Raw genomic sequence first — 56310 nt, 5'->3', positions numbered from 1 at the left:
TCGAAACGCTCGATGTACTCATAGCAACGCGGCCCCCAGCCGTGGCGGGCGGCATCGGTCACATACTGCACTTCCAGCTCGGAAATCGACGGCTGGGTGTACTGGATGCGCGGCTTCATTTCACCTCCAGGCGAGGCACCGCGGTGACGAAGCGGCCGCCCCACTCGCGGATGCGTTGGTTCTGTGCCATCACCTCGTCGGTGATATTCCACGGCAGAATCAACAGCAGATCCGGGCGTACCTCGTCCAACTCCTGCGCAGAGCGGATCGGCACATGGCTGCCCGGCAGATACCTGCCCTGCTTAGACGGCGCTGCATCGAACACACAGGGCAACAAGTCGGGCTTGATACCGGCGTAGTTGAGGATGGTATTACCCTTGGCGGCCGCACCGTAGGCAGCGACACGCTGCCCCGCCCGCTTCTGCTCCAACAGAAAGCCGAGCAGATCGTCCTTCAATCGATCGGCACGCGCTTGAAAGCCCTGGTAGGTAGCCATATCACGCAGCCCGGCCTGTTGCTCGGCACGCAGCACCGCATCGACCGCCGCCGAGCTGGGCCTGGCGTCATCCTGATGCGAAGCGTGGATACGCAGGCTGCCGCCGTGGGTGTTCAACTCCTCGACATCGTGAATACGCAAACCCGCGACATCGAGGATGCGCTGCACGCTGTACAGAGACAGATAGGAAAAGTGCTCGTGGTAGACAGTGTCGAATTGCACCAGCTCAATCAGACGAAGCAGGTGCGGAAACTCCAGGGTCAGAGTACCGCCGGGCTTGAGCGCTGCCTTCAGCCCGCGTGAGAAGTCGTTGATATCCGGCACGTGGGCGAATACGTTGTTGCCCAGCAACAGGTCGGCCTGCCGACCCTCTTCGGCCAAACGCTGGCCGAGAGCCTCACCAAAGAACTCGCGCAGTACTGGAATACCCAGTCGCTCGGCAGCGTCAGCGGTGCTGGCGGTCGGTTCTACCCCCAGGCAAGGTACGCCGGCCTCGACGAAGTTGCGTAGCAGGTAACCATCGTTCGAAGCCACCTCGATCACCAGGCTGCTCGCCCCTAGCGCCAGAGCCTCGCGCATGCGCTCGACATAGGTGCGTGCGTGCGCCAACCAGCTGCTGGAAGTGGAGGAGAAATAGGCGTAATCAGCGTCGAACAGCTCACCGGCGTCAGCGTAATCCTCGGTCTGCACCAGCCAGCATTGCTCACAAACCCACAGGCGCAGCGGATAATAGCGCTCGGGCCGGCTCAGAGCCGCCGCGGTCAGGTAAGCGTTCGACGGCGGCGCATAGCCCAGATCGAGGAAGGAATGCTGCAGTTGGGCCTGGCAGTGACGACAGTTCATCGTGCCAGCCCTCTGAAATCCATGGTGATCGGGGGATGCCGCCGATCGCGTGCCGAGAGGTCTCGCACCGGTAACGGCCAGTCTATGGTCAACGCGGGATCATCGTGGCATACCCCACTCTCCGCTTCAGGGCGATAGAACTCGGTGTGCAGGTAGAGCATCTCGCTGTCCTCCTCCAGCACCTGAAAACCATGGGCGCAGCCCTCCGGTATCACCAGCAAACGCCGGTTTTCCTCGCTCAGAACCTCGGCATGCCAGAGCAGGAAGGTCGGAGAATCACGGCGCAGATCAGCTACCACGTCCCACACCTGCCCTCGGATACAGCGCACCAGTTTCATCTCAGCATAGGGGAAATGCTGGAAATGCAGACCGCGCACCGCTCCCGCTTGGCGGGTGAGCGACTGGTTGATCTGTACGATGCGTCTTTCGCCCAGCAGCGGCGCGAGTTCGCTGGCGCAGAACAGGCGGGTGAAAGCGCCCCGCTCATCACGATGGGAATCGCAATCGACGCGCAACAGGCCTTCGATGGGAGTTGCGCTCGCCGTCAGGCCCATACGCACCTGGCCCGCCTCGCGGCACCGATGAAGTGCAGCAATTGCTCACGGGTGCAGGCCTCGCCTCGCTCGTGACTACGACGATACCATTCAGCGGTCATCTGCAGCGCAGTGGCCAGCGGCCAGACTGGTATCCAGCTCAGCCCGGCACGAGCCTTGGCGCTGTCCAGATAAAGCAGACGTGCCTCGTGCAAACCATCCTCGGCACCGGCTTGCCAGTTGAGAGTTGGCCAGTACTCCCGCAGAGCCTGGAGTATTTCAGCCACGCTTCGGTTGGCCTCGGGCGCCGGGCCGAAGTTCCAGGCTTCGGCACAAGCGCGGTCACCTTCCAGTAAGCGCTGCCCCAACAGCAGATAGCCGGACAGACACTCGAGCACGTGCTGCCAGGGTCGCGTGGAGGACGGCGAACGAATCAGTAGTGGCTGCCCGGTCCGTAGCGCACGAACCAGATCGGGGATCAGCCGATCCTCCGCCCAGTCGCCACCACCGATCACATTGCCGGCACGAGCCGTCGCCAGCAAAGGGCCAGACCGATGCCAGAACGACTTGCGGTAGCTGTCACACAACAGTTCGGTGGCCGCCTTGGATGCGCTGTAGGGATCATGACCAGCCAGCTCGTCGCACTCACGATATCCCCAGGGCCATTCGCGGTTGGCATACACCTTGTCGGTGGTGACCACCACCACGGCGGTAATGCCGGGCGTCAAACGGCAGGCCTCCAGTAAGTTGGCAGTGCCCTGCACATTGCTCGACCACGCATCCAGAGGCTGGCGGTAAGAGGGCCGCACCAGCGACTGGGCCGCCAGATGAAACACGATCTCGGGCTGGAACTCGGCCACCAGGCGCTGCAGCGCAACGGCATCGCGGATATCACCACGCCGGTCGGTAACCGGCAGGCCCAATGCATCCCAATGAGCAGACGCGCCGTCCACTTCAGACGGCAGGGAAAAACCGATCACTTCGGCGCCAAGCTCGACCAGCCAGGCGGCGAGCCAAGTACCTTTGAACCCGGTATGTCCGGTCAGCAAGACTCTGCGTCCCTGGTAGCGCTTTGCAAAAGCAGTCATCGCCATAGGTTCCAAGGCGCCTCCCCGCGGTACCAGAGGTCGTTGAGCTGATTCTTGTCACGCAGCGTATCCATCGCCTGCCAGAAGCCACGATGACGGAACGCCATGAGCTGGTTCTGCTCCGCGAGCCGCGTCAGCGGCTCGCCTTCCCAACTGCTCTGATCGCCGTCGATGTAGTCGATGACCGAAGGGTCGAGCACGAAGAAACCGCCATTGATCCAGGCACCGTCGCCGGCAGGCTTCTCCTGGAACGCTCCGACCCGGTCGCCCTCCATGTTCAGAGCACCGTAACGGCCGGGCGGCTGGATGGCAGTGACCGTCGCCGGCTTGCCATGGGCCTTGTGAAAGTCGATCAGGGCTCGGATGTCGACATCCGCCACACCATCGCCATAGGTGAAGCAGAACGGCCCGTCGCCCAGATGCTCGCGCACCCTGCGCAGGCGTCCACCGGTCAGAGTGTCTTCACCGGTATTGACCAGCGTGACACGCCAGGGCTCCACGTAGCGTTGATGAACTTCCATGGCGTTCTTCGACATGTCGAAGGTCACGTCAGACATGTGCAGGAAGTAATTGGCGAAGTATTCCTTGATCACGTAGCCCTTGTAGCCCAGGCAGATGACAAAATCCTGAATACCGTGGTGGGAGTAGATCTTCATGATGTGCCAGAGAATCGGCTTGCCACCGATCTCGATCATGGGCTTGGGTCTGAGGTGGGATTCCTCACTGATCCTTGTACCCAGCCCGCCGGCAAGAATGACCGCTTTCATGCCAATTCCCTCGCTCTAGAATCCTGCCAATTAGCCGGCACACACCTACATTACTACAGATGAGGCAAAAAGTAGGCCATCATGCCGGGCATGGCTTTCGACGCACAGCGCCGGTGAACAGTAGCCAGAGGTCTGGTGAGCCGGGCTTCGAACGGTCAGAGCTTATTGAACAGATTCAAACTGCTGACTTTCACATAACTCTGCTGCGCAGCCTCGAGAATCAGCGTTTGGAAAGACAGGCGAGAGAGTGCCTCGGGGTAGTCCAGCTCACGCAATTCCGCTTGCACCGACTTGTTGGCGAGGGCGGTATCTTCGTTGCTGTTCAGCGTACTTTCGATAATGTTTCGCCGCGCGCCAATGTCGCCACGGGTGCCGTCGACTGTAACGCTGGCATGCGACAGGTTGGTCATCGCCTGCGCGACGGCATCGCGGACCTGAAGGTTACCCTCCGGCGTTGCTGGTGATTCTTCGAGCGCTCTACGCAGATTGGCGATGGTATCGAGCGCGCCCTGTTTCTGCCGGCTGGGGTCGGAAGTGACGGTGACCGTATCGCCTGCAGCGGGAGCCCCATCGAAATTGATCACCACACCGCGAAATACCAGCTTATCGCTAGCGTCGGCCTGGTCATCCATGGCGCCGCTGCCCAAGGCAGGTGTAGTGGTTCCAGCTGCGAATATCTCGTAGCTGTTGGCATCGGGATTGCCGAAGACGATATCGACGCCAGCGTCCGGAAAACGCGGTGTGCCGCTGAATGCCACCTCGTCCTGAACCAACGGTGTAGAGGCACGCAGGGTAGATCCAGGCTGAGCGGCGACAGCCGCATCCAGGCGACCGGCATTGATGACGTCCTGAAATACCTTCTTGCCGTTGTCACTGATCGGCACGCTGAGCGAGCTGGCAATTTCCAGCTTGCGCTGTCCTTCATCGCCCTGATAACTGTAAGTGCCATCGGCATTGCGGACGAAAGGCTCGGCTTTGCCTTGAAAACCCGAGAACAGGTATTCACCACGGGCATTCTTGGTATTCATCAGGCCGAGCAGTTCATCCTCACGCTCACGCAATTCCGCGGCGATAGCTTTGCGCTGCTCGGGCGCCAGTGCGCCGTTACCGGCAGTGGCCGCAAGTTCCTGCACCCGGTTGAGTACGGTATTGACCGACTGCAAAACGCTTTCTTCCTGGACGAGGCTGTTGTCTGCCGCATTCAGGTTTTCCTTATGCTGGGTCAGCACATTCTGCTGCTGCTCGAGCTGCAGCAAGCGCACCGACGCGACCGGATCGTCAGCAGGCGTGAGGATGCGATTGCCGGTGCTGATCTGCTCTTGGGTGCGGATGGCATTGGCGTAGTTGCGCTGCAGGCCTTGAACGCCGTTGTTGAACGCCTGGAGAGTGGAAATACGCATAACTGCCTCGTCTTCTCTAGCGGTAACTGGGAATTACCAGAGCCGCACCCGTGTTGGGATTTTGTTCATCACCCGGCCTGCGCCGGGCGCAGAACCGAAAATCGTTTATTTGCAACCTGTGGGGCGGGCATGGTGAGCCAAAGCCCGGCCTATCACCTGAATGCCCCGATCAGGGTATCGAACAACGAGCGCGCAACTTGAATCACCTGGGCCGACGCGTTGTAGTACTGCTCGAACTTGATCAGGTTGGCGGCCTCCTCATCCAGGTTGACCGCCGAGAGCGAATCGCGGTTGTCCTGCGCCTGTTTGAGAATAGCACCGGTTGCGTCGTTATCCTGGCGGGCCTGGGCAGTCAGGGTACCGACCCGCTCGATCAGGTCGCCGTAGCTGTCGGTGAAGCTCGAACCGGTGCTGATGCCCGTGACGCTAGGATCGACGCCGACTACCTGCTTGCTCTGCAGCCCTACCAGAGCCAGCGCGTTACGGTTGTCGGAAACGCCGTTGAGGTTGAATGCGATATTGAAGCGGTCGCCATTTTCAGGGCGCCCGCTGACGTTCATGTTGACGCTGGTGCCGTCTGCCAGGGTCAGCTGATAGTGGTTCTGCTGGCCGGGTTCGAACAGCGGAGTGGGCGCTGGCGTGATCGGCTGCCCTTTGTTGTCCACGCGCGTCAGCGTCGCGCCAGCGGGCAGGCCAGTGAAATTGCCGCCTGCCGAATCGTAGGTCAGGGTGACCGGCGGAAAGGCTGCTTGCAGCGCCGCTGGATTGATATTACTGCCGGTAGATTGCAGTGTCGGCTGGCTGATCGCGCCATTGCCGCGGTTTTGCAGGTTGGCCTCGGCGCGTATTGGTGCGGCGAAAGCCAGTTGATCGGCCTGGTCCAGCACGGTGGTCATCGTCGAGGCGCCGATGCGGGTTGGCTGCAGTACGAACGAGTCACCGGCAGCAGGCGTTGGCGTGCCGATCACCACCTGAAACCCCTGATTGCGGCCAGCACTATCCTGGAAGCTCAGGGTACCAGCCGGGTTCTGGGTCACGGTCATCGGCTGGTTGTCGCTCAGGCGACGTGCCGAGTAATTGGTGCCATCGAACTCCACTCGGTAATCACTGGTGGTCAGTACCGAGCTGTTGGTGATGTTCAGTACTGGCGATGCGTTACTGCTGTTGGTCGACGACGGCAGTACCCGCAAGCGCGCCACTGCGGCCTCGTTGTAGTCACCGAAAAGCGCCGCGCCCACCTGCCCTTTGAGGTCCAGGCCCTGCCCCAGCTGACTGTTGACCTGGTCACTGATGGACAGTGCCAGGCGCCCTAGTGAGTTGAAGGTCTTGTCCAGCACCTCCTCACGGTAACGCAGGATGCCGCCCAGCTCGCCGCCCGTCACCTGGTTGGTGATGTTTTGCCGGGAGGCGCCGACGATGAACTGGATCTCGGAACGATTCGGGTCATTGGCGCCTGGCACTACTTCCAGGCGAGCGGCATTGCTGCCAACCACCAGCGGCTGGCCGGAACCGATGAAGACGTTTTGCGTACCGTCGTTCTGCGCCACGACGTTGACGCCCACGAACGTCGACAGCTGACGCAGCGCTTCCTCACGCGCATCCAGCAGGTCGTTGGGCTGGCTGCCATTGGCCTGGGCAATCGCGATGGACTCGTTGAGGCTGGCGATGGAACTGGAAAGCCGGTTGATCTGCTCGGTAACGGCGCCCATCTGCTTGTTGGCGAAGCTGTTCTGCTCGTTCAGCCGGTCGTAGACCGTATTGAAGCGCCGACTCAAGCCTTCGGCCTCGGAAAGCACCAACTGCCGGGCAGGCAGGTTGGACGGATCCTCGGCGGCCGTCTGCAGCGCTGAGAAGAACTTCTGCAGCGACGGGGTGACGCCCGTGGTCGTGCCGGCCAGCAGCGAATCGAGCTGATCGATCTGGCTCTTGTAAGCCTTCACGTCGCTGCTCAGTGCGGTGCTGCTACGCAGTTGGGTGGTGAGAAACTCACTGTAGCTGCGGCGAATGTCCACCAGCGAAGTGCCGCTACCGATATAACCGGCGCCACTGAACTGCGGCGTACGCGTCGCCTGGATGGTGTCCTGCCGCGAAAAACCCGGCGTGTTGATATTGGTGATGTTATGGCCGGTAACCGACAGCGAAGTCTTGTTCGCCGCCAAGCCCGACAGGCCAATATTCAGTAAGTCAGCCATGCTTCATCATCCCCGGTTCGAGGGCGCGCCGTTGGCGGCGATCATCTGGTAGGTCGACAGTTTGCGGGCGATCTGCGATACCTTACGGGCGTACTGCGGATCGGTGGCATAACCGGCTTTCTGCAGTTCACGGGCGAACTGCTCGGGGTTGGCGGTGGAACTCAGCGCTTTTTCGTAACGCCCGTTGTTCTGCAGGAAGCTCACGTAATCCTCGAAGCTGTGGGCGAAGGACTCGTAGGAGCGAAACGAGGCGGCTTCCTTCACCGCCTTGCCATTCTGGTATTCAATGGTCATCACCCGCGCGGAATCGCCGTCCCAGGTGTTGTGGGTCTTGATGCCGAACAGGTTGTAGCTGCTGCTGCCATCGCCCTGCTTGATGATCGACTTGCCCCAGCCGGTTTCCAGCGCCGCCTGGGCGACCAGGTAGGTCGGATCGACGCCCAGCTTGGCCGCGGCCTTCTCGGCCATCGGCAACATGGTTTCCATGAATTCCTTGGCCGACTTGAACGTCGTGCGGCTGGCGATATCTTCGCTGCCATTGATGTTCAGGCGGCGTTCGACCGGCGCGGCGTAGGCTTTGGCGGGCAACCAGTCGCCTTTCGCCAGGGGCTTGCCGACCGCGTCGCCGGCTGGCGTATTGGCTACGGTAGTCGCCGTGGCCGACTCGGCGCCCGGCACGATACCGGCCTGGACGCGCTGGGCCAGCTTGCCCGGCAACGACAGGCGCCGCTGGTTGATCAGCGTCATGTCGTTGCGCTCGGAATCAGCCGCGGCGGTGATCTTCTCGACACGCGCAGGCGCAACATCGGCAGCCGCTTCGTTACGTGCCAGCGGCTTGCTCGGTGCGGCCGGCACGGGGGCGTCGACCTGGGCGAACGGATTGGGGCGCTCGCCGACGCTCTTCATCTTCGACATCTGCCGGGCCATCACGTCGGCCAGGCCGATACCGTTCTTGTTGCCGGCCATGGTCACCGACAGCTGCTGGTCGTACATGTCCTGGTAGGTTTTGGCCTCGTTGCTGTTCATGAAGTTGCCTTCACCGAACACTTCGTTGGCCGAACGCATGGTCTTGAGCATTTCATTGAGAAACAGCGACTCGAACTCCTTCGCGACCTTGCGAATGTTCTCTTCGTTGTCGCCGCCGACCTTGAACTGGTTGAGGCGATTGAGATCGGTGTAGGCGCCGCTGTCGACGGTGCTGGTGCCGGCGGCCGAGAGTCGAGTATCCATGTCGCGTGTCCTTTAAATCACGATCAGGTCAGCCTGCAGAGCGCCGGCTTGCTTGAGCGCCTCCAGGATGGCCATCAGGTCGGAAGGCGCAGCGCCCACCTGGTTTACTGCCCGTACGATTTCGTCGAGCGTGGTGCCCGGGCCGAACTTGAACATCGGCTTCTTTTCTTCGTCGGCGCCGACGCGCGAGCGCGGCACCACGGCAGTTTCGCCACCGGACAGCGCGCCCGGCTGGCTGACGATCGGGTCTTCGGTAATGGTCACCGTCAGGCTGCCGTGGGTTACGGCCGCAGGCTGCACGCGCACGTTCTGGCCGATGACGATGGTGCCGGTACGCGAGTTGATGATGACCTTGGCCACTGCCTGGCCGACATCCACTTCCAGGTTTTCCAGGATCGACAGGTAGTCGACGCGCTGGCTCGGGTCGAGTGGCGCGCTGACGCGAATCGAGCCGCCATCCAGCGCCTGGGCGACACCTGGGCCGAGCAATTCGTTGATGTGGTCGACGATGTTCTTGGCGGTGGTGAAATCCGGGCGATTGAGGTTCAGGGTCAGGGTGTTGCCCTGATCGAAGCCGCTCGGTACCGGGCGCTCGACCGTGGCGCCGCCGGGAATACGACCTGCCGACGGAACGTTGACGGTAATGCGCGAACCATCGGCACCGCTGGCGTCGAAGCCGCCAACCACCAGGTTGCCCTGGGCGATGGCGTAGGTGTTGCCGTCGATACCCTTGAGCGGGGTCATCAGCAAGCTGCCACCGCGCAGGCTCTTGGCGTTACCGATCGAGGAAATGGTGATGTCGATGGTCTGGCCCGGCTTGGCGAACGGCGGCAGGTCCGCATGAATGGACACCGCGGCGACATTCTTCAACTGCACGTTGCCGCCTTCCGGCACCTTGATGCCGAACTGCGCCATCATGTTGTTGAAGGTCTGCACGGTGAACGGCGTCTGGGTAGTCTGGTCGCCGCTGCCATTGAGCCCCACGACCAGGCCGTAGCCGATCAACTGGTTACTGCGCACGCCCTGAATGCTGGCCAGGTCCTTGAGCCGATCGGCCTGAGCGGTCGAGGCCAGCAGCAGCGCAGCAGCGGTGATGAGCCATTTACGCATGATCATTGACCTCAGAACGGAAACAGCGGGCTGGCAAAAAAGCGGTCCAGCCATCCAGGCTGGCTGGCATCGGCAAAGGCACCGGTGCCGGAGTAGGTGATGCGCGCGTCGGCGATACGGGTCGAAGCCACGGAGTTGTCACGGGCCACATCGTCGGAACGAACCAGGCCGGCGATACGCACCAGCTCGTCGCCGGTGTTGAGGGTCATCCACTTCTCGCCGCGCACCACCAGCAGGCCGTTGGGCAGCACTTCGGCGACGGTCACGGTGATCGAGCCGGTCAGGCTATTGCTCTGCCCGGCCTGGCCGGAACCATCGGTACTGCGCTGCGCGCCGTACTGAGCGCTGAGGCCGAGATCATCGGTCTGCAGCGGGTTCAGGCTGGAGTTGGGATTGTTGATCGACACCCCGCCGCCGAACAGCGAGGTCAGGCCGATATTGGCGTTGCTGTTCTTGGCGATCTTCGACGTGGCATTCTTGCTCGCCTGGGTGCGCTCGTTGAGGGTGATGGTGATCACATCGCCCACGCGAAAGGCCTTGCGATCGCCATACAGATTGCTTTCGAACCCGGATTGAAAGATCGAGCCGTTGTTCTGCGCGGCTGGCAGTGGCGTGCGTGGCAGCACGGGTGCGTAGTAGGGATCGTTCGGCCGGGCGGCAGGCGCCACGCAGCCACTCAGCACTACGCTGCCGAGAATCGAGAACACACACACCAAGCGGTTCATAACCACTACCTCCACAGCGTTCAGGCGTATCGGGGGGCGAGCGGTTGCTCTACCCCGGGGTATCAAAGGGTCTGGGTAAGGAAAGACAGCATCTGGTCAGCAGTGGAGATGACCTTGGAGTTCATCTCGTAGGCGCGCTGGGTGGTGATCATGTTGACCATCTCCTCGACCACGCTGACGTTGGAGTTTTCCAGAGTATTCTGCAGGGTCGTACCCAGGCCGTTGAGGCCAGGTGTACCGACCTGCGGCGGTCCGCTGGAAGCGGTTTCCAGGAACAGGTTGTTGCCGATCGCTTCCAGGCCCGCCGGGTTGATGAAGTCGGCGATCTGCAGGTTGCCGATGATCTGCGGCTGCGGGTTACCGGTGGTGGTGATCGACGCGGTCCCATCCTCGCCAACGGTGAACGTGCGCACTTCCTGCGGCAGCGAGATGGCCGGCTCCAAAGCGAAACCTTGAGAGGTGACCAGCTGGCCGTCAGCGCTCAAATGAAAGCTACCATCACGGGTATAGGACACCGTGCCATCGGGCATCAGCACCTGGAAGAAGCCGCGGCCGTTGACGGCCATGTCCATCGGCTGCTCGGTGGTCTGCAGGCTGCCGGCGGTGAAGATTTTCTGCGTGCCATTGATGCGCACACCGGTACCGAGCTGCAGGCCGGATGGCAACTGGCTGTCCTGGCTGGACTGACCGCCGGGCTGGCGACGGATCTGGTACAGCAGGTCCTCGAACTCGGCACGGTCACGTTTGAAGCCGGTAGTGGACACGTTGGCCAGGTTGTTGGAAATGGTCGTCAGGTTCATGTCCTGAGCGGACAGACCGGTCTTGGCGACCCACAGTGACGGAAGCATAGCGTTCTCCTCGGGCGCCGGATTGATGGCGCCGCGTGTTGGTTATCAGCTCATCTGCAAGACGCGCGCCATGGCCGTGTCGTTGTCTTCTGCAGTGCGCATCATCTTGACGGACAGCTCGAACTGCCGGGACAGCGCCAGGATCGAGGTCATCTCCTCGACCGCATTGACGTTGCTGGACTCGAGAAAGCCCGAGGTGATCTGCACCGTGGCGTCGGCCTCCGGCGGCTGAGGACCGTTGAAGCGGATCATGCCGTCCGTGCCCTTCTGCATCTGCTTGAGATCGGGGTTGACCAGGTGCAACCGGTCGACTTCGGCGAGCACACGGGGTGCCTCGCCGAGCGCGCGAATGCTGATGGTGCCGTCCTGGCCAATCTCGATTTTCTGCTCGGGCGGCACGGCGATCGGCCCGGCATTGCCCATCACCGGCATGCCATTGCCGGTACGCAACATGCCCTGGGCATCCACGTTTAGGCTTGCGGTACGAACGTAGGCCTCGGTGCCATCCGGGGCCTGCACGGCCAGCCAGCCATTGCCGCCGATGGCAACGTCCAGATCGCGCCCGGTTTCCTGCAGCGTGCCGGGTGTGAAGTCGGTACCCGGCCGTTCGCTCATGGCGAATACGCGAGAAGGCTGGCTCTCGCCGAAAATCGGCATCGAACGCGCCTGCTCGAAATCACGGCGAAAACCGGTGGTGGAAATGTTCGCCAGATTGTTGGCGTGGGCACGCTGGGCCAACGTGTTGTTGTGGGCACCAGTCATGGAGATGTACAGCATCTTGTCCATGTTTTCCTCCGAGGTGGGCGACGTGCCCGCGGCTCTGATGAAACCTCAAAAGCAATACACGTGCCACATTGCAAAAATAATAATAAAACATTGAATTTAAACGATTTTAATAAATAAAAAAGGCTCCCAAGGGAGCCTGTAATTTGTCGCTCGGCGAGCCGTTGCCGATTCCGGCAACGGCTCCCTGACGCTTAACGCAGATTGATGATGGTCTGCGTGATCGCGCTCTCGGTTTCAATGGTCTTGGCGTTGGCCTGGTAGTTGCGCTGCGCCACGATAAGGTTGACCAACTGATCCGAGAGCTCGACGTTGGAGTCCTCCAGGGCGCCGGACTGCAAGCTGCCGAGCGTACCGCTCTTCGGCGTACCGATTACTGGCTCACCCGACTCGGAGGACTGCACCCACGCCGTTTTGCCCACCGGAGTCAGGCCCTGCATGTTGGCGAAGTTGGCCAGCACCAGTTGCCCCTGAACCTTGGTTTGCCCGTTGGTGTAACGAGCGAAGAGCTGGCCGGTTTCATCTATCTGCAAACCGGCCAGTTCGCCAGTGCTATAGCCGTCTTGCACCACCTTGGCGACCGAGAAGGTACTGTTGAATTGCGTAGAGCCGCGGAAATCGAATTTGATCGCTGCACTGGCGGTAGAGCCATTGGGCGCCCAGGTCGTACCTTCAGCGTTGGTCGGCGCAGCAGGCACCCAGCCATTCATGTTGATGGAACCATCGGGAGCGACCGTCAGCCCGGCGTTCAAATTAGCCGGATCGATGGCCTGCATTTTACCCGACGCATCGAACGTCACCCCAGCCGACAGCGCCTGGGTACTGGTCGGGTCGAGCGGATTACGGCCATCGACCAGAATCTTCACATCCCAGTTATTCGCACCAGTCTTCACGAAATACTGGGTAAAGGAATGCGCATTACCCTGTGCGTCAAAGATATTGACCGAGGTGGAGCGGTTGTAACTGGTCGGGTCAGCCGGATTGAACGAGGCATTGGCCGCCGTCGTACCCGCCGTTGCGCCTGCCGCATTCGCCGCCGCGAGTTCCGCTGGAGTAGCCGCCGCAGTAGCCGCCGCGATTTGAGCAGGAGTCGGATTAGGGTTACCCGGCAAAAGCACGCCATTGAAGGCCGTCTGATAGGCGGTATCGTAAGCGCTCTGACGCAAAACGGGTACGGACTCGGTGGAGTTCAGGTTGAATGGCTGGGTGATGGTACTCGTCGAGCGCGGCGCCTGGCTGGCGGTTTCCACTCTCAAGTTGCCGATGATACCGTTCTGCAAGTTACCGTTGGCATCTACGCCATAGCCCTGCAGGTTATGCCCGAAGTTGTTGACGATGAAGCCTTCACGATCGGTACCGAAGTACCCGGCGCGGGTGTAGCTGATATCGCCATTGTTGCTGGTGCGGAAGAAGCCGCTGCCTTGAATGGCGAGGTCGAGTGAGTTCTGCGTGTAGTTGATGTTGCCCTGGCTGAACAGCTGGGACACGTCACTGAGCAGTACACCGCTGCCGATCGGGTTGGAGCCACTGCTGAGCATGGACGAGGCATACAGGTCGGCAAACTCGGCACGTGACTGCTTGAAGCCCGCGGTACCGGCGTTGGCGATGTTGTTACCCGTTACGTTGAGGTCACTGGTCGCAGCACGCAGGCCACTAAGACCGATATTGAACGACATGAAAATCTCCTTGCCGAAAATCCGGCGATTACAGCCTGTTAATTACTGACCAATGACCTGCACCTGGGACAACGGGACATTGCCGATTCCTGCCAGGTTGAGCATCAATTCGTTGCCGCCGAGGGTGACGCTGTCGACGTTTGCCGGCAGCAGGGTGTGAAGCCCTTTGGTTTCATTGCCGTACGTGGCCTGCGCCTCGAACCTGTAGGTACCAGGCTTCATGACGTTGCCGCTCGAGTCCTTGCCGTCCCAGATGAAGCTGACGTTGCCGGCCTGCTGCTCGCCCAGGTTGATACGACTGACCACGGCGCCAGCGCTGTCGTAGACGTTGACGTACACGTTGCTGCTGCTGGTCGGCAGCACAGCGCTGGCCTTGAAGCTCTCGCTGGTATCGACGACCGCCTTGTCGACCGGCACGATCACCTTGCGCCCGACCAGCGAGGAAGCCTGAAGCGCCTGGGAAGACTGATAGCCGGACAGGATGGTCTGCATGCTCGAATTCAGCTTCTCGACCCCTTCCACGGTACTAAACTGCGCCAGCTGAGCGATGAACTCGCCATTGCCCTGAGGCTCCAGCGGGTTCTGGTTGTTCAACTGCGCCACCAGCAGGTTGAGAAACTGGTCTTTACCCAGTTCCTTGTTCTGCGTCGCGGAATCTTGCTTGACCTGATATTTGTCCAGTACCGAACTGGAGCTGACGCCATCAACAGTGCTCATCTCTCACTCCCCGCTCACTGACCCAGAGTCAGCACGCGCTGCATCATCTGCTTGGCGGTGTTCATCATTTCCACGTTGGTCTGGAGGGCACGGCTGGCAGAAATCATGTCCGCCATCTCCTCGACCAGGTTGACGTTGGGGTAATACACGTAACCAGCTTCATCCGCCGCCGGATGATTGGGCTCGTAGCGCGGCATCAGGCTGCTCTGATCCTCGACGATGCCGAGCACCTGAACGCCGGCACCGGACTGATCCTGATCGGCGAACAGCGAGCCGTTATTGCCGCCCTGCGCGTTCTGAAAAACGGTGGCGAACACCGGATGGCGGGCGCGGTAGGTCTGGTCGATGCTCGACGAAACCGTTTCGGCGTTGGCAATGTTGCTGGAGATGGTATTGAGACGAGTGCTCTGGGCGCTCATGCCGGTTCCGGCGATATTGAAAACACTGGCAAGGGACATATCAGGCTCCTTTATTCACCACGCAGGGCGCTGACGAGCCCTTTGAATTTACTGTTGAGCAGCGTGAAGCTGGTCTGGAAGGCGACCGCGTTCTCGGCGTAGTTGGCCTGCTCCACCTGGGCATCGACGGTGTTCTGATCGATGGAAGGCGCAGTGGGGGTGCGGTAAGCCAGCGCCGCGTCACCCATTGGCACGCCTTCTGCTGCAATATGGCGGCTGTTGGTGGTTCTCAGACCCGAGTCGCCACTGCCGCTGCTCTTGGCGGCTTGCTGCGCCAGCACGGAGGCGAAATCCAGATCACGCGCCTTGTAGCCGGGGGTATCGGCGTTGGCCATGTTGTTGGCCAACACCTCGGCGCGCTTGGCACGAAAGCCAAGGGCCTTTTCGTGAATGCCAAGTGCGTTATCGAAACTGATGCTCATCTCAGGAACCTTTGCCAGGGTGGCTCGCCGGTTTGCGTGCAGAGACCCTAGCAAGGCATGTGCCAACTAATTTTTTTACTTATAAATCAGCAGGATCACTGAAAAGGAGCGAGCTTATGCAGCAGGAGCGGCAAAGCTTTTCCGCCGTTTGGCAAGGCAGGGGCGGCAATATCAACATCGAATTGCCGCTTTTCTGACGCGACGGCGACAAAGCACCGTCGGTGAACTGAAGCTGAAAAGAAAACGGGAGGCCCAGGCCTCCCGTTTCGCTCGATGGCGCAAGAATCACTTGGCCTTGTAGATGATGCCTGGGCTGCATTGCACCATCTGATACTTCTCGGGCAAGCCGTTGAGCGCTTCGGACGCGCCGAGAAACAGATAGCCACCCGGCTTGAGCATGGCGTGGATGCGCGTGAGGATGTCCTTCTTCACTTCAGCCGAGAAATAGATCAGTACGTTGCGGCAAAACACGATATCGAACTTGCCGAGGCTGGCGTAGCTGTCGAGCAGATTGAGCGGACGGAACTCGACACGACTCTTGATGGCCGGCTTCACCACCCAGCGGCCCGGCCCCTTGGGATCGAAATAGCGCTGCAGGCGCTCCTGGGCAAGGCCGCGGCCCATCGCCAGGCTGTCGTACTCGCCGGACTTGCAGTTGTTCAGCATGGTGGGCGACAGGTCGGTAGCCACGATCTGAATCCCGGCCTTGAGCTGGCCGATGTTGCTGCGCTCGAACTCGTCGATGCTCATCGACAGCGAGTAAGGTTCCTGGCCCGACGAGCAGGCGGCCGACCAGATACGCAGGCGCTGCCCTGGATAGGCCTTGATCAGCTCCGGCAATACGCGATTCTTGAGCACTTCGAACGGATAGGTATCGCGAAACCAGAGGGTTTCGTTGGTGGTCATCGCATCGACCACCTGCTCGCGCAAGCCACTGCGCGGCTGACTCTGCATGCGCTGCACCAGCTCACCCAGGGTCTTGATACCATTGCTTTCCATCAGCTTGTTCAGCCGGCTGGAAACCAGGTATTGCTTGTTGCTGCCCAGCACGATGCCACAGGCTTTTTCCAGAAAGATCCGGAATTGCTCGAAATCCAAATTACCTGAAGACACTCGTGAGGCCTCGTCCATCTATTGAATCGGAAGCGGCGAACGCGGGTGAAGCGCTCGCCGGTTTGGCTGCCATTACCGGGCAGCCCTGGTAACGCTGACGATCAGCCGGCCTTGATACGATCCACCACCCGGGAAGCCAGATCATCCGGGCGAAACTTCGCAAGGAAGTCGTTGGCGCCCACTTTCTTCACCATGGCCTGGTTGAACACGCCTGACAGCGAAGTATGCAGCAGAATGTGCAGCTTCTGCATGCGCGGATCGGAACGGATTGCGGCGGTCAGGGTATAGCCGTCCATCTCCGGCATCTCGATGTCGGAAATGATCATCAGTAATTCCTGCTCCGGCGACCTGCCCTCGGCAACCATGGCCTGCAGGTATTCAAGCGCCTGACGGCCATCATTCAATGCCGTGACCTCCACGCCGACCGTCTGCAGGCAGCGCATCACCTGCTTACGGGCCACCGAAGAGTCATCGACGATCAGCACGTGCTGGCTGACGGCCTTGGTCTGCACCTCGGCATCGATCACCCCAGCCGAGATGACCTCGGAAGTAGGCGCCACCTCGGCGAGAATCTTCTCGACGTCGATGATCTCCACCAGCTTGTCATCCAGCCGCGTGACGGCCGTCAGGTAATGATCGCGCCCGGTGCCCTTGGGTGGTGGGTGGATTTCTTCCCAGTTCATGTTAACGATGCGCTCGACCGAGCGAACCAGGAAACCCTGAACCTTGGTGTTGTATTCGGTGATGATGACGAAGCTGCCATTGATGTCACCCAGCGGGCGTTTGCCGGTGGCAATCGACAGGTCCAGGATCGGGATCGTACCGCCACGAATGTTGGCCACGCCACGAACCACCGGGCTCGACTTGGGCATGATGGTGAGTTTCGGGCACTGCAACACCTCCTTCACCTTGAAGACGTTGATCCCGTACAGCTGAGAGCCGTCGAGACGAAACAGCAGCAGTTCCAGGCGATTTTGCCCAACCAGCTGAGTTCGCTGGTTGACCGAATCCATCACACCGGCCATGTACGGGCTCCCAAGATTCCAGTAACACATCAGATTTGGTTAGCGTAGCAGGCGGCACGCGCCTTGCTACGAACCAGACATGAATGCACGAATGACAATTATCCGACGCGCGATGGCCAAGAGCCTTCGTTGCCTGGCAGTTTTACCTGCTTTGATGGCGCTCGGCTATAGCACGCTGACAACTGCCTCCGTCACCCTGCCCGATCAGCTTATCGGCGAGACCCAGCGCTTTCTTGAGCAGGCAGTTGCAGACTATTTGCAGCGCAGCAACATCCAGGGGCGCCACGAGGTGCAGATCAACCGGCTTGATCCGCGCCTGCGCCTGCCGTTGTGCGACCAACCGTTGACGGTCACCCTGGAAACGCCAGCCGAACCGGTTGGCCGGGTGACGATGCGAGTACGCTGTGACGGCATCTCCCCCTGGACGGTATTCGTCCCCGGACAGGTTCGCCTCTACCGTGAAGTGGTGACCGTGGTGCGCCCGATCAAACGCGAAGGCGTGCTCGGCGAAGGTGACCTGATGCTCGCCGAGCGCGACGTGGGCCTGCTCAACCAGGGCTATATGCTCGACCTGGAGCAGGCGATCGGCCGCAAGACCACCCGCCCCTTGCTGCCCGATCAGGTACTGTTGCCTACCTTCATCCGCCAGGCGGAAGTCATCCGCCGCGGCGATCAGGTGGTCATCAGCGCCCGCAGCGGCGGCATCAATGTGCGCATGCCAGGCGAAGCGCTTTCCGATGGCACGGTGGGCAAGCAGATCAGCGTGCGTAACCAGCGCTCGCAACGCGTGGTACGCGCGCGAGTGACCGGCCCCGGGCAGGTTGAAGTATCGATGTGAGACAGGCTCCGGCCAACGGACTGGCTGACGGGCGAGCTAGGCTGTTTTAGACTGTGCGAGCGACGTGATTTTTTTGCCTAAAGTTTTTCCAGGCACAGCCGACACACTAGGCAAGCGTCCACACACCGTTAGAGGTTTTGCATCATGGTCATCGACTTCAACCGACTCAACAGCTCCACGCCAGCCAGCACCAATCGTGCAGGCAGCACCCAGGGCGGCAAGAACGAAGCCATCGACAACAAGGCAGCCGGCAGCACCGTTACGGCCCAGCCAGCGACAACAGATAGCAAGAGCGGCGAGTCCGTTCAGCTGAGCAGCGAAGCGCAACAGTTGCAGAAAACCGTCGACAAGCTGCGCGATCAGCCTGCCGTCGACAGTGATCGAGTGGCCAAGCTCAAACAGGCTGTTGCCGACGGCAGTTACCAGGTCGACAGCCAGCGCGTTGCCAGCAAGCTGCTCAATTTCGAATCCCAGCGCTAGTCTCCGGCTCGCACTGGGGTGTTGGACGCCCGGAAACCGACTTGATGCCAGTCCGCTTCTACAGCAGATGCGCGCCTAGCGGTTCCACCCCAGAGAGCCTGAACCATGAATATCACGCCCCTGCTCGACCTGTTCAATGAGGATATCGGCCATGCAGCGCAATTGCTTGAGCTGCTCGACGCCGAATATGAAGCCCTTGGCGAACACGACCTGAGCAAACTGCAGGAAATCCTGGCGAGTAAACAGCCGCTGCTGGCCACCCTCGACCAACACGGCAAGAGCCGCACGCAAGCCCTGATCAGCCTACAGCTGAGCCCTGATCGCTCGGGCTTGAAGGCGCTTGCCGAGCGCTCGGATAAAGGCAGCGAGCTGATCCAAGCCAGCGACCAGTTGAGCGAACTGCTCGAGCACTGTCAGGAAGCCAACCTGCGCAATGGACGAATCATTCGCACGAGCCAGAAATCCACCGCCAGCATGCTCGGCATTCTGCGCGGCAGCGAAACGCCTTCGCTCTATGACAGCAGCGGCGGTACCGCTAAAATCGGCAACAAGCGCCCGCTCAGCCAGGCCTGACATAACGACAAGATGCGCGGTGAAGGCTCTTCGCCTCAACCGACGCAGCAGTACCTTGCCCCGGAGATCACTGGACCGTGTCCAACCCCTTCGTTCAGGACTGTGGCCCGCAACCTCCCAAGGTGCTCAAGGCACCTGTGGAGATCGTTGCCAACCTACGTCTGCTGCAACAACACCATGACCCGTTGACACTGACCTTCCTGGAGCGCAACCAGCGCTTCCAGAGCTATGTGATCGAGATCGACCGAGAACGCAACCTGCTGATACTCGACGAAATGATTCCCAGCGATGGCGAACGCTACCTGCAAAACGGCGAAGCCTTCAGTGTCGAGTCGCTGCATGACGGCGTACGCATCGCCTGGGAATGCCCGACAGGCATGCGCACGGGTGAATATCAGGGTGAACGCTGCTACGTCGGCGTCATTCCTGCCGAAGTGCTCTACCACCAGCGCCGCAACGCCTTTCGCGCTGCGCTCAAACAGTCGGAACAGGTCAAGGTACAGCTGGGCGGAACGCGACTGCGCAATCCGCTCGAGGGCCTGATGCTGGACATCTCGGCATCAGGCTGCAAGATCCGCCTCGCCGGCGATGCCAGCAAGCAGCTACAGCCTGGGCAAATCTACGACGGGTTCTGCGCTCAATTGCCGGTCGGCAAGCTGGAGACGGCCGTCGAACTGCGGCACACCCGCTACGACGACAAGCTGGACGTCACCTTCGCCGGCCTGCACTTCGACAACCTCAGCGGCCTTCAGCAACGCCTGATCGAGCGCTTCGTCTACCAGTTGCAGCGCGAAGCGCGTCGATTCGAGAGCGACGGTTTCCTGTAGCCACTCGACTTCACGTCTGCGGCGTGGTGGTCGCCGTTTGCGAGTCCTCAGCCGGGGTTTCGTCGTCGCTCGGCTCGTTGGCTACAGGCTCCTGCATCTGCTCCTGAACCACCTGTTCATCGACACGCGGATCGAGCGCCGCCACCAGTGGTGATGCGGTCATGTTCACCGGCATGGCCACGTGTTGCAGCGGCGCGTCGTCGACCTGATGGAGGTGGGTGACGATGTTCGAACGCACGCGCCAGACCAGGAACAGCCCGCACAGGCAGAAGAACGCGTACAGCATGTTGGCGCCGAAGAAACGCATCAGCACGCCGACCAGCAGTGGTCCGATGCAGGCGCCAACCCCGAAGGTGACCAGCAGCATGGCGGTCAGCGACACGCGCCGATCGGTTTCGACGTGGTCGTTGGCAAACGCCACGGCCAGCGGATAAAGACTGAATTGCAACATGCTGACGATGAATCCCACCGAAATCAGCAGCAACAGGGGCGCTTCGGAGAGAACGGCCAGGGGTGAAGCCACCAGCAGCATTGCAGCCGACATCCCGCGAATCAGCTTGACCCGGTCGAAACGGTCCGAGAGCCAGCCCAGCGGCGCTTGCACGACCAGGCCGGCAAGAATGCAACAGCCCATGAAGATACCGATCTGCTCGGTGGCCAGCCCCATTTCTGCCGCGTAAAGCGGCGCCAGACCGTAAAAGGAACCGATCATCAAGCCTGCAACGCCGATGGTGGTCAGTGACAACGGCACGCGGCGAAAGAAGAAGCGCATCTCCAATGGTGCAGGTCGCAGGGGTGCCGGGTGCAGGCGACGAGTCAGCGCCACCGGCACCAGGCACAAGGCGAATGCCAGGGCCACCAGCATCAACAGCTCCAGCCCCAGCGTCGGATGCACCACCAGCACCAGTTGGCCGAGTACCAGGCCCAGGTAGGAAGCCGCCATGTAGCCGGCGAACACCAGGCCACGCTGTTTGGTTTCCGCCTGCTCGTTGAGCCAGCTCTCGATCACCATGTACTGACACATCATGCCCAGGCCGACCAACACGCGCAGCACCAGCCACGCCGGCAGCCAATCGAGCAGGCCGTGGCCAAGCACCGCCGCGGTCACCACCCCGGCACAGGCCACGTAAGCTCGAATGTGGCCCACGCGGGCGATCAGCCGATGGCCGATCTTGCCGCCCAGCACCAGGCCGAAATAGTTGGCCGCCATCAGCGCACCGGCCCACACGCCCTCGCCGGACTCGGCCAGGCGCAATGCCAGGTAGGTGCTCAGCAAGCCGGAACCCAGCAGCATCAGGACAGTGGCAATGTAAAGGGAACTGAAGGATTTCCAGATCAAGCGCATTGGACTGCAACGACTCCTTGTACCAGCTCCGAGAGCAGGCCTATGTTCGACGGGCGACCAGGCAAGTCACCCATCACCAAGGCTACCAAGCTGCCGCTGTGCCATATGGATGGTGCACATCGAACACAGTTCACTCATTCCAGCGGCCCTGCAAACAAATGCAAGAATGCTCATTCGGCAGCGTTGTTTTCCAACATCGCCAGTCGCGCTTCCAGCGCGCTGATACGTGCTTCGAGGGCTTCCAGGCGCTGCGCGGAATCACCACTCGACGGTTCCGGGCGCTGCGCCCGCTCCTGAAGCTGGGCCTGCAATTGCTCGGGGTCACCCAGCAACTGCGCGTAACGATCTTCGCGCTGCCCAGCCTGGCGACCGACCTGAGCCACGAGCTGTCGGCCGATCATTCGCTCGAGATGGTGCTGCACCTGCTGAACGTCGTCGAACTCGTACTGCCGAGCGCTTCGCGCCAGCAGCTCGCCGGTCGTCTGTGGCCCGCGCAGCGACAGCAGGCCGAGCAAAGCCACCTGTGGGGCCACCAACTCGAGCGCCTTGTCGATTCGATGCTCCCAGCGATCGGCTCGGCTGCCCATTACCAGTTTCACGAAACCTCTCTCTTCCAGACTCCGCAGCCCTTGCCCTACCGCACCCTGAGTCAGGTTCATCAGAGGGTCACGGCTGGTTTTCTGATTGCAGGCGAGCAGCAACGCATTGAGCGTAAGCGGATAGGCCTCGGGCGTCGTGGCCTGCTTTTCGATCAGGCAACCCAGAATGCGCGTTTCAGCGGCGCTCAGCGGAGAAGTGTCGTGGGAATCTTCGGTCATGTCGCTCACCAGGCCTGGAGTTTGCCCCTAGCGTAGCCCGAGTACAGTGAAGATGACATGCGCGAAATAAATTTTGTTGCCATGCAAGTCGCTGATTTTCAAGACACAAAAAATCAATTTCAACACAAGGCGAGAAATGAGAACTATTTTTATTGACTAATAATCGAGAATGACTATTATCTACATCACCAGCCGCGAGGCTGGTTGGATAATCTGAATGCATCCTGGTCGGACGCTTCCAGTTTATCTCCTCATCAGGCTAATCACGGTTATTGACCCGGCTTTTTGCCGGGTCTTTTTTTGCCTGCAATTCCTGACGGCGCTCCCTTGCGGGTGTCGCAAGCGACATAGGAATTGGCTCTCGGCGTTTTTTTCTTCTATCAGGCTAACGCAAACTGGTGACACGCCCGGTACCAGGATCGAAGCGTGCGGATCATGGCGTCCCCTGCTGGAATCGAACCAGCATCTAGCCCTTAGGAGGGGCTTATTCTATCCGTTGAACTAAGGAGACCCGATTGATCCGGCGCCCCTTGAGGCGCCGGGCGGCATGTTAACCAGCGCAAGCGGATTTGTCATGTCGCGGCGGTCGATCAGGCAGCCGGTTCGAACAATTTGACCACCACTGCCTGGCCGGCCTTGAGCCTTTCCTGCAATTGCCGCCCCTGCATACGCGCATGCTCCACCGCTTTTTCCTTGACGTGCCCGTAGCCACGAATCTGCTCGGGAAGCTCGGCAATGGCCAGTGCAGTTTCGTAGTTGCCCGTATCGAGCGACTCCAGCAACTGACCAACGCTGTGCTCGTACTCGCCAATCAAGGCATGTTCCAACTTGCGCTCCTCGCTGCGCGCAAACGGGTCCAGCCAGGTGCCACGCAATACGCGCAGTTTGGCCAGCACCTTGAAGGCGCTGAGCATCCACGGGCCGAAGCTACGCTTGCGGGGCTCCCCCGTTACAGGATCGGTGCGGCTGAGCCAGGATGGCGCCAGATGGAACTGCAGGCGGAAATCGCCCTGGAACTGAGCGTGCAGCGCTTCGCTGAACGCCGCGTCGCTGTATAGCCGTGCCACCTCGTACTCGTCCTTGTAGGCCAACAGCTTGAAGTAATAGCGCGCGACTGCTTTAGCCAGGCGCTGCCCTGGCTCACTATCGCGTGCGCGAACGCGGCCGACCAGCTGACGGTAACGGTCGGCATAGCGGGCATTCTGATAGGCAGTCAGCCGTGCGACACGGTCTTCGATGACCTCGTCGAGCGTACTGCAGCGCTGGCTGTCATCGCCCTGCGGGCGAACCAGACGCTCGATGGCAGCAGCATCGTAGGCGGCACGCCGCCCCCACAGGAAGGCCTGCTGGTTGAACTCGACCGCCACGTTGTTCAACTCGATGGCCTTGTCGATGGCCTGCGCGCTGATCGGCACCAGACCCTTTTGATAGGCGTAGCCAAGCATGAACAGGTTGGTGGCGATACTGTCGCCGAGCAGGCGGGTCGCCAGGTGCGTGGCATCGACGAACCAGGTTTTCTCGGCCCCTACCGCATCGACCAGCGCCTGGCGCATCGCCGGCCCCGGCACCTGGGCGTCGGGATTGCGGGTGAATTCCGCCGTAGCGGCTTCGTGGTCGTTGATAACCGCATGGGAGACCTTCTCGTTGAGCTTGGCCAGCGCGTCTTCGCCGGCCGCCACCACCAGGTCGCAGCCGATCAGGAGGTCGGCTTCCCCGGCGGCGATCCGCACGGCGTAGATGTCATCCTGCCGGGCAGCGATGCGCACATGGGTGTTCACCGGCCCGAATTTCTGCGCCAGCCCAGCCTGGTCGAGCACCGTACAGCCCTTGCTCTCCAGATGCGCCGCCATGCCCAACAGAGCGCCCACGGTAGTCACGCCACTGCCGCCGACGCCGGGCAAAAGGATGTTCCAGGGCCTGTCCAGCGTGGGAAGACGTGGCTCCGGCAACGCCACAAACAGCGCCCCGGCGCCGACCGCCTGCGGCTGACGCAGTTGCCCGCCTTGCACGGTAACGAAGCTGGGACAAAAACCATCGAGGCAGCTGAAATCCTTGTTGCAGGCGTTCTGGTCGATTTCCCGCTTGCGCCCCAGCTCGGTCTCAAGCGGCAGCACCGACAGGCAGTTGGATTTAACGCTACAGTCGCCACAGCCTTCGCACACCGCGGGGTTGATGAAGGCGCGCCGCGCCGGGTCGACCAGCTTGCCGCGCTTGCGGCGCCGACGCTTTTCGGTCGCGCAGGTCTGGTCGTAGATGATCACCGACACGCCCCTGAAGTCGCGCAGTTCACGCTGTACCGCATCGAGTTCGCGGCGATGATGAAAGCTGGTGATCGGCGCAAAGCTGGAACGGCTCGGGTATTTGTCCGGCTCATCACTGACCACCGCGATGCGCTTGACCCCTTCGGCGAAAACCTGCTGGCTCAACTGGTCGACCCGCAACTCTCCATCCACGGGCTGGCCGCCGGTCATGGCCACCGCGTCGTTGTAGAGAATCTTGTAGGTGATATTCACCCCGGCGGCGACGGCAGCCCGGAGCGCCAGGTGCCCGGAATGGAAATAGGTGCCGTCGCCCAGGTTCTGGAACACATGGGGTGTATCGGTGAACGGGGCCTGGCCGATCCAGGTCGCCCCTTCGCCGCCCATCTGGGTGAAGGTATCGGTGCTGCGGTTCATCCACTGGGTCATGTAGTGACAACCAATGCCGCCCATTGCGCGGCTACCCTCGGGCACCTTGGTCGAGCTGTTGTGCGGGCAGCCCGAGCAGAAATGCGGCGTGCGCACGGTGTTGTAACTGCGCGCTGCCAGGGCTTTTTCCTTGGCATCGAGAAAGCCAAGTCGCGCTTCGATGACCGCACTGGTATAGATCGGCGCCAGGCGCCGGGCAATCACGCGAGCGATCATCGCCGGGGTCAGCTCGCCCAGATTGGGCAACAGCGACTGGCCCTGCTCGTCGAACTCACCGACCACCCTGGGCCGTTTGCCGACAGGCCAGTTGTAGAGCTGCCCGGTCAATTGATCCTCGATGATGCTGCGTTTTTCCTCGACGACCAGAATCTCGTCCAGGCCGTCGGCAAAGCCATGCACGGAAACCGGCTCCAGCGGCCAGCTCATGCCAATTTTCAATACCCGCAAGCCGATCTTTGCGCAAAGTGCTTCGTCCAGGCCCAGGTCATCCAGCGCCTGGCGGACATCGAGATAGGATTTACCGGTGGTGATGATCCCCAAGCGCGGATTGGGCGAATCGAGCATCAGCTTGTTCAAACCGTTGGCATGGGCGAACGCGCGGGCCGCGTAGATCTTGTAGACGTTGAGGCGTTTTTCCTGGGCCAGGGGAGGATCCGGCCAGCGAATGTGCACGCCGTCCTCGGGCAACTCGAAATCATCAGGGATCACGACCTTGATGCGTTGCGGGTCGACATCCACCACCGCCGACGAATCGACGTTCTCGGCGATGGTCTTCAGCGCCACCCAGCAGCCGCTGTAACGCGACAGCTCCCAGCCGATGATTCCGTAATCGAGAATTTCCTGAACGTTGGCCGGGTTCAGCACCGGCATCGAGGCGGCGATGAAGGCATGCTCGCTCTGATGAGCAATGGTCGAGGACTTGCAGCCGTGGTCGTCGCCGGCCAGCACCAGTACGCCACCGTGGGGCGAGACACCGGCAGAGTTGCCGTGTTTGAACACGTCGCCACTGCGATCGACACCGGGCCCCTTGCCGTACCACATGGCGAACACGCCGTCGTAGCGCGCGCCCGGAAACAGGTTGGTCTGCTGGCTGCCCCACACCGCCGTGGCGCCGAGCTCCTCGTTGACACCGGGCTGGAAATGAATGGCGTTCTGCTGCAGAAATTCGCGAGCCTCCCAGAGGCTCTTGTCGAGCCCGCCCAGGGGCGATCCGCGGTAGCCGGAAATGAAACATGCGGTGTTCAGCCCGCAGGCGGCGTCCCGCTGCTTCTGCAGCATGGGCAGGCGAGTCAGCGCCTGGGTGCCGGTGAGATACAAATGGCCCGTCGCGAGACGGTATTTGTCGTCCAGACGGATTTCGGCCAGAGACATAAGACGGCGCTCCTGTTGTTTTTATAGCGACCTGTCAGGTGACACGGTTAATCACCTGCCTGCACCCACCAGGATCACTGGGAGGATGACTGCCTTAAGCATAGACAGGAGCGCGGCGATTTTTTCTTTCCCATTTATGCCGTCAGCGCCAATACTGCGCATGAACGTTTCGAAAAAAATCACAAATCGGAAACGAACATGCATGACTCGCTAAGTGCCATTGACCGGCGAATCCTTCGCCTCATGCAGCGCAATGCCGACCTCAGTGCCGCTGAAATCGCCAAGAAGGTCGAGCTGTCGCAGTCGCCGTGCTGGCGCCGCATCAATCGCCTGCAGGAAGAAGGCTTCATCGAACGCAAGGTGGCGTTACTCAGCCACAAGCGGCTCGGTTTCACCATCACGGTATTCGTCAGCATCAAGTTGTCCGCCCATGGGCGTAGCAATCTGGATGAGTTCGAGCGGGCGATTGCCGGTTACCCTGAGGTCATCGAGTGCTACACCATGGCAGGCAGCTCGGACTACCTGCTCAAGGTCGTGGCGCGGGACATCGCCAGTTATGAGCGTTTTCTACGTGATCAATTGCTGCAGCGGCCCCATGTGCAGGAGGCCCACTCCGGCATCGCGATGAGCGAAGTCAAACGCACCACTGAACTGCCTCTGGATTGACCCTCGAAAGCCGCCGTGCATTTTGCAACGCAACAATTCGAGCACCTTGCAACATGCACGGAAATGCCCAGTTTGTTCATATTTAAGTTATTGATTTTAAAGTAATTTTTCTGAATAAGTTCCTGGCACGAGAACTGCTATTTCACTCGCATAGAATTCGAATGCGAGAGCCCACCCCATGAACAGCCTCATCGTCCTGGCCACTGCCATCGCTCTGACCCTGCTTGCAGGGGCCGCATTCGCCAATTTCCAGAACAACCAGCAACAGGCAATTGCCATGCAGGTGGTTCAGCAGATGCGCGCTACTCCCGTGCAGTTTCAACGCGCCACCAACGTGGAGCCCGGCCAGTTCGCCGCCAAGCCGCTGACCACTGGCGAGTGGGAGCCCCGCCCACAACAACGCTTCACATTCTGAGTGCCTGATCATGTGGAGCGTATTTTTCCCAGGTTTCGTGCTGCTGCTGGCAACCATCACCTGCGCGGCCATCTGGCTGATCGATGGATTGTCGGATCGAGTGCCACCGCAACACCCCAACGATGATCACAATGGTCCCCATGACCCTTTTTTCTAGAGGCAACCCTGCCGCGCGAGGAGAGCATGATGTCTAAACCAGCTGTATTGTTTCTGCTGATCGCGGTCCTGTCAGGCGGGCTGCTTGCCCTGCCCGACCAGGCGATATGGTTCACGTCCATCGCCAAGATCACCCTGGCCATGAGCAGCGTTGCGCTGGCCGTCGCCCTGCTGATCGGCAAGCGGGTCAAGTTCGACCCTATTTTGCGCTAAGGCACGATCAGCCTCTTGGCTCGAGTCAGCTATGAGCTGGCGACGAGCTGGAGCAATCGCTGCACGGCGTTGTCGAGATTACCGGAGTTATCCAGACGGACGATCCGCTCGTCGCTTTGCACGAGCGCACTGCCGGTCAAATCGGCGCTACGGGCCAGCCGTGCTTCAATCTGAGCAGCATCTTCCCGGCCCCGGGAAAGCAATCGGCTCCTGAGAATGGCGGGTTCGACTTCCAGTAGAACGGCGAGCAAATCGGGATACCTGCGGCGAGCCTCCTGCAGATAACCGCGTGAGCCATTGACGATTACCTGGCAACCGTCCGCCAGCCACTTGTCTATCTCCTTGAGAATTCCGTAAGCCAAACCATTGGCACGCCAGACCATGGCGAAATCGCCGGCGCGCTCGCGCTCGTCGAACTCGCTTGGCGACACGGCAATGGCCCGCTCACCCACCGCCTCCGCTGAGCGGGTGGTGACCCGCCGGGCTACGCGAAAGCGCCGCCCCTCAAGATGGAGCTGCAGGTTTTGCAGCACGCTGTCCTTGCCGGCACCCGAAGGCCCCATCAGATAGATCAGCCTGCCAGCATTCATCAAATACCTCGCCGAGAGCAGAAAACACAGGGCACCAGCCAACCATGCCGGGCTGTAGCAGACGTCGATCATAAGCAATTCACGCTGCAGCGGCCCGACATAATGCGCAAGTGCATAGGAAACGCATTTTTTATCTCGATTATTAGTGAATCTCGCCAAAGGCGGCCCACTGCCATCCAGGAGAAATGCGATGCTGCGCGCAATCGGCGTCAATTCTGACAAGTTGTGCTGGCAAATAGCCGGCACCCGGTCCAGAATACGACACGTAATTGGCGTCAAATATCTGCTGCCAAGAAGTACGATCACCAGACAAAATGCCGACGTCGTTGAACGGCACACGCGAAAGATGGTCAGAACCCTGACATTCCGTAGCTATATGCCATTACAACTTCGTTTCCCTGAACTAATTTGGTTGATGTATGCGCCCTATGAAACAGGCTATCTACTCCAGCCGTACGGCTGACAAGTTCGTCGTTCGGTTGCCCGACGGCATGCGCGAGCGCATCGCCGATGTGGCTCGCCAACACCATCGCAGCATGAACTCCGAGATCATCGCTCGCCTGGAGCAGAGCATGCTTCAGGAAGGCGCGCTGGACGATGAACTCGGCATCCGCCTCGACAGCCCTGAATTGTCGCTGCACGAGCGTGAACTGCTGCAGCGCTTTCGCCAGCTGTCGCGTCGCCAGCAGAACGCCCTGGTGGCGTTGATTGCCCACGATGCAGAGATGGCAGCCGGCAACGACGACTGACCCGGCAGCGCGATATCGCAGAAAGCCCCCACGCCATTTGCGACGCCCCGCGAGCGACGGCATGGAAACGAAAAAACCGGCTCAAGGCCGGTTTTTGTTGGCTGCCAACAGGCGTTTAAAGCAAGAACAGCGAGGCCAGCCCCAGGAAGATGAAGAAACCGCCGCTGTCGGTAACCGCGGTGATCATCACACTGGCGCCCATCGCAGGGTCGCGCCCAATGCGCATCAGCGTCATCGGGATCAGCACCCCCATAAGCGCTGCGAGCAGCAGGTTGAGCGTCATCGCCGCGGTCATCACCACACCCAGTGACCAGCTGTCGTACAACCAATAGGCCACGACCCCGATCACCCCACCCCACACCAGGCCGTTGATCAGCGCGACGCCCAACTCCTTGCGAATCAGCCGCGAGGTATTGCCGGTGCTGACCTGGTCGAGCGCCATGGCCCGCACGATCATGGTGATGGTCTGGTTACCCGAGTTACCGCCGATACCTGCCACAATCGGCATCAATGCCGCCAAGGCCACCAGTTTTTCGATGGAGCCTTCGAACAGGCCGATGACACGCGACGCCATGAATGCGGTGATCAGGTTGACGGCCAACCAGGCCCAGCGGTTGCGTACCGATTTCCACACCGAGGCGAAAATGTCTTCTTCCTCACGCAGACCCGCCATGTTGAGGACTTCGCTTTCGCTCTCCTCACGAATCAGGTCGACCATCTCATCGATGGTCAAGCGGCCGATCAATTTGCCGTTCTTGTCGACCACGGGCGCGGAAATCAGGTCATAGCGCTCGAACGCCTGGGCGGCGTCGTAAGCATCCTCATCAGGATGGAAGCTGACCGGATCATTGGCCATGACCTCGGCAACCTGCTTTTCCGGATCGTTCACCAACAAGCGCTTGATCGACAGCACGCCCTTCAGCACACCGTCGTAATCGACCACGAACAACTTGTCGGTATGCCCCGGCAACTCCTTGAGACGGCGCAGGTAGCGCAACACCACTTCGAGGCTGACGTCCTCGCGAATGGTGACCATCTCGAAGTCCATCAGCGCACCAACCTGCTCCTCTTCGTAGGAGAGCGCGGAACGCACCCGCTCACGCTGCTGGGCGTCGAGGGTTTCCATGAGCTCGTGCACGACGTCGCGCGGCAGCTCGGAGGCCAGGTCGGCCAGTTCGTCGGCGTCCATTTCCTTGGCAGCCGCAAGGATCTCGTGATCCTCCATGTCGGCCAGCAGGGTTTCACGAACGGCATCGGACACTTCGAGAAGAATGTCACCGTCACGATCGGCCTTGACCAGCTGCCAGATGGCCAGGCGGTCTTCCAGCGGCAAGGCCTCGAGGATGTAAGCGATGTCGGCCGAGTGCAGGTCGTCGAGCTTGCGCTGCAGCTCGGTGAGGTTCTGCCGATGCACCAGACCTTCGACGCGGTCGTGGTGCGGGCCTTCCTGGCGATGAGTCAGGTCTTCGACCAGCCTGTGCCGCTGCAACAGTTCGACGACCTGAGCGAGTCGATCCTGCAGGCTTTCTTGCGGCTTCTTGGCTTCTACTTCGGTCATGGCACACTCCGCCCCCAGCGGCGGCGCGCGCCAGCGAGGGTCAATCAGTCAATACGTGATTGCACACTTGGAATTCTGAGTTACTACTGGGTAAGTCCATGGAAGGGATCCACAAGCCCCGGCGGGGCTGACGGCGCGAATAATAACATGCCAATCGGCCACGTACGTGACAAAGGCATGGCAAGACAAGCGCTTGCAGCATTTTCTTGAGAGCATTGCCACGAATCCGGTGATGCGACGTTACCAAACCGGCGCAAGACACCTGGCAACCACGAAGGCATGGGCTACGCTTGCGAGCACTCGACAAGGAGGAAGCCCTATGCGCTGGAAACATGGCGCAGCCCTATGCGCCATACTGCTCTGCCCCACCCTCTCACAGGCCTCGAGCGTCTTTCGCTGCGAAGACGCCAGCGGGCACGTCACCTTTTCCCAGCACGGCTGCGGCGACAGCCAGCAGCAGCACATACAAAGCACCCATAATCCAAGACCCGGAAGTGGCGCCCCTGTTCCGCTGGCAATTCCGGATAGTGATGGCAGAGCCGGCAAGGCCGCCAGGATCGATGCCAGTGAAAGCACCCTGACCGTGGTGGGCGGTCGGCAGGACGGCTGCGATAATGCCGTCACTGGTAGCGCCAGGCGCGAAGCGATCATCAGGAAGCAGGTACGTGCCGGCATGACCCGCAACGACGTGGAAAGCACCCTGGGCAAGCCCGATCGCATCAGCTCGCGTAACGGCCAGACCACCTACCACTATGCGAGCAAGCACAACAGCGAACGCCGCACCGTCACTTTCGACCAAGACGGCTGCGTGACCGGCAGACGCTAGAAAATCCTCGGCAAAGAAAAAGGGCCTGCATCGCTGCAGGCCCTTTTGATGTGGCGGACTCAGGAGGATTCGAACCTCCGACCGCTCGGTTCGTAGCCGAGTACTCTATCCAGCTGAGCTATGAGTCCGTGTGGCGCTTTTAGACCAGATCACCGCTGGTTGACGCTAAATGCCCTGCACTGCTGCAAGCCATTCAATATGGCGGACTCAGGAGGATTCGAACCTCCGACCGCTCGGTTCGTAGCCGAGTACTCTATCCAGCTGAGCTATGAGTCCATGTGGCGCTTTTAGACCAGATCACCGCTGGTTGAAACAAAATGGCCTGCATCACTGCAAGCCATTCAATATGGCGGACTCAGGAGGATTCGAACCTCCGACCGCTCGGTTCGTAGCCGAGTACTCTATCCAGCTGAGCTATGAGTCCGTTGGTGTTTTTATACCAGATCACCTCTGGTTGTTTGCCAGCCCGGTAAAACCCGGCTTGCCAAATAATGGCGGAGAAGGGGGGATTCGAACCCCCGACACCCTTTTGAGGTGTACTCCCTTAGCAGGGGAGCGCCTTCGGCCACTCGGCCACCTCTCCGCAACACGGGGCGCATGATAAACATGTTTTCCCCGTTTGCAAACCAAAATTTTGAGAAAAATTAATGGTTTGGTTCTTCGCCCTTCTCTTTCTGGATGCGCTGGTAAATCTCTTCGCGGTGAACGGCGACTTCCTTCGGCGCGTTGACGCCAATCCGCACCTGATTACCTTTAACACCCAATACGGTGACGGTGACTTCGTCACCCACCATCAGGGTCTCTCCGACCCGGCGAGTCAGAATCAGCATTCCTTTCTCCTTACGGATTCAATTTCGGACAACAAGTCTGCAAACGTGAAACGCGCCAGCCGGACGCGAGAGCAACAGGCCAGCACTCAAGTATTGACCAGTACGGACGGAGGGAAAGTTCCACCAACACCAACCAAAACAACAAAAGGCGCGGGTAGCCGCGCCTTTTGCAGGATGCCTCAGTCGCCCTGACGGGCCGGAGCATCGAGTTCGAACGCAGTGTGCAGGGCGCGCACCGCCAATTCCAGATATTTCTCTTCGATGACCACCGAGACCTTGATCTCGGAGGTGGAGATCATCTGGATATTGATGTTCTCCTTGGCCAGCGCTTCGAACATACGGCTGGCCACACCGGCGTGGGAGCGCATACCCACGCCGACGATGGACACCTTGGCGATGTTAACGTCTCCGACCACCTCGCGAGCACCGAGTTCGCGTGCAGTGGCTTCGAGCACCTGCTGAGCGTTCTGGTAGTCGTTGCGGTGTACGGTGAAGGTGAAATCGGTGGTGTTATCGTGCGCGACATTCTGCACGATCATGTCCACTTCGATGTTGGCGGAGCTGATCGGACCGAGAATCTTGAACGCAACGCCCGGCAGGTCAGGCACGCCACGGATGGTCAGCTTGGCTTCGTCGCGATTGAAGGCGATGCCGGAGATGATCGGCTGTTCCATGGATTCCTCTTCATCAAGGGTAATGAGGGTGCCCGGACCCTCCTGGAAGCTGTGCAGAACGCGCAGCGGGACGTTGTACTTGCCGGCGAACTCCACCGAGCGGATTTGCAGCACCTTCGAACCGAGGCTGGCCATTTCCAGCATCTCTTCGAAGGTGATCTTCTCCAGGCGCTGAGCCTTGGGCACCACCCGCGGATCGGTGGTGTAAACGCCATCGACATCGGTGTAGATCTGGCACTCGTCGGCCTTCAGCGCCGCCGCCAGGGCCACGCCGGTGGTGTCGGAACCACCGCGGCCGAGGGTGGTGATGTTGCCCTGCTCATCCACACCCTGGAAGCCGGCGACGACCACCACGCGACCGGCCTTGAGGTCGGCGCGAATATTGGTGTCGTCGATGCTCAGAATACGCGCCTTGGTGTGCGCGCTGTCGGTCAGGATGCGCACCTGGCTGCCGGTGTAGGACACCGCCGGCACGCCGCGCTTGATCAGCGCCATGGCCAGCAGTGCGATGGTCACCTGCTCACCGGTGGAGACCATCACGTCGAGTTCGCGAGCGATCGGCTGGTCATCGCTGATCTGCTTGGCCAGGTCGATGAGGCGATTAGTTTCGCCGCTCATCGCCGATACCACGACGACGATATCGTCGCCCTTCTCGCGGAATTTCTTCACCTTCTCGGCGACCTGTGCGATTCGCTCGACGGTGCCGACGGAGGTACCGCCGAATTTCTGTACGATCAAAGCCATTTCAAAGCTGCCTCAGCCCGTGAAGGGCGCCCATTAAACAGACAACACCACCGCACACCACCGTGTCGCTCGCCGGGCATGGCGGGCGACACGGTCACGCTTGAGTTAACGGGCCTCAGAGACCCTGCTCGACGAACGGGCAGACCAGCGCCAGGGCACCATCGAGCGCGGCCGCATCGACCCCGCCGCCCTGGGCCATGTCCGGACGACCACCGCCCTTTCCGCCTACCGCTGCAGCGACCTGTTTCATCAGGTCGCCGGCTTTCAGCTTGGCGGTCAGGTCCTGGGTCACGCCAGCCACCAGCACGACCTTGTCGTCCTGCACGCCGCCGAGCAGGATCACCGCACTGCCGAGTTTGTTCTTCAGTTGATCGACCAGCGCCAGCAGGCCTTTGCCATCCAGACCATCGATGCGCGCACTGAGGGTTTTCACGCCCTTGACGTCCACGGCCGAGCCGGCCAGATCGCTGCCCGCCGCACTGGCGGCCTTGGCCTTGAGCTGTTCCAGCTCCTTTTCCAGCTGACGATTGCGATCGATCACCGCTGCGAGCTTGTCGAGCAGGTTGTCGCGACTGCCCTTGACCAGGCTCGCGGCCTCTTTCAATTGCTCTTCGGCGCCGTTCAGGTAGGCGAATGCCGCTGCGCCGGTGACTGCCTCGATACGACGTACGCCGGCAGCCACACCGCCTTCGCTGACGATCTTGAACACGCCGATGTCGCCGGTACGGTTGGCGTGGATGCCGCCGCACAGCTCGACCGAGAAGCCGTCGCCCATGGTCAGCACACGCACGCTGTCGCCGTACTTCTCGCCGAACAGCGCCATGGCGCCCTTGGCCTTGGCGCTTTCGATGTCCATCTCCTCGGTCTGCACCGGGGTGTTGCGGCGCACTTCGCGGTTGACGATCTCTTCCAGCTCCTTGAGCTGCTCAGGCTTGATCGCCTCGAAGTGGCTGAAGTCGAAACGCAGGCGCTGGCTGTCGACCAGCGAGCCTTTCTGCTGCACGTGCTCGCCAAGTACCTGGCGCAGCGCGGCGTGCAGCAGGTGAGTGGCCGAGTGATTGAGCCCGGTGGCGGTACGCACCGAGGCATCCACTTCGGCGTTGATGGTGGCGCCGACGCTCAGGCTGCCCTTGCTGACCACGCCGTGGTGCAGCCAGGCGCCGCCAACCTTGGTGGTGTCGCGCACATCGAAACGCACGCCTGGGCCTTCGAGAAAGCCACAGTCACCGATCTGGCCACCGGATTCGGCATAGAACGGCGTCTGGTCGAGCACCACGACGCCCTCTTCGCCCTCATTCAACGTGCCGACGGACTGACCGTCGCGCAGCAGCACCAGCAGCTCGCCACTGGCAACGGTGGCGCTGTAGCCGAGGAAACGGGTATCAGCGTCGACCTTGACCAGGTTGTTGTAGTCCACACCAAAGGAGCTGGCGGAACGGGCGCGCACGCGCTGGGCCTCCATCTCACGCTCGAAACCGGCTTCGTCGAGGGTCAGTTCGCGCTCACGGGCGATGTCGCCGGTCAGGTCCATCGGGAAGCCGTAGGTGTCATACAGCTTGAAGACCACTTCACCCGGAATCACCGTGCCGCTCAGCTCGGCCAGATCCTGCTCGAGGATCTTCAGGCCCTGCTCCAGGGTCTTGGCGAACTGCTCTTCTTCGGTTTTCAGCACGCGCTCGATGTGCGCCTGCTGCTGTTTCAGTTCTGGAAAGGCTTCGCCCATCTCGCTGGCCAGGGCCGCAACGATCTTGTGGAAGAAGCTGCCCCTGGCGCCCAATTTGTTGCCGTGACGGCAGGCGCGGCGCACGATTCGGCGCAGCACGTAGCCACGGCCTTCGTTGGACGGCGTGACGCCGTCGGCGATCAGGAAGCTGCAGGAGCGGATGTGGTCAGCCACCACTTTCAGCGAAGCATCACCGTTGTTGGCGCAGCCGATGGCCCGGGCGCTGGCAGCCAGCAGGCTCTGGAACAGGTCGATCTCGTAGTTGGAGTTGACGTGCTGCAGCACGGCGCTGATGCGCTCCAGGCCCATGCCGGTATCCACGCTCGGCGCCGGCAGCGGGTGCAGTACGCCATCCGCGGTACGGTTGAACTGCATGAACACGTTGTTCCAGATCTCGATGTAGCGGTCGCCATCTTCTTCCGGGCTGCCAGGTGGGCCGCCCCAGATGTGCTCGCCATGGTCGAAGAAGATTTCGGTGCACGGGCCGCACGGGCCGGTATCGCCCATGGTCCAGAAGTTGTCGGAAGCGTACGGCGCGCCTTTGTTGTCGCCGATGCGGATCATCCGCTCGGCCGGCACACCGACTTCCTTGTTCCAGATGTCGTAGGCCTCGTCGTCGGTGGCGTACACCGTGACCCAGAGCTTGTCCTTGGGCAGTTTCAGCCACTTGTCGCCGGTCAGGAATTCCCAGGCGAAGTGGATGGCATCACGCTTGAAATAGTCGCCAAAGCTGAAGTTGCCGAGCATTTCAAAGAAGGTGTGGTGACGCGCGGTATAGCCGACGTTTTCCAGGTCGTTGTGCTTGCCACCGGCGCGCACGCACTTCTGGCTGGTGGCGGCGCGGGTGTAGGCGCGCTTCTCCAGGCCCAGGAAGCAGTCCTTGAACTGGTTCATGCCGGCGTTGGTGAACAGCAACGTGGGGTCGTTGTTCGGAATCAGGGAGCTGGAAGCGACACGGGTGTGCCCCTTCTCTTCGAAGAAGCTCAGGAAAGCTTCACGGATTTCTGCGCTTTTCATTGGCAATTTCCAGGAAAACAGGCGGCCACGGCAGAGCCGGCAAAAGCCCGCATTATATCGGGCTTGTCCGTGGCGGCTAGGGCATGGGCTGAATTATTTGCAGGCGGCGCGATGGCCGGAAAACACTGGGCTGCAGCGGCCAGGCCAATGCCTGGTGCTGCACGTCGACCGTCTCAGGCGCGGAAGGCGGCGAAGGCTTCGATCACCTGAGCCATGGCGCCGGCGTCGACATCCAGGTGCGTGACCATACGCAGGCGTGGCGCGGCGCTCAGGCGAATGCCGCGCTCGGCACAAAAGGCCTTCAGGGCCGCGGCACGCTCGCCGATCTGCACGTAGACCATGTTGGTCTGCACCGGCTCGACCGAATAGCCCAGCTCGCGCAGGCCGGCCGCCAGGGAATCGGCATTGGCGTGATCCTCCACCAGGCGCGCGACCTGATGGTCCAGTGCGTACAGCCCGGCCGCCGCCAGCACGCCGGCCTGACGCATGCCGCCACCGACCATCTTGCGCAGGCGACGAGCCTTGGCGATCAGCGCCTCGCTGCCGCACAGCACCGAGCCGACCGGCGCACCCAGGCCCTTGGACAGGCACACGGATACCGAGTCGAAATGGCGGGTGATTTCCCGCGCGTCGACTCCCTGCCTGACTGCCGCATTGAACAGCCGCGCGCCATCGAGGTGCAGCGCCAGGCCCTTGTCAAGGGTGAACGCGCGGGCATCCGCCAGGTACTCCAGCGGCAGCACCTTGCCCTGCATGGTGTTTTCCAGGGCCAGCAGGCGGGTGCGGGCGAAGTGGAAGTCATCCTGCTTGATCGCCGCTTCGACCCGGGCAAGCTCCAGGGAGCCGTCGAGTTCCATGTCCAGCGGCTGGGGCTGGATCGAGCCGAGCACCGCCGCGCCGCCCCCTTCGTATTTGTAGGTGTGCGCCTGCTGGCCAACGATGTATTCGTCGCCGCGCTCGCAATGGGCCATCAGCCCGAGCAGGTTGCTCATGGTACCGGTGGGCACGAACAGCGCGGCGGCGAAGCCAAGATCCCGCGCCACGCGCTGCTCCAGCCGGTTGACGGTCGGGTCTTCGCCGTACACGTCATCGCCCAGTTCGGCGGCCAGCATCGCTTCGCGCATGCCGACGGTGGGTTGGGTCACGGTGTCGCTACGCAGATCGATGATGGGCATGGGCACTCCTGTACGAGTAAATGAGGTTGGTTGGCAGCTCCGCGAAGAGCCGGTTCACGATCTTCATGCGCATGAAGCGACAGCCGCAAGGCAGGAGCGGATATCGTTGCTTTACCTGTGGGAACGGGCGATGCCCGCGAAATCACGGGCATCGCCCGTTCCCACAAGCGGCGGCCGGCCGCTACCGCCACTTAGCTGCCAAAATCGACGAGTCTGGACTGCGAGATCATGAACAGATTCTAACGGGTCACTCCAGTGAAGAGTCGGCAGCGGGCACCAGCAGGATGCCGGCACGCTGACCGTTATGCACCTTGGGATTGGGGAAAATGATCCGCGCACCCTGCTCTTCCACCACCCAGCGGCTGTTGGCCAGGTCTTCGGCGAGCAGATAGCCGGGCTCCAGCTCGGTGAAGTTTTCCACGTCCGCCGGCAAGTGCAGAACAAAGGCGTCGCTGTGCTTGATCAGCTCTCGGGCGAAGGCGAACAGCTTGAGGTGCTCGACGGCATGCTCCTCGATCGGCGGCTCGTTGCCTTCGATCAGCGCCTGCAAACGCAGCTCGAGGCGATCCAGATTGACCAGCTCGTTGTGGCCGAACGGCCTGGCCTTGCCCAGTTCGAGGGTGAAGGCTTCGGCGCCCAGTTCGGCATAAGTGTAGGCGCTGAAGGTGGTCGAGGGTGTGCTCTGCAGCAGCACCGCGTCGATACCGGCGGCCTGCAGACGCGCGCACTCGCGACGCGACTGGCGACGCCCCTCGGCCCAGGGGTAAAGGGCGAACTGCTCGATGCGCGAGGCACGGATCGCCGTGTGCAGGTCGTAATGCAGGCGTTCACGGTTGGAGTCGACGAAGAACGACGAGGCCAGGTGCTCCAGCTCGCAGGCACGCATCGCCTCACCGCCACTGCTCAGCTCATGGCGGCCGCTGAACAGGCGGTTGATGTCCTGTTCGACGAAACGCTCGCCACGGCGCATGGCTGCTGGATTGCCGAACAGCAGCAGCACGCGTGCACACGGTTGCAACTCGCTGCGAGCGATGCACCGCAGCAAACGGTCGAGCAATTCGATCGGCGCGGTTTCGTTGCCGTGGATGCCCGCGGACAACAACAGGTCCATGCCGTTGTCGCGCCCGCGCGCCGGGGTTATTTCGAGTGCGCCCTCGGCCAGCCAGCGCAAGCGCGTGCCCTGCGGCGTCAGCTGGATCTTCGAAGCCGGCTCATGGCCGGTCAGGGTCAGTTCGAGCAGTTTGCCGAGGGCGAGCATGGGCGTTCCTCAGTGATCGCAGTCCGGGCCATGGACATGGTCATCGTCGGCGCCGTCATCGACCGGCTCCATTTCCAGTTCCAGGCTGACCAGGTTGGTGGCCAGCGGGCGCAGCAGCAGGTTGGCGTATTCGCTATCACCTTCGGCGACATCGACGCCGATCATCAGCTGGCCGTTGCCGACCTGCTGAATCCACACCTCCTTGCCCTGCCACATTACGGCAAAACGGGTGCACGAGGTTTCCAGCTGGGTGCCGTCGGCGTCTTCGAGAATCAGTTGCAGGGCGTCGCTCATGGTTACTCCAGTATGGCTGGCGGCTCGCCATCGAGCCGCTCAAATGAGTTGAAAGGGGTACACGGCGCCAAGATCGAGGATTTGCGTCAACTCATCCAGCGCCGTGCGGCATTCGTCGAGTAGCTGCGGGTCGGCCAGATCATGCTCGCTCAGGCGATCACGGTAGTGGCGGTCGACCCATTGCAGCAGCCGCTCGTACAGTTGCGGCGTCAGCATCACGCCCGGATTCATCGCCGCCAGCTCCTCTGCCTGCAAGGCTACACGCAAGCGCAGGCAGGCGGGGCCGCCGCCGTTCTGCATGCTCTGCTTGAGGTCGAAGGCGCGAACCTCGGCAATCGGCCCGGCGCTGCCCAACAGGGTCTGCAGGTAGGCCCAGACCCGCGGGTTGCCGCGGCATTCCTCCGGCACCACCAACAGCATACGCCCGTCGGCACGGCTCAACAGCTGACTGTTGAACAGATAGGAGCGCACCGCATCCTCGACACCCAGCACGTGGCGCGGCACGCACACCGATTGCAGGCGCCCGCCGAGGCGCGCCAGCTTGTCGCCAAGCTCGCCCACCACCCGCTCGCTGTCGAGAAAGGCATCTTCGTGATGAAACAGCACCTGGCCGTTACCCACGGCGATCACGTCATTATGGAACACGCCCTGATCAACCACCGCCGGGTTCTGCTGGGCGAAGACCACAGCGTCATCGGCAAGGCCATGCAGCCGGGCCACGGCCTGGGAAGCCTCCAGGGTCTGGCGCGCCGGGTAGCGCTGCGGCGCTGGTAGACGCAGGTCGAAGGCACTGCGACCGAACACGAAGAACTCCACACCCCGCTCGCCGTAGTCGCGGCAGAAACGGGTATGGTTGGCCGCGCCCTCGTCGCCGAACTGGCTGACGGCGGGCAAGGCGCCGTGGTGAGCGAAATGGCACTGGTCAGCGAACATCGCCGCCAGCACGCGGCTGGTGGTGGGATGCTCGATGGAGCGGTGAAACTTGCAGTTGAGGTTGGCCGCAGTGAAATGCACGCGCCCGTCGGCGGTATCGGCGCTGGGGCTGACGGTCGCCGCATTGGCCGTCCACATGCTCGAGGCCGAGCAACTGGCGACCAGCAGCGGCATGGCCTCGCGCGCGGCCTTCTCGATCACCTGGGCATCGCTGCCGGTGAAGCCACAGGCACGCAGCGCCTGCACATCAGGGCGCTCCTGGGGAGCGAGCACCGCCTGAGCGTAGCCCATGTCCATCAGTGCCTTCATCTTCGCCAGCCCCTGACGCGCCGCTTCCCGCGGATTGGACGCCACCTGGCAGTTGTTCTGCGAGGCCACGTTGCCGTACGACAACCCGCCGTAGTTGTGGGTCGGGCCGACCAGGCCGTCGATGTTCAGCTCGCAGGAGGTGAGTCGACTCATAGGCTGACTCCCGGCGCCAGGCTGTCGGGCAACGCCAGTTGCTCGCTTTCCAGCGAAGCGACCGGATAGGCGCAGTAATCCGCCGCATAATAGGCGCTGGGGCGATGATTACCCGATGAGCCAATGCCACCGAACGGCGCGCTGCTGGCGGCGCCGGTCAGTGGCTTGTTCCAGTTGACGATGCCGGCGCGACTGCGCAGCCAGAACTGCTCGTAACGCTCACGCGAATCGCACAGCAGCCCCGCCGCAAGCCCGAAACGGGAGGCATTGGCTTCGACGATGGCGTCGTCGAAATCGGCGTAGCGGATCACTTGCAGCAAGGGCCCGAACACTTCTTCGTCGGCGCGCGGCTGCACGGCAGTGACATCGATGATGCCGGGCGTCAGCAGCGCCGCGCCTTCAAGCGGCTGGCTCATGTCCAGCAGCGGCCGCGCGCCCTTGTCGATCAGCCGTTCCTGCACCTTGAGCAGGTGCTGGGCGGCGTCCAGGGAGATCACCGCGCCCATGAACGGTGCCGGCTCGGCATCGAAGGCACCGACCTTGATACTGGCGGCCACGCTGACCAGCCGTGCCAGCAGCGCGTCGCCCCAATCGCCCTCGGGCACCAGCAAGCGGCGGGCACAGGTGCAGCGCTGGCCGGCGGAAATGAACGCGGACTGGACGATGCAGTACACCGCCGCATCGACATCGGCAGGCTGATCGACGATCAGCGCATTGTTGCCGCCCATCTCCAGGGCCAGGATGGTTTGCGGCTGGCCGCCGAACTGCGCGTGCAATTGGTTGCCGGTGCGGCTGGAACCGGTGAAGAACAGGCCGTCGATGCCCGGGTGAGCCGCCAAGGCCGCGCCGGTTTCCCGCGCGCCCTGTACCAGGTTCAGCACGCCAGCCGGCAGGCCGGCCTCAATCCAGCAGTTGAGCGTCAGTTCGGCGACTTTCGGGGTCTGCTCGCTGGGTTTGAACACCACGGTATTGCCGGCCAGCAGGGCCGGCACGATGTGCCCATTGGGCAGATGGCCGGGAAAGTTGTACGGGCCGAACACGGCGACCACGCCATGGGGCTTGTGGCGCAGTACGCTACCCTGAGCCCCGCTGCGCTGGCCGGTACGCTCGGCATGGCTCTGAATGGAGATGGCCACCTTGCCGATCATGCTGGCGACTTCGGTGCTCGCCTCCCACAGCGGCTTGCCGGTTTCTTCACCGATGGTGTGGGCGAGTTCGTCCTGCCGGGCTTTCAATACGGCGGCGAAGCGCTCGAGCAGCGCGATGCGTTCGCTCAATGGCGACGCCGCCCAATCGGCGAAGGCTTCGCGGGCCGCCTGCACGGCCGCCTCGACCTGGGCTCCGTCGGCTTCGCGGCCCACCCAGAGCACCTGCTGGCTGACCGGGTTGAGGGATTCCAGGGTATTGCCCTGTCCTTTCTGCCAGAGACCTGCAATGTAATGCGTGCTCATGGTCTATCACTCCAGGCTTCACGGTTGCACAGGCCAGCGCTGGGCGCTGACCTGCTACCTGTCACGGCTGTCGCTCTACGGCGACATTGCCGGTCGGGGCAGCGCGCCGCCCCGGTCATATCAGAAACGGTGGTTCAGGCCTTCACCGCCAGGGGCACTGCGCGCACCTGATCGCCGACATTCAGGCGCAGGCGCCGGGCGGTCAGCGGGTCGACCACCAGCGTCCCGGCGGCCATCCGCGCCCGGGCTGCGGTCATGCGGCAATCGGCGTGCTTGCGGTTGTGCACCAAGTACACTGGCGCATCGTCACCCGGCGTGCCGATGGCCAGCACCAGCAGCTGGCTGTCGCGAATCGCACGAATCTTCGTGGTCTCCGCCTCGATGGCCGGACCGGCGTCGAAGATATCGACATAGCCCTGGTAGCTGAAGCCCTCGGACTTGAGCATCGCCAGCGCCGGTTCGGTATCCGGGTGCACCCGGCCGATCACCTCGCGGGCGGCTTCGGACAGGAAGCAGGTGTAAAGCGGAAACCGCGGCATCAGCTCGGCGATGAACGCCTTGTTACCGACGCCGGTGAGGTAGTCCGCCTGGGAGAACTCCATGCGGAAGAAATGCCGGCCCAGGCACTCCCAGAACGGCGAACGGCCCTGCTCGTCGGACACGCCGCGCATCTCGGCAATGATCTTCTCGCCGAAACGCTCGCGGAACTCGGCGATGAACAGCAACCGCGCCTTGGACAGCAGGCGCCCGTTCAGGCCGGTGCGATGGTCGCCATGCAGGAACAGCGAGCACAACTCGGAATGGCCGGTCAGGTCGTTGGCCAGGAACAGCGTCGGCACCTGACGGTGGATGCCCAATTCCTGGGACGCACAGACGGTGAGGCCGACCCGGTAGTTGTACCAGGACTCGCGCAAGCCGACGCCCCCGGCGATGGCGGAAATGCCCAGCACGCGGCCGTCATCGTCCTCGAGCACGAACATGTAGTCGCAATCGCCGCGCTCGGCGTCGCCGCTGAAGGTCTTTTCGGCGCGCCCGACCCGGTAGGCCAGGCGCGCTTCGTTGGCCGGCAGGGTGGTCAGGCCGGTGCCGGTGCTGCGCGCCAGGTCGATCAGTGCCGGCAGGTCGCCGGCCCGTACGGAGCGAACGATCATGCTGCCTCCGGAAAATCGCGAGCCAGACGGGTGGCGCTCATGGTTGGAAAACTCATACCGCCACCAGCCTTACCTGGCCGCCTTCGGCGACGCCAAGAATCTGCGCGGTCTGCGGATCGAGCATCGCAGGCTGGCCGGGCGCCCACTCCAGCTGCGCGACGACCGCACGAAACCCCTGCAGTTGCTCGTTGCTGACCAGGTACGCCTGGCCGCCCTCACCCGCCTCGCCGAACACCACCGGCACCAGCGCGCTCTGGGCGATGGAGCGAATGCCGGAGGTGCGCGCATGCAGGGTCGGGCCGCCGTCGAAGATGTCGATGTAATGGTCGGTTTCGAAACCGTCACGCATCAGAATATCGAACGACACCTGGGCACGCGGATGCACCAGCCCCATGGACTCCTGGGCGGCATCGGGCAGCAGCGGCACGTAGATCGGGTAGTGGGGCATCAATTCTGCCAGGTAGGCGCGGCTGCGCAGCCCGCAGAGGCGCTCCGCTTCGCCGTAGCTCATGCCGAAGAAATGCCGCCCAACCGCATCCCAGAAAGGCGACTCACCGGCGTCGTCGCTCTCGCCGACGATCTCCACCACCATGGCGTCGGCGAACCGCTCCGGGTGGCAGGCGGCGAACAGCAGGCGCGCACGGGAGTTGAGCTCGGCCCAGACGCTGTCGACCAGCCCGCGCTCCACGTAGAAGCTGGTGAGCAGGCTGTTGCCGGTCAGGTCGTGACACAGCGACAGCACGTGGATCTTGTTGTGGATCTTCAGCTCGCGGGAGTTGTGAACGAAGGTCTCGTTGCGAAAGCTGTAGAACGGCTCGGAGTAGCCGGCTGAGGCGACGACGCCCGAGCAGCCGGACAGGCGGCCGGTTTCGCTGTCTTCGAGCACGAAGAAATAGCGCTCCTCGCCGTTGAAGCTGACTTCGGCGGCGAACGACGCTTCCGACGCAGCGATCTTGTCGCGCAGGCGCTCGGCATTGTCGGGCAGCGAGGTGACGCCCACCGGGCTGTCCGCGGCCAGGCGCTGCACTTCGGCGAGGTCGGTCATTCGCGCAGGGCGCATAACCAGCATGGTTCACTCCTTCAGCAAGGCTGGGGCGTTGCAGCCCTGACAGCGAGAATCATCGTCCGTGAGGCTGGCCGGCGGCAGCCGACGCAGCGAATTGAGCGGGCGGCGCCCAGCCGCCCGCAAGGTTCAGGCGCCAGCCAGCTTGGCCACGGCGCACTCGAGGCGATCCAGGCCCTCGTCGATGTCGGCATCCTCGATCACCAGGCTGGGCGCGAAGCGCACCACGTCCGGGCCGGCCTGCAGGATCATCAGATTCTCGCCGGCTGCCGCATCGAAAAATTCACGCGCCTTGCCTTTCCAGGCATCGGACAGTACCGCACCGATCAACAGGCCCATGCCGCGCACCCCGGAGAACACTCCATAGCGCTCGCCGACCTGCAACAGGCGGGTCTTGAAACGCTCATGCTTGGCCTTGACGCCTGCGAGTACCTCAGGCGTGTTGACTACATCGAGCAGCGCCTCAGCGACTGCGCAACCCAACGGGTTACCGCCATAGGTGGTGCCATGGGTGCCGACGGCCAGATGGCTGGCCAGGGCTTCGGTGGTCAGCATCGCCGCGATCGGGAAACCGCCGCCCAGGCTCTTGGCGCTGGACAGCACGTCAGGCGTCACGCCGTAGTGCTGGTAGGCATACAGATGACCGGAACGGCCGACGCCGCTCTGCACTTCGTCGAACACCAGCAGTGCATTGTGCTCGTCGCACAGCGCGCGAGCGCCTTGCAGATAGGCCAGATCCGCCGGCAGCACACCGCCCTCGCCCTGGATCGGCTCGATCACGACGGCGCAGGTCTTGTCGCTGATCGCCGCCTTGAGCGCTTCGAGGTCGTTGTAGGGCACATGGGTGATGCCCTGGATTTTCGGCCCAAAGCCATCGGAATACTTCGGCTGGCCACCGACGCTGACGGTGAACAGGGTACGGCCGTGAAAGCTGTTGGTCGCCGCGATGATCTCGTACTTGTCCGCCCCGAAACGGTCATGGGCCACACGGCGGGCCAGCTTGAACGCGGCCTCGTTGGCTTCGGCGCCGGAGTTGCAGAGGAACACCCGCTCGGCAAAGGTGGCGTCCACCAGCTTCTTGGCCAGGCGCAGCGCCGGCTCGTTGGTGAACACGTTGGAAACGTGCCACAGCTTGCCGGCCTGCTCGGTCAGCGCCTTGACCAGCGCCGGGTGAGCATGGCCCAAAGCATTGACGGCGATGCCGCCGGAGAAGTCGATCAGCTCGCGACCACTCTGGTCCCAGACGCGCGAGCCGGCGCCGCGAACCGGCACGAACGTAGCCGGCGCGTAGCTGGGCACCATCACCTGGTCGAAATCGGCGCGTTGCACCGGGTCGTGCTGAACGGACATCGGGACTCTCCTGACGAGACACGCGGGCCCGAGGGGCCGGCGATGCGAAAGATTGTAGGGGGTGCTCATGGGCGGGCATTGCCGGCATGCGACAACTTCTTACAGCGCCGTAGCTGGCCGCAGCTGGGGGATACCCGTCCGTCGGCCCACGAGACGCAGTTTAAACGTTGCGGCTGCTCCGGCGCACGGGTCGACTAACATTTATCGACAGTACCCATCGAGGTGGGGTGGATCAGCAAAGGATTTGCCGACCCGAAGCGGCCTGGGCAGGCATGAAAAATATCTTCATTCGCCCCGCTGCCGCATATTGCCAGCCCCTGGAGTGACGGTGATATCATTTTGACCACAATGCCACGCCCTGTTGTGAACGGCGCCCCATTGCCGGCCATCAAGGATCTGATGGCCTGACGCAGTTTCCCCTAACGCTGTGTATCGACTCGTCCAGTCAAGGAAGCACGAGATGAACGCCAAAGAACAACAACTGACCGAACTGCTCACCCTCACCTCTCGCAGCATCACCCATATGACTGCTGCCATGACGGCGTTGTCCTTCGACCTGCTGCGTAGCGATGACAGTGGCGTTCGTTCTGCCGCTTCGAAGATGATCACCCGCCTCGGCGCGGTGAGCCAGGAACTGGACCAGCAATGGGTGCTGATCAGTGAGTTGACCGGTGTCGAAGCCCCGTCCCGCGCCGATACCATCGAGGAAGTTCAGCTGCACTCGGCCTGAATCGCATCGTTTCCCGCCTGGGCCGACGACGTCGCCGGCCCGCGTGAACGCTCTCCCCCGCCTTAAAACCTGTTCACGGTCTTTATGTGCCTGAAGCGGTAACTGCGAGGCAGAAGCGGTCATCGGCGCAGTACCTATGGGAGCGGGCGGGGCGCCCAGGCCATGCCCGCGTTTTTTTTCGCGCGCATGGCGCGCTCCCACAGTGGATCGGTGAACGGCCGCCCCCGCCACTTAGCAGCCGAAATCGGCGAAGCTGGGCCGACAGATCATGAGCAGCTTCTTAGCCGCGCGCCGCCAGGTATTCGCGTTGCAGCACAGCCACCAATTCGGCCGCCGGCATCGTCCGCGCCAGAGCCGCGCCCTGCCCGGCCCAATGGGCGGCGAATTCGACGTTACCGGCCTTGGCGGCAGTGGCGATCAGTTGCTTGCCGGCATCGTAGGCAATCCCGAACCCTGGCACTGCAGGGTGACCGGGCGCCCCGACTTCAGCCATGAAACGATTGACGATGCCGCGCGCCGGACGCCCGGAAATCACCGTCGTTACCTGGGTGACACGCGCCCGCTCGCTGCCCAGCAGGCTGCGATAGGCCTCGTTGGCGGCCGACTCGGGGCAAAGGATGAACGCGGTGCCCAGTTGCGCAGCGCAAGCCCCCAGGTTCATGGCGGCAGCGATCCCGGCGCCATCCATGATGCCGCCAGCGGCGATAACCGGGCGCGACAGGTTATTGACCAGCACCCGCACCAGGGCCAACGTGCCGATGCCCTGATCGCGGGCCGGGTCGAACACCCCGCGGTGGCCGCCGGCCTCGATGCCCTGGGCAACGATGATGTCGATGCCGGCATCCTGCGCCAGCAACCCTTCCTCCAGCGTGGTGGCCGACGCCAGCAAGGTGATGCCGGCGCTTTTCAGGGCATCGATGCGCGCTTGCGGCGGCAGCCCCAGGTGAAAGCTGACGATGGGCGGTCGCTCTTCCAGCAGAACCTGCAATTGCCCTTCGTCCTCCTGGAAACTGCAGTAGATATCCCGGATGGCCTCTGGCGCAGCTGCGCCGAACTCGGTGAAATAGGGCCGCAGGTGCGCCAGCCACGCCTGCTCCCTGGCCGCATCGGCAACGCTCAGGCGGTGGCAGAACACGTTGATGTTGAACGGTTTGCTGGTGGCGGCGCGGGTTTCCCGGATCATCTGCCGGCCGGCCTCGGCCTGCACCGCGGCGATGGAGATCGAGCCCAGCCCGCCGGCGTTGCTGACCGCAGCGGCAAGAGCCGGCGTGGCAGTACCCGCCATGGGGGCTTGGATGATCGGATAGTCGATGCCCAGGGCTGCGCAACTCATAAGATCCTCGCTTGATGAAGATGACACGGCTCCCGACTATAACGCTGCGGGCCGCGCAACGCTCACCTGACCAGCCAGCCGCACAATCCGTTTTACCTGACGCCGCTGACTTGGCACTCTGTCACCTCTCCGATCAGGCAGAAACCCGATGAGCCTTCGCACTGCGCACATTCAGCTGCATACCGCCGCCCTGCTGGTCGGCGTTTCGGCGCTGTTCGGCGAATCACTGAAGGTCAGCGCCAGCATGATCGTGCTGGGCCGCTCCGCCTTCGCGCTCCTGGCCCTGAGCCTTTTCTGCCTGTGCCTGGGCAAGCGCCCCTGGCGCGGCATCACCTCGGCCACCGCTGCCAAACTGCTGGCCACAGGTCTGGTACTGGGGGTGCACTGGCTGCTGTTCTTCATGGCAGTGCAAACCGGCGGTGTGGCCGTGGCGACCCTGGGCTTCGCCTCGTTTCCCGCGTTCACCGCGCTGATCGAAAGGCTGGTGTTTGGCCAACGCCTGGGGCGAAGCGATCGCTGGATACTGGTGCTGGTGTCGATTGGGTTGGTGCTGATCACCCCGTCGCTCGACCTGCGCGATGGCGCCACCGTCGGCCTGCTCTATGGCGTGCTGTCCGGTGCCGTGTATGCGGCGATTGCCGTGGCCAACAAGCACGCGGCGAGCAACGTCAATGGCCTGGCTTCGTGCTGGTGGCAATGCCTGGCGATCAGCCTCGCGCTGCTGCTCTGGTGCCTGCCGGAGGTGCCGACCATCACCAATCACGACTGGTGGCAACTGGCAGCACTGGGCGTGCTTTGCACGGCCCTGGCCTACAGCCTGTTCATCGCCTCGCTACGCCACGTGCGCACCCACACCGCTGCGGTGGTGATCACCATGGAGCCGATCTATGCCATCGCCGGCGCCTGGTTGCTGTTCGGCGCCGTACCGAGCGCTGGCATGTTGCTCGGCGGCGCGCTGATTCTCGGCGCCGTGGCTTGGGCTGGCGTGCAGGGTGGCCACTGACCGCCCCGGCTCAGGGTTGCCAGGTGGTGCGTTCGCCACTGAGCCGGTGGTCGAGAAAGCTCGCCGCGCTGATCAGCGCCAGGTGGCTCAGCGCCTGGGGCGTATTGCCCAGATGGTGGCCGCGTTTGTCCAGCTCCTCGGCATACAGCCCCAGCGGGTTGGCATAGCGCAGCAGTTGCTCGAACTCCAGATGGGCCTTTTCGATCCTGCCGGCACGCGCCAGGCACTCGACGTACCAGAACGAGCACGCCATGAACGAGCCCTCCTCACCTTCCAGCCCGTCGTCGGTGCGATAGCGATACACCATGCCGTCACGCACCAGCTGCTGCTCGATGGCCTCCAGGGTCGCCAACCAGCGTGGATCGGTGGCGGCGACGAAGCGCATCAACGGCATCAGCAGCATGGAGCCGTCGACGTCCTGGCAGCCGATGCGCTGCACGAAATGCCCGCAGCTCTCGTCCCAGAAATTGTTCCAGATGTCGTCGTGGATGGCCTGGCGCTCGTCGTTCCAGCGCGCAAACGGCGCTGGCAGCGAACGCTTCTCGGCCAGGCGGATGGCGCGATCCAGCGCGACCCAGCACATCAGCCGCGAATGCAGGAAATGTTGCTCCTCGCCGCGAATCTCCCAGATGCCGACATCCTTCTGCTGCCAGCTGTCGCATACCTGATCGACGATGCCCACCACATGCTTCCAACCTTCGTAGGAAATCGCCTCGCCGTACTTGTTGGCCAGGTACACGGCGTCCAGAAGTTCGCCGAAGATATCCAGCTGGGTCTGCTCATGGGCTTCATTGCCGATACGCACCGGCTTCGCGCCGCCGTGGCCGGCCAGGTGATCGAGGGAGCTTTCCGGCAGGTGATGCTGCCCGCGCAGGCTGTAGAGAATGCGCAGGTGCGCCGGCGTTTCCGAGCAGTCATCGACGCGGTCGCGCACCCACCGCATGAAGGCGTTGGCTTCCTCGGAGAAACCCAGGCGCATGAAGGCGTAGACGGTGAACGAGGCGTCGCGAATCCAGGTGTAGCGATAATCCCAGTTGCGCTCACCGCCCGGCGCTTCCGGCAGACCATAGGTAGCAGCGGCAATGATGCCGCCATGCTTGCGTGAGGTCAGCAGCTTGAGCGCCAGTGCCGAACGATGCACCATCTCACGCCAGCGTCCGCGGTAGTTGGACTGCTTCATCCAGCGCCGCCAGTACTTCACGGTCTCGTCGCGGCAATGCTCGCAGGCACCAGCGGACACCAGCGGATCATCCGGCGCACCGAGCACGAATTCCGCGTGCTCGCCTTCGCGCAGCTCGAATTCGGCGACCGCGCACTGATCGTCGAGGCTCAGCGCCTCGCTCGCCGACAGCCGCAGGCTGGGCTGGCCCGGCGCCGTGAACAGCACATCGCCGCCTTCCAGCCCGGCAACCGTGTCAGCACGGCTGTAGTCGTGGCGCACCCGACAGCGCAGGCGGATGGTGGCGTGGCCGGAGACCACGCGAATAGTGCGAATCAATCTTGGCGCAGCATCGACATCCGCATTGATCGGCATCAGGTCGGTGCATTCCACTATCGCCTGTTCGTCCAGCCAGCGCGTTTGCAGCACGTTGGTATCGGGCAGGTACAGTTGCTGACGGCGCGCCTCGGGCAGATCCGGCGCCAGCTGGAAAACCCCGGCTTCGGGCGTGTCGAGCAAGGCGCTGAAGATCGACGGGCTGTCGAAATCCGGCCAGCAGAAGAAGTCCACGCAACCACTGTCGGCGACCAGCGCGGCACTGCGCATGTCGCCGATGATGCCATGGGCCTCGATGGGCATCTGACGATCCTGGATATCAGCCATTGTCACGAAACTCCGGGTAAAGGCTCATGCCGCCGTCGATGAACAGCGTGGTGCCGTGAACGTAATCGGCGGCATCGGAGGCCAGCCACACCACCGCATTGGCGATGTCCTCGGCGTCACCGATACGGCCGTAGGGAATCAGCTCGAGCAATTTGTCGGCAGCCGCGCCTTCGGTGGCTTCACGGTTGATCGCGGTGCGGATGGCCCCCGGGGCGATGGCGTTGACGCGAATGCGCTGCTCGCCCACCTCCTGCGCCACGCTGCGCATCAGCAGGTCGAGCCCGCCCTTGGAGGCCGCGTAGTTGGCGCGCCCGGCCCAGGGAATCAGCTGGTGCACGGAACTCATCTGGATGATCTTGCCGGCCGCGCGGGAAATCTCCTCGCGAATGCCCTGCTTGGCGAACTGCCGCAGCGCCGCGCGCACGCAGAGAAACTGGCCGGTGAGGTTGACCTGCAGCACCTGGTTCCATTCGTCCAGGCTCATGTCGATGGTCGGCGCGTCGCGCTGCATGCCGGAATTGGCCAGCAGAATATCCAGTCGCCCGAACGCGGAAAGGGTTTCAGCGAACAGCGCCTCGACGTCCTGCTCGCTGGATACATCGGCCCGCACGGCGATGGCCTGGCCGCCATCATCGCGGATTTGCGCGGCGAGCTTCTCGGCAGCCTCACGCCCGGACCGATAGTTGAGCACCACCGCGGCGCCCGCCTCCGCCAGCGCCTTGGCCGAAGCCGCGCCGATACCCGAACTGGCGCCGGTGACCAGCGCGACCTGTGACTGCAGAGAGATGAGCATGGCCGTTCCCCTTTCCTCGACTTGCTACACCTGACTGAAAGCCAAGCGGCAGAGTTCAGGGAAAAGCCCGCTGCCGTCGATCAGGCTGTCAGCACCTCCAGAGCGGCGCGCCAATCCAAGAAACACCGGCCACGGGAGGAGAATTGCCATGCAAGACATCGAAGCGCTGCTCGATTATCTGAAGCGTCACAAGTTGTATCTGACCACAGCCGAGTCCTGCACCGCCGGCATGGTCGTGGCGCTGCTCGCCAAGCATCCTGGCAGCGGCGAATGCCTGGACAGCGGTCACGTGGTGTATTCGCCAGCGGCCAAGAAACGCTTGCTGGGCGTGAGCCAGCACACCCTAGACAATTTCAACCTGACCAGCGAAGAAGTGGCGCGGGCCATGGCCAAGGGCGCGCTAGACGGCAGCCCGGCCAATGTCGCCGTCGCCACCACGGGCGTCGCGGGCCCCGAACCACAGGGCGAGATTGCTGCCGGCACCCTGTGCTTCGCCTGGGCCTTTCGCCTGGCGGACGGCAGCATCCAGCTGTATTCGAGCACCGAACATTTCGCCGGCGACCGTTCGCGCATCCTCGATGAAGCTGCCCGCTTCGCCCTGCTGCGCCTGCCTGAGCGGCACGCGCAGCTGCTTGCCGAGGGTTAACGCCGGCCTTTGCCGGGCAGGATCGAACCCAATACCTGCTTGGTGGCCTGGCGCAGGATGCCGCCCTGGTTCGGGTCGCCCTGCCACAGGGTGGACGCGAAGGCCTTGGCCTGGGCCAGGGTGATATGCGGCGGCAGCGGCGGCACGTCAGGGTCGGTCTTGAATTCGATGACCACCGGGCGGTCAGCGGCCAGCGCCTGCTCCCAAGCCGCAGCGACATCCTCCTCACGGTCGACGTAGATGCCCATCAGCCCGATGGACTCGGCGAACTGGTGATAGGCGACGCTGGGAATGTCCTGGGAGGCCGAGAACTTCGGGTCGCCTTCCATCACCCGCTGCTCCCAGGTCACCTGGTTGAGGTCCTCGTTGTTGAACACCGCGCAGATCCAGCGCTTGTCCTGCCACTCGTGCCAGTATTTGGCGACCGTGATCAGTTCGGCCATGTTGTTCATCTGCATGGCGCCGTCGCCGACCAGCGCCACCACCGGGCGATCCGGGTGGGCGAACTTGGCGGCAATCGCATAAGGCACCGCAGCGCCCATGGACGCCAGGCCGCCGGACAGCGAGCAGAGCATGTCCTCGCGCATCTTTACGTCACGGGCGAACCAGTTGGCACAGGAGCCGGAATCGCTGGTCACCACGGCGCGATCCGGCAGGCGCGGCGATAGCTCAAACGCGACCCGCTGCGGGTTGATCGGCGAAGCCGAAGCCATGGCGCGGCGCTTCAGGGTGGTCTGCCACTGCGCCGTCCAGCGTTCGATGCGCTTGCGCCAGGTGCGCAGCGTCTTGCGTTCGAGCAGTGGCAGCAGCGCCTGCAAGGTATCGGCAGCGTCGCCTTGCAGGTTGACTTCCATGGGGTAGCGCAGGCCGAGCATGTCGGCCTGGATGTCGATCTGCACGGCGCGCGCCTGGCCTTCCTTGGGCAGGAATTCGGCATAGGGAAAGCCCGAGCCGATCATCAGCAAGGTGTCGCATTCGTTCATCATCTGATAGCTGGGCTTGGTGCCGAGCAGGCCGATGGAGCCGGTCACCCAGGGCAGATCATCCGGCAACGCCGCCTTGCCCAGTAGCGCCTTGGCCACGCCGGCGCCGAGCACATCCGCCACTTCGGTGACTTCTTTCGCAGCGCCCAACGCGCCGGCACCGATCAGGATCGCTACCTTCTTACCGGCATTGAGCACATCCGCGGCGCGCTGCAGGTCAGCCTCGTAGGGCACAACCCGCGGCCGGCTGTAACCCACGCCCGAATGCAGGGTGCCGTGCTCGCGGGGTGGCTCCTCGTAGGGCAGCGTCTGCAAATCATTGGGCAGAATGATCGCCGTCACCCGACGATCGCCCAGCGCCGTGCGAATGCTGCGGTCGACCAGGTGGCGCACCTGGGACGGCGCGCTGGCCTGCTGGACGAAGGCGCCGGCGACGTCCTTGAACATCGACAGTAGATCCACCTCCTGCTGGTAATGCCCGCCCAGGGCGTTGCGCGCCTGCTGGCCGACGATCGCCAGCACCGGCATATGGTCCATGCGCGCATCGTACAAACCGGTGAGCAGATGGGCCGCACCGGGGCCGGAGGTGGCGATGCATACGCCCAAATCGCCAGAGAACTTGGCGTCGGCCGCCGCCATGAACGCGGCCATTTCCTCATGGCGCGCTTGGATGAAGCGGATCTTGCCCTCGGCCTTGGCCAGGGCGCCGAATACGCCGTTGATGCCATCCCCTGGATAGCCATAGATGCGCCGAACCCCCCATTCGTGAAGGCGTTCGACGATGAAATCTGCGACGGTCATGCTCATGGAAAACTCGCTCGAAGTTCAGGCCCGCTGGGCCGACATGGATGGAGTTGCCACGCGAGGTCTCTGTGCGCGACGGCTCGGCCCGGCAGTTCGCTGTCGGACAGAAAATCTTGACCGGGGCCCGCTCACAGAGGTTTAAGGTTTCTGCCAGGCCGCTGCGCCTGGGTTGCAGGCAGGTCACCGCGGGGCAAAAAGATCGAACATGCAGCGCCCGTCACCCTCAAACCCTATAGAGCAACGCACCGAGGGACGAGGCATGACCCAGCGAGTACCCGATCCAACCCAGGCACCCGACTTGCCGGGCGAGCCCCCTCCACTCGGCCAGCCCCACGAACCCGACAACGATGCGCTACCGGACAAGCCACAGCCCGATCCCGTTTGAGCTGGCTTGAACCATTGGCCCGTCACATCAGGCAGGAGTGAACACATGGTCGCCTTCGAACCGCAATCGCAACCCGAACGACAGGGTCCGGCACCTCAGAACGTCAGAGGCTGGGAGCGCCTGCTGTCCATCGGCGGCGGCTTGCTGCTGGCCACGCTCGGCGCGAGCAAGAACGGCGAACGCGGCCGACGCCAGTTGAGCGTGGGCGGCCTGTTGCTGCTGCGCGGGCTAAGCGGGCACTGCAGCGTGAAAAGCGCAGTGGACGACCCGCTGGCCGAAATCCACTATCTGCGTGCCCGCGTACAGCGCCTTCAGGAGTTGCTGCTGATGGCCGAGGAAGTCGCCAATCGTACCCGCGCCACGGCGGTTCCACCCATGCCGCCAGCACCGGTTGCGCCGGCAACAGCGGACTTGGGCATGCCGATTGCCGAGGAAGTCGCCAACCCCGGGCAGAGCCGTTAACACGCATTGCCGTACCGCATTTATAAGCATCAACAGGTGTAGTCATATGGATAACGACAGCAAAGACCGCCCGCACAAGCGTCCTGCCAAGATCATTTCCGGGCACTGGCAGCACGATGCTCAGGAACAACTACGCGCACGCATCCAGGCCGAGCAGTCGCACACCGATGAGCTGGAAGCCCTGGCCAATATCGCCCGCTCCACCATCGCCGATCTGGAAAACCCCGATGCCGTGGTCTCGCCGGATCGCTTGCGCGAAGCCACACGCCAGCTCGCCGCCTTGCGCGATACCCTGAACAACTACAGCGGCCACGCCGTGCACAGCGTCGACCGCTTCGCCCGCGAACATCCGCTCTGGCTGGCGGCCGGCGGCCTGGCAGTAGGCGTTCTGGTAAGTCGTGTGTTGCGCAAGCGTCGCAGCCGCGCTGATGACTATTCCCATGGAGGGACACTGCGATGAACGACGATCTACGGCAACCGCCACTGGAGCCCTCGCTACTCGGCCTGCTGCGCCAGTTGACGCGAGAAGTGCAGACGCTGTTCACCAAGGAACTGGCACTGGCCAAGGTCGAGCTGAATGCTTCGCTACAAGCCACCAAGACCGGGATTGCCGCCGTCGCGGGCGGTGCCATCGTGCTGCTGTGCGGCGTGCTGATGCTGCTGCTCGCGGCCGTCTATGGTCTCAGCGAAGTGCTGCCGCCCTGGGCAGCCGCGCTGATCGTCGGTGTCGTGGTGATCGTGATCGGCCTGATCATGCTCAAGGTCGGCCAACAGAAGTTCGCCCCTTCCCAACTCACTCCCGAACGCACCCTGGACTCCTTGCAGAAAGACAAGGAAGCGGTGCAGAGGCAAATGTCATGAGTACTCACAGCAGCATCGCCGCCGAATCACTCAAGTCCCCGAAAGTGCTCGAGCAAGAGATTGACCAGCAGCGCAGCCGTATCGATGCACTTATCGATGATGTAGAGGCACGTCTGACCCCGCAACGGCTAATCGATCAGGCGCTAGCCTATGGTCGCGACAGCGGCGGTCTGGAAATCGCCGAACGCCTGGGGCAAACCCTCAAGGCCAACCCGGTGCCCGTTGCCATGACCGCCATCGGCCTGGCCTGGCTGGCCGTGGAGCAGGCGCGCCGCCCCACGCCGAAGGCGCCCGAGCCTGACTTGCCGCAGGATCACGAATCCCTGGCCGATGCCCTGCACAGTGCCAGGCAGTCGCTGGAACAAAGCAGCCAGGCCGCGCGTCGCAAGCTGCACGACCTGGCCGATGGCGCCAGCGCCGCGACAGAGCAGGTCAAGCAGAGCGCCAGCGCCGTGAGCCAGGCCGTGCATCGCCACCCGTGGGCCTTCGCGGCTGCCGGTTTGGCAGCAGGCGCTTTGGTGGGGCTATTGGGCACGGGGCGCCGGCACTCGCCAGAAGAAGAGCTGGTAAAGGAAAGCTACGTGGTGCCGGATATCGAAGCCGGCTTCGATGAACTGGCCGATGTGCCGGATGACGAGCCACCCTTTCGCCCCGGCGCAATCTGACGTCGGGTAAAAGGCGAAACGCAGAAACGAAAAAAGCGCCCTAACAGACTGTGTGAAAACCTAGCAGTCCGAGGGTGAGTTGAAGACAATGCCTCTATCGGTTGATAGGGGCATTGTCGTTTATGGGTTATATCCAGGGCGAAGGTCGCGGGCAAAGCAG

General features: G+C 62.3%; 54 protein-coding genes and 5 tRNA genes (1 of these 59 only partly in view). 16 read left to right on the top strand and 43 right to left on the bottom strand.

Annotated features, from left to right (window positions below; genetic code table 11):
- The 18 genes from BVH03_RS06925 to BVH03_RS06840 form a co-directional block, all read right to left on the bottom strand.
- A protein-coding gene (locus tag BVH03_RS06925; protein WP_075960485.1) for a DegT/DnrJ/EryC1/StrS aminotransferase family protein crosses the window boundary here: on the bottom strand, positions 1-119 show its start. 1006 nt of this gene lie to the left of the window's left edge; 119 of the gene's 1125 nt are visible here — the first part of the coding sequence; the start codon lies at positions 117-119; its stop codon lies off the left edge, out of view.
- Entirely contained in the window at positions 116-1339 is a 1224-nt protein-coding gene (locus tag BVH03_RS06920; protein ID WP_075960484.1) for a class I SAM-dependent methyltransferase, read from the bottom strand. Before BVH03_RS06920 ends, BVH03_RS06925 begins: the two co-directional genes overlap by 4 nt.
- Entirely contained in the window at positions 1336-1893 is a 558-nt protein-coding gene (locus tag BVH03_RS06915; protein WP_075960483.1) for a dTDP-4-dehydrorhamnose 3,5-epimerase family protein, read from the bottom strand. The genes BVH03_RS06920 and BVH03_RS06915 overlap by 4 nt, the downstream gene beginning before the upstream one ends.
- Positions 1884-2960: a CDP-glucose 4,6-dehydratase gene (rfbG, locus tag BVH03_RS06910; protein ID WP_075960482.1), complete on the bottom strand. Its 1077-nt coding sequence runs from the start codon at positions 2958-2960 to the stop codon at positions 1884-1886. Before rfbG ends, BVH03_RS06915 begins: the two co-directional genes overlap by 10 nt.
- Entirely contained in the window at positions 2957-3727 is a 771-nt protein-coding gene (gene rfbF, locus BVH03_RS06905; RefSeq protein ID WP_075960481.1) for a glucose-1-phosphate cytidylyltransferase, read from the bottom strand. Before rfbF ends, rfbG begins: the two co-directional genes overlap by 4 nt.
- Before the next feature lie 155 nt (positions 3728-3882).
- Positions 3883-5127, bottom strand: a complete 1245-nt coding sequence (flgL, locus tag BVH03_RS06900; RefSeq protein WP_075960480.1) for a flagellar hook-associated protein FlgL — start codon at positions 5125-5127, stop codon at positions 3883-3885.
- A gap of 152 nt (positions 5128-5279) precedes the next feature.
- Positions 5280-7319 carry a flagellar hook-associated protein FlgK gene (flgK, locus tag BVH03_RS06895; protein WP_075960479.1) on the bottom strand — a complete coding sequence of 680 codons (2040 nt, stop codon included), beginning with the start codon at positions 7317-7319 and terminating at the stop codon, positions 5280-5282.
- A 6-nt stretch (positions 7320-7325) separates the two neighbouring features.
- Positions 7326-8549 carry a flagellar assembly peptidoglycan hydrolase FlgJ gene (gene flgJ, locus BVH03_RS06890; RefSeq protein ID WP_075960478.1) on the bottom strand — a complete coding sequence of 408 codons (1224 nt, stop codon included), beginning with the start codon at positions 8547-8549 and terminating at the stop codon, positions 7326-7328.
- Between the two features lie 12 nt (positions 8550-8561).
- Positions 8562-9659, bottom strand: coding sequence for a flagellar basal body P-ring protein FlgI (locus tag BVH03_RS06885; protein ID WP_075960515.1), 1098 nt, complete (start codon positions 9657-9659; stop codon positions 8562-8564).
- Positions 9660-9670: 11 nt separating this feature from the next.
- Positions 9671-10384 (bottom strand): flagellar basal body L-ring protein FlgH, encoded by a 714-nt coding sequence (gene flgH / locus BVH03_RS06880; protein ID WP_075960477.1) that lies wholly within the window; start codon positions 10382-10384, stop codon positions 9671-9673.
- Positions 10385-10446: 62 nt separating this feature from the next.
- On the bottom strand, positions 10447-11232 hold the full coding sequence (gene flgG / locus BVH03_RS06875; RefSeq protein WP_075960476.1) for a flagellar basal-body rod protein FlgG: 786 nt from the start codon (positions 11230-11232) through the stop codon (positions 10447-10449).
- 45 nt (positions 11233-11277) lie between these two features.
- Positions 11278-12018 (bottom strand): flagellar basal body rod protein FlgF, encoded by a 741-nt coding sequence (locus BVH03_RS06870; protein ID WP_075960475.1) that lies wholly within the window; start codon positions 12016-12018, stop codon positions 11278-11280.
- A 191-nt stretch (positions 12019-12209) separates the two neighbouring features.
- Positions 12210-13691, bottom strand: coding sequence for a flagellar hook protein FlgE (locus tag BVH03_RS06865; protein ID WP_075960474.1), 1482 nt, complete (start codon positions 13689-13691; stop codon positions 12210-12212).
- Between the two features lie 42 nt (positions 13692-13733).
- The gene (flgD, locus tag BVH03_RS06860; protein WP_075960473.1) at positions 13734-14408 is read right to left on the bottom strand and encodes a flagellar hook assembly protein FlgD; all 675 of its coding nucleotides are present in this window, start codon (positions 14406-14408) and stop codon (positions 13734-13736) included.
- Positions 14409-14422: 14 nt separating this feature from the next.
- The gene (gene flgC / locus BVH03_RS06855; RefSeq protein WP_075960472.1) at positions 14423-14866 is read right to left on the bottom strand and encodes a flagellar basal body rod protein FlgC; all 444 of its coding nucleotides are present in this window, start codon (positions 14864-14866) and stop codon (positions 14423-14425) included.
- An 11-nt stretch (positions 14867-14877) separates the two neighbouring features.
- Positions 14878-15288, bottom strand: coding sequence for a flagellar basal body rod protein FlgB (flgB, locus tag BVH03_RS06850; protein WP_075960471.1), 411 nt, complete (start codon positions 15286-15288; stop codon positions 14878-14880).
- A 285-nt stretch (positions 15289-15573) separates the two neighbouring features.
- Positions 15574-16401 carry a protein-glutamate O-methyltransferase CheR gene (cheR, locus tag BVH03_RS06845; protein WP_075960470.1) on the bottom strand — a complete coding sequence of 276 codons (828 nt, stop codon included), beginning with the start codon at positions 16399-16401 and terminating at the stop codon, positions 15574-15576.
- A 101-nt stretch (positions 16402-16502) separates the two neighbouring features.
- Positions 16503-17426, bottom strand: coding sequence for a chemotaxis protein CheV (locus tag BVH03_RS06840; protein ID WP_075960469.1), 924 nt, complete (start codon positions 17424-17426; stop codon positions 16503-16505).
- Positions 17427-17505: 79 nt separating this feature from the next.
- Between BVH03_RS06840 and flgA the strand changes: the two genes are divergently transcribed.
- From flgA to BVH03_RS06820, 4 genes are all read left to right on the top strand, one after another.
- A complete protein-coding gene (flgA, locus tag BVH03_RS06835) occupies positions 17506-18264 on the top strand; it encodes a flagellar basal body P-ring formation chaperone FlgA (protein WP_075960468.1) in 759 nt (252 codons plus the stop codon).
- Positions 18265-18408: 144 nt separating this feature from the next.
- Complete coding sequence (gene flgM / locus BVH03_RS06830; RefSeq protein WP_075960467.1) at positions 18409-18744, top strand: flagellar biosynthesis anti-sigma factor FlgM; 336 nt, start codon at positions 18409-18411, stop codon at positions 18742-18744.
- A 105-nt stretch (positions 18745-18849) separates the two neighbouring features.
- Positions 18850-19317: a flagella synthesis protein FlgN gene (locus BVH03_RS06825; protein ID WP_075960466.1), complete on the top strand. Its 468-nt coding sequence runs from the start codon at positions 18850-18852 to the stop codon at positions 19315-19317.
- Between the two features lie 77 nt (positions 19318-19394).
- The gene (locus BVH03_RS06820) at positions 19395-20144 is read left to right on the top strand and encodes a flagellar brake protein (RefSeq protein ID WP_075960465.1); all 750 of its coding nucleotides are present in this window, start codon (positions 19395-19397) and stop codon (positions 20142-20144) included.
- Positions 20145-20154: 10 nt separating this feature from the next.
- On the opposite strand, the gene BVH03_RS06815 is transcribed toward BVH03_RS06820, so the two are convergent.
- The 4 genes from BVH03_RS06815 to BVH03_RS06800 form a co-directional block, all read right to left on the bottom strand.
- Complete coding sequence (locus BVH03_RS06815; RefSeq protein ID WP_075960464.1) at positions 20155-21489, bottom strand: MFS transporter; 1335 nt, start codon at positions 21487-21489, stop codon at positions 20155-20157.
- A gap of 170 nt (positions 21490-21659) precedes the next feature.
- Positions 21660-22316 (bottom strand): YceH family protein, encoded by a 657-nt coding sequence (locus BVH03_RS06810; protein WP_371915346.1) that lies wholly within the window; start codon positions 22314-22316, stop codon positions 21660-21662.
- A gap of 427 nt (positions 22317-22743) precedes the next feature.
- A tRNA-Arg gene (locus tag BVH03_RS06805) sits at positions 22744-22818 on the bottom strand.
- A gap of 79 nt (positions 22819-22897) precedes the next feature.
- The gene (locus BVH03_RS06800) at positions 22898-26365 is read right to left on the bottom strand and encodes an indolepyruvate ferredoxin oxidoreductase family protein (protein ID WP_075960462.1); all 3468 of its coding nucleotides are present in this window, start codon (positions 26363-26365) and stop codon (positions 22898-22900) included.
- Positions 26366-26563: 198 nt separating this feature from the next.
- Here BVH03_RS06800 and BVH03_RS06795 point away from each other — a divergent pair, with 198 nt between their 5' ends.
- The 3 genes from BVH03_RS06795 (at position 26564) to BVH03_RS25835 (ending at position 27815) form a co-directional block, all read left to right on the top strand.
- Positions 26564-27031, top strand: coding sequence for an Lrp/AsnC family transcriptional regulator (locus BVH03_RS06795; RefSeq protein ID WP_075931093.1), 468 nt, complete (start codon positions 26564-26566; stop codon positions 27029-27031).
- A gap of 178 nt (positions 27032-27209) precedes the next feature.
- The gene (locus BVH03_RS06790) at positions 27210-27446 is read left to right on the top strand and encodes a hypothetical protein (RefSeq protein ID WP_075960461.1); all 237 of its coding nucleotides are present in this window, start codon (positions 27210-27212) and stop codon (positions 27444-27446) included.
- Between the two features lie 186 nt (positions 27447-27632).
- Entirely contained in the window at positions 27633-27815 is a 183-nt protein-coding gene (locus tag BVH03_RS25835; protein WP_143485900.1) for a PA3371 family protein, read from the top strand.
- A 29-nt stretch (positions 27816-27844) separates the two neighbouring features.
- On the opposite strand, the gene phnN is transcribed toward BVH03_RS25835, so the two are convergent.
- Positions 27845-28405, bottom strand: coding sequence for a phosphonate metabolism protein/1,5-bisphosphokinase (PRPP-forming) PhnN (gene phnN / locus BVH03_RS06785; RefSeq protein ID WP_075960514.1), 561 nt, complete (start codon positions 28403-28405; stop codon positions 27845-27847).
- Positions 28406-28824: 419 nt separating this feature from the next.
- Here phnN and BVH03_RS06780 point away from each other — a divergent pair, with 419 nt between their 5' ends.
- Positions 28825-29154: an Arc family DNA-binding protein gene (locus BVH03_RS06780; protein WP_075960460.1), complete on the top strand. Its 330-nt coding sequence runs from the start codon at positions 28825-28827 to the stop codon at positions 29152-29154.
- Between the two features lie 115 nt (positions 29155-29269).
- On the opposite strand, the gene mgtE is transcribed toward BVH03_RS06780, so the two are convergent.
- Positions 29270-30712 carry a magnesium transporter gene (gene mgtE, locus BVH03_RS06775; protein ID WP_075960459.1) on the bottom strand — a complete coding sequence of 481 codons (1443 nt, stop codon included), beginning with the start codon at positions 30710-30712 and terminating at the stop codon, positions 29270-29272.
- A 319-nt stretch (positions 30713-31031) separates the two neighbouring features.
- On the opposite strand from mgtE, the gene bamE reads away from it, so the two are divergent.
- On the top strand, positions 31032-31538 hold the full coding sequence (bamE, locus tag BVH03_RS06770) for an outer membrane protein assembly factor BamE (protein WP_075960458.1): 507 nt from the start codon (positions 31032-31034) through the stop codon (positions 31536-31538).
- A gap of 51 nt (positions 31539-31589) precedes the next feature.
- On the opposite strand, the gene BVH03_RS06765 is transcribed toward bamE, so the two are convergent.
- From BVH03_RS06765 to BVH03_RS06695, 15 genes are all read right to left on the bottom strand, one after another.
- Positions 31590-31666 (bottom strand) — tRNA-Arg (locus BVH03_RS06765).
- Between the two features lie 71 nt (positions 31667-31737).
- Positions 31738-31814: transfer RNA gene (locus tag BVH03_RS06760), tRNA-Arg, on the bottom strand.
- A 71-nt stretch (positions 31815-31885) separates the two neighbouring features.
- Positions 31886-31962, bottom strand: a tRNA-Arg gene (locus tag BVH03_RS06755).
- Between the two features lie 68 nt (positions 31963-32030).
- Positions 32031-32121, bottom strand: a tRNA-Ser gene (locus BVH03_RS06750).
- A gap of 61 nt (positions 32122-32182) precedes the next feature.
- Positions 32183-32368 (bottom strand): carbon storage regulator CsrA, encoded by a 186-nt coding sequence (gene csrA, locus BVH03_RS06745; protein ID WP_013792214.1) that lies wholly within the window; start codon positions 32366-32368, stop codon positions 32183-32185.
- 179 nt (positions 32369-32547) lie between these two features.
- A complete protein-coding gene (locus BVH03_RS06740) occupies positions 32548-33786 on the bottom strand; it encodes an aspartate kinase (protein ID WP_013792215.1) in 1239 nt (412 codons plus the stop codon).
- A gap of 115 nt (positions 33787-33901) precedes the next feature.
- Entirely contained in the window at positions 33902-36526 is a 2625-nt protein-coding gene (gene alaS / locus BVH03_RS06735) for an alanine--tRNA ligase (protein WP_075960457.1), read from the bottom strand.
- A gap of 173 nt (positions 36527-36699) precedes the next feature.
- Complete coding sequence (gene ltaE, locus BVH03_RS06730; protein WP_075960456.1) at positions 36700-37701, bottom strand: low-specificity L-threonine aldolase; 1002 nt, start codon at positions 37699-37701, stop codon at positions 36700-36702.
- Positions 37702-37948: 247 nt separating this feature from the next.
- Positions 37949-38959 carry a succinylglutamate desuccinylase gene (gene astE, locus BVH03_RS06725; protein WP_075960455.1) on the bottom strand — a complete coding sequence of 337 codons (1011 nt, stop codon included), beginning with the start codon at positions 38957-38959 and terminating at the stop codon, positions 37949-37951.
- A gap of 9 nt (positions 38960-38968) precedes the next feature.
- Positions 38969-39253 (bottom strand): topoisomerase II, encoded by a 285-nt coding sequence (locus tag BVH03_RS06720; protein WP_075960454.1) that lies wholly within the window; start codon positions 39251-39253, stop codon positions 38969-38971.
- Between the two features lie 39 nt (positions 39254-39292).
- Positions 39293-40648, bottom strand: coding sequence for an N-succinylarginine dihydrolase (gene astB / locus BVH03_RS06715; protein WP_075960453.1), 1356 nt, complete (start codon positions 40646-40648; stop codon positions 39293-39295).
- Entirely contained in the window at positions 40645-42099 is a 1455-nt protein-coding gene (gene astD / locus BVH03_RS06710) for a succinylglutamate-semialdehyde dehydrogenase (protein ID WP_075960452.1), read from the bottom strand. Before astD ends, astB begins: the two co-directional genes overlap by 4 nt.
- A 134-nt stretch (positions 42100-42233) precedes the next feature.
- Positions 42234-43250, bottom strand: coding sequence for an arginine N-succinyltransferase (astA, locus tag BVH03_RS06705; protein ID WP_075960451.1), 1017 nt, complete (start codon positions 43248-43250; stop codon positions 42234-42236).
- A gap of 52 nt (positions 43251-43302) precedes the next feature.
- Positions 43303-44319 carry an arginine/ornithine succinyltransferase subunit alpha gene (aruF, locus tag BVH03_RS06700; RefSeq protein WP_075960450.1) on the bottom strand — a complete coding sequence of 339 codons (1017 nt, stop codon included), beginning with the start codon at positions 44317-44319 and terminating at the stop codon, positions 43303-43305.
- A 123-nt stretch (positions 44320-44442) separates the two neighbouring features.
- Positions 44443-45663 carry an aspartate aminotransferase family protein gene (locus BVH03_RS06695; RefSeq protein WP_075960449.1) on the bottom strand — a complete coding sequence of 407 codons (1221 nt, stop codon included), beginning with the start codon at positions 45661-45663 and terminating at the stop codon, positions 44443-44445.
- A 460-nt stretch (positions 45664-46123) separates the two neighbouring features.
- Here BVH03_RS06695 and BVH03_RS06690 point away from each other — a divergent pair, with 460 nt between their 5' ends.
- Positions 46124-46393, top strand: a complete 270-nt coding sequence (locus BVH03_RS06690; protein WP_075960448.1) for a hypothetical protein — start codon at positions 46124-46126, stop codon at positions 46391-46393.
- Between the two features lie 280 nt (positions 46394-46673).
- Here BVH03_RS06690 and BVH03_RS06685 read toward each other — a convergent pair whose 3' ends face one another.
- Positions 46674-47726, bottom strand: coding sequence for a nitronate monooxygenase family protein (locus BVH03_RS06685; protein ID WP_075960447.1), 1053 nt, complete (start codon positions 47724-47726; stop codon positions 46674-46676).
- Between the two features lie 148 nt (positions 47727-47874).
- Here BVH03_RS06685 and BVH03_RS06680 point away from each other — a divergent pair, with 148 nt between their 5' ends.
- Positions 47875-48729 (top strand): DMT family transporter, encoded by an 855-nt coding sequence (locus tag BVH03_RS06680; protein ID WP_075960446.1) that lies wholly within the window; start codon positions 47875-47877, stop codon positions 48727-48729.
- 10 nt (positions 48730-48739) lie between these two features.
- Here the strand turns inward: BVH03_RS06680 and BVH03_RS06675 are convergent, their stop codons facing one another.
- Both BVH03_RS06675 and BVH03_RS06670 read right to left on the bottom strand, forming a co-directional pair.
- The gene (locus tag BVH03_RS06675) at positions 48740-50551 is read right to left on the bottom strand and encodes a glycoside hydrolase family 15 protein (protein WP_075960445.1); all 1812 of its coding nucleotides are present in this window, start codon (positions 50549-50551) and stop codon (positions 48740-48742) included.
- A complete protein-coding gene (locus tag BVH03_RS06670) occupies positions 50544-51344 on the bottom strand; it encodes a glucose 1-dehydrogenase (RefSeq protein WP_075960444.1) in 801 nt (266 codons plus the stop codon). The genes BVH03_RS06675 and BVH03_RS06670 overlap by 8 nt, the downstream gene beginning before the upstream one ends.
- Positions 51345-51492: 148 nt before the next feature.
- On the opposite strand from BVH03_RS06670, the gene BVH03_RS06665 reads away from it, so the two are divergent.
- A complete protein-coding gene (locus tag BVH03_RS06665) occupies positions 51493-51990 on the top strand; it encodes a CinA family protein (RefSeq protein WP_075960443.1) in 498 nt (165 codons plus the stop codon).
- Here the strand turns inward: BVH03_RS06665 and BVH03_RS06660 are convergent.
- Entirely contained in the window at positions 51987-53780 is a 1794-nt protein-coding gene (locus BVH03_RS06660; protein WP_075960442.1) for a thiamine pyrophosphate-requiring protein, read from the bottom strand. The genes BVH03_RS06665 and BVH03_RS06660 overlap by 4 nt on opposite strands.
- Positions 53781-54207: 427 nt before the next feature.
- Between BVH03_RS06660 and BVH03_RS06655 the strand changes: the two genes are divergently transcribed.
- The 4 genes from BVH03_RS06655 to BVH03_RS06640 are packed head-to-tail and all read left to right on the top strand — an operon-like array spanning position 54208 to position 56150.
- Complete coding sequence (locus BVH03_RS06655) at positions 54208-54624, top strand: YgaP-like transmembrane domain (protein WP_075960441.1); 417 nt, start codon at positions 54208-54210, stop codon at positions 54622-54624.
- 46 nt (positions 54625-54670) lie between these two features.
- Entirely contained in the window at positions 54671-55084 is a 414-nt protein-coding gene (locus BVH03_RS06650; protein WP_075960440.1) for a hypothetical protein, read from the top strand.
- Complete coding sequence (locus tag BVH03_RS06645; RefSeq protein WP_075960439.1) at positions 55081-55485, top strand: phage holin family protein; 405 nt, start codon at positions 55081-55083, stop codon at positions 55483-55485. The genes BVH03_RS06650 and BVH03_RS06645 overlap by 4 nt, the downstream gene beginning before the upstream one ends.
- Complete coding sequence (locus BVH03_RS06640) at positions 55482-56150, top strand: DUF3618 domain-containing protein (RefSeq protein ID WP_075960438.1); 669 nt, start codon at positions 55482-55484, stop codon at positions 56148-56150. Before BVH03_RS06645 ends, BVH03_RS06640 begins: the two co-directional genes overlap by 4 nt.
- The last annotated feature ends 160 nt before the right edge of the window (positions 56151-56310 follow it).

Source organism: Pseudomonas sp. PA15(2017), from assembly GCF_001945395.1.
Classification (GTDB): domain Bacteria; phylum Pseudomonadota; class Gammaproteobacteria; order Pseudomonadales; family Pseudomonadaceae; genus Aquipseudomonas.
The sequence above is the reverse complement of the archived record's forward strand: the minus strand, read 5'-3'. Positions and strand labels throughout refer to the sequence as shown.

Excerpts from the sequence above, each read along its gene's own strand:
- BVH03_RS06920 (WP_075960484.1), bottom strand. The coding sequence starts at position 1,339 with ATGAACTGTCGTCACTGCCAGGCCCAACTGCAGCATTCCTTCCTCGAT.
- BVH03_RS06915 (WP_075960483.1), bottom strand. The coding sequence starts at position 1,893 with ATGGGCCTGACGGCGAGCGCAACTCCCATCGAAGGCCTGTTGCGCGTC.
- rfbG (WP_075960482.1), bottom strand. The coding sequence starts at position 2,960 with ATGACTGCTTTTGCAAAGCGCTACCAGGGACGCAGAGTCTTGCTGACC.
- rfbF (WP_075960481.1), bottom strand. The coding sequence starts at position 3,727 with ATGAAAGCGGTCATTCTTGCCGGCGGGCTGGGTACAAGGATCAGTGAG.
- flgL (WP_075960480.1), bottom strand. The coding sequence starts at position 5,127 with ATGCGTATTTCCACTCTCCAGGCGTTCAACAACGGCGTTCAAGGCCTG.
- flgK (WP_075960479.1), bottom strand. The coding sequence starts at position 7,319 with ATGGCTGACTTACTGAATATTGGCCTGTCGGGCTTGGCGGCGAACAAG.
- flgJ (WP_075960478.1), bottom strand. The coding sequence starts at position 8,549 with ATGGATACTCGACTCTCGGCCGCCGGCACCAGCACCGTCGACAGCGGC.
- BVH03_RS06885 (WP_075960515.1), bottom strand. The coding sequence starts at position 9,659 with ATGCGTAAATGGCTCATCACCGCTGCTGCGCTGCTGCTGGCCTCGACC.
- flgH (WP_075960477.1), bottom strand. The coding sequence starts at position 10,384 with ATGAACCGCTTGGTGTGTGTGTTCTCGATTCTCGGCAGCGTAGTGCTG.
- flgG (WP_075960476.1), bottom strand. The coding sequence starts at position 11,232 with ATGCTTCCGTCACTGTGGGTCGCCAAGACCGGTCTGTCCGCTCAGGAC.
- BVH03_RS06870 (WP_075960475.1), bottom strand. The coding sequence starts at position 12,018 with ATGGACAAGATGCTGTACATCTCCATGACTGGTGCCCACAACAACACG.
- BVH03_RS06865 (WP_075960474.1), bottom strand. The coding sequence starts at position 13,691 with ATGTCGTTCAATATCGGTCTTAGTGGCCTGCGTGCTGCGACCAGTGAC.
- flgD (WP_075960473.1), bottom strand. The coding sequence starts at position 14,408 with ATGAGCACTGTTGATGGCGTCAGCTCCAGTTCGGTACTGGACAAATAT.
- flgC (WP_075960472.1), bottom strand. The coding sequence starts at position 14,866 with ATGTCCCTTGCCAGTGTTTTCAATATCGCCGGAACCGGCATGAGCGCC.
- flgB (WP_075960471.1), bottom strand. The coding sequence starts at position 15,288 with ATGAGCATCAGTTTCGATAACGCACTTGGCATTCACGAAAAGGCCCTT.
- BVH03_RS06840 (WP_075960469.1), bottom strand. The coding sequence starts at position 17,426 with ATGGCCGGTGTGATGGATTCGGTCAACCAGCGAACTCAGCTGGTTGGG.
- flgA (WP_075960468.1), top strand. The coding sequence starts at position 17,506 with ATGAATGCACGAATGACAATTATCCGACGCGCGATGGCCAAGAGCCTT.
- flgM (WP_075960467.1), top strand. The coding sequence starts at position 18,409 with ATGGTCATCGACTTCAACCGACTCAACAGCTCCACGCCAGCCAGCACC.
- BVH03_RS06825 (WP_075960466.1), top strand. The coding sequence starts at position 18,850 with ATGAATATCACGCCCCTGCTCGACCTGTTCAATGAGGATATCGGCCAT.
- BVH03_RS06815 (WP_075960464.1), bottom strand. The coding sequence starts at position 21,489 with ATGCGCTTGATCTGGAAATCCTTCAGTTCCCTTTACATTGCCACTGTC.
- BVH03_RS06800 (WP_075960462.1), bottom strand. The coding sequence starts at position 26,365 with ATGTCTCTGGCCGAAATCCGTCTGGACGACAAATACCGTCTCGCGACG.
- BVH03_RS06795 (WP_075931093.1), top strand. The coding sequence starts at position 26,564 with ATGCATGACTCGCTAAGTGCCATTGACCGGCGAATCCTTCGCCTCATG.
- BVH03_RS06790 (WP_075960461.1), top strand. The coding sequence starts at position 27,210 with ATGAACAGCCTCATCGTCCTGGCCACTGCCATCGCTCTGACCCTGCTT.
- BVH03_RS25835 (WP_143485900.1), top strand. The coding sequence starts at position 27,633 with ATGTCTAAACCAGCTGTATTGTTTCTGCTGATCGCGGTCCTGTCAGGC.
- phnN (WP_075960514.1), bottom strand. The coding sequence starts at position 28,405 with ATGAATGCTGGCAGGCTGATCTATCTGATGGGGCCTTCGGGTGCCGGC.
- BVH03_RS06780 (WP_075960460.1), top strand. The coding sequence starts at position 28,825 with ATGCGCCCTATGAAACAGGCTATCTACTCCAGCCGTACGGCTGACAAG.
- mgtE (WP_075960459.1), bottom strand. The coding sequence starts at position 30,712 with ATGACCGAAGTAGAAGCCAAGAAGCCGCAAGAAAGCCTGCAGGATCGA.
- bamE (WP_075960458.1), top strand. The coding sequence starts at position 31,032 with ATGCGCTGGAAACATGGCGCAGCCCTATGCGCCATACTGCTCTGCCCC.
- csrA (WP_013792214.1), bottom strand. The coding sequence starts at position 32,368 with ATGCTGATTCTGACTCGCCGGGTCGGAGAGACCCTGATGGTGGGTGAC.
- BVH03_RS06740 (WP_013792215.1), bottom strand. The coding sequence starts at position 33,786 with ATGGCTTTGATCGTACAGAAATTCGGCGGTACCTCCGTCGGCACCGTC.
- alaS (WP_075960457.1), bottom strand. The coding sequence starts at position 36,526 with ATGAAAAGCGCAGAAATCCGTGAAGCTTTCCTGAGCTTCTTCGAAGAG.
- ltaE (WP_075960456.1), bottom strand. The coding sequence starts at position 37,701 with ATGCCCATCATCGATCTGCGTAGCGACACCGTGACCCAACCCACCGTC.
- astE (WP_075960455.1), bottom strand. The coding sequence starts at position 38,959 with ATGCTCGCCCTCGGCAAACTGCTCGAACTGACCCTGACCGGCCATGAG.
- BVH03_RS06720 (WP_075960454.1), bottom strand. The coding sequence starts at position 39,253 with ATGAGCGACGCCCTGCAACTGATTCTCGAAGACGCCGACGGCACCCAG.
- astB (WP_075960453.1), bottom strand. The coding sequence starts at position 40,648 with ATGAGTCGACTCACCTCCTGCGAGCTGAACATCGACGGCCTGGTCGGC.
- astD (WP_075960452.1), bottom strand. The coding sequence starts at position 42,099 with ATGAGCACGCATTACATTGCAGGTCTCTGGCAGAAAGGACAGGGCAAT.
- astA (WP_075960451.1), bottom strand. The coding sequence starts at position 43,250 with ATGATCGTTCGCTCCGTACGGGCCGGCGACCTGCCGGCACTGATCGAC.
- aruF (WP_075960450.1), bottom strand. The coding sequence starts at position 44,319 with ATGCTGGTTATGCGCCCTGCGCGAATGACCGACCTCGCCGAAGTGCAG.
- BVH03_RS06695 (WP_075960449.1), bottom strand. The coding sequence starts at position 45,663 with ATGTCCGTTCAGCACGACCCGGTGCAACGCGCCGATTTCGACCAGGTG.
- BVH03_RS06690 (WP_075960448.1), top strand. The coding sequence starts at position 46,124 with ATGAACGCCAAAGAACAACAACTGACCGAACTGCTCACCCTCACCTCT.
- BVH03_RS06685 (WP_075960447.1), bottom strand. The coding sequence starts at position 47,726 with ATGAGTTGCGCAGCCCTGGGCATCGACTATCCGATCATCCAAGCCCCC.
- BVH03_RS06680 (WP_075960446.1), top strand. The coding sequence starts at position 47,875 with ATGAGCCTTCGCACTGCGCACATTCAGCTGCATACCGCCGCCCTGCTG.
- BVH03_RS06675 (WP_075960445.1), bottom strand. The coding sequence starts at position 50,551 with ATGGCTGATATCCAGGATCGTCAGATGCCCATCGAGGCCCATGGCATC.
- BVH03_RS06670 (WP_075960444.1), bottom strand. The coding sequence starts at position 51,344 with ATGCTCATCTCTCTGCAGTCACAGGTCGCGCTGGTCACCGGCGCCAGT.
- BVH03_RS06665 (WP_075960443.1), top strand. The coding sequence starts at position 51,493 with ATGCAAGACATCGAAGCGCTGCTCGATTATCTGAAGCGTCACAAGTTG.
- BVH03_RS06660 (WP_075960442.1), bottom strand. The coding sequence starts at position 53,780 with ATGAGCATGACCGTCGCAGATTTCATCGTCGAACGCCTTCACGAATGG.
- BVH03_RS06655 (WP_075960441.1), top strand. The coding sequence starts at position 54,208 with ATGGTCGCCTTCGAACCGCAATCGCAACCCGAACGACAGGGTCCGGCA.
- BVH03_RS06650 (WP_075960440.1), top strand. The coding sequence starts at position 54,671 with ATGGATAACGACAGCAAAGACCGCCCGCACAAGCGTCCTGCCAAGATC.
- BVH03_RS06645 (WP_075960439.1), top strand. The coding sequence starts at position 55,081 with ATGAACGACGATCTACGGCAACCGCCACTGGAGCCCTCGCTACTCGGC.
- BVH03_RS06640 (WP_075960438.1), top strand. The coding sequence starts at position 55,482 with ATGAGTACTCACAGCAGCATCGCCGCCGAATCACTCAAGTCCCCGAAA.